Source organism: Bifidobacterium sp. LH_730, from assembly GCF_056355835.1.
The window spans coordinates 1-49903 of record NZ_JBKETB010000015.1; the positions used below are offsets into that span (position 1 = coordinate 1).

The window sequence follows — 49903 nt, forward strand, 5'->3', positions numbered from 1 at the left end:
GTGTTCTCCTACCAGGACGGCATCTTCGCCCGCTGGCTCCTGAACACGCTCCTGTACGTGGTGGTGGGCGCGGGCGGCGCGACCCTCCTGGCGATCATGGGCGGGTACGCGTTGGCGAAGTTCCGCTTCCCGGGCCGCAAGGCCGTGTTCGCGGTCATCATCGGCGCCATATCGGTTCCCGGTATCGCTTTGGCGGTCCCGCAGTTCCTCCTGTTCGCCAAGCTCGGGTTGACCAACACCCCGTGGGCCATGATCATCCCCAGCCTCATCTCGCCGTTCGGCCTGTATCTGATGTGGATCTTCAGCGAGCAGGCCGTGCCCACCGAACTCCTCGAGGCCGCCAGGGTCGACGGTGCCAGCGAGTGGCGCACGTTCTGGACGATCAGCCTGCCCCTGTTGGCTCCGGGCATCGTGACGACGGCCCTGTTCACGATCGTGGCGACGTGGAACAACTACTTCCTGCCCCTGATCATGCTCAAGGACGCGGACTGGTATCCGCTGACGATCGGTCTGAACCAGTGGAAGGACCAGGCCTCGACGGCGGGCGGCCAGGCGATCCAGAACCTGGTCATCACCGGATCATTGATCACGATCATCCCCCTGGTCATCGCGTTCCTCCTGTTGCAGAAGTACTGGCAGTCCGGACTCGCAGCCGGCGCAGTCAAGGAATGAGTTTTCCTTCTGCGGTGTCCGGGGCGGCCCGGGATATGCGATGCCGGACACGCTCCGGGCCGCTCTGGCCAAGTCTTTACGGTCCGACACCGCATACCCCGACCCCACCCCTCGTTCCAGCGTCAGGTCACGTTTGGAAGAGGGAAACGGGACGGGATATACGGTGTTCCGACGGAATTGTGGCGTTTCGAGGGACCGGAGGCGGATATGCGTTGCTCGACCGTAGGCTCGGCCGAACGGCCTTGAGTGTGTCGAGCGACGCATATCCGCTGTAGTGTCCCGGACATTCCACCCAACGCAACAAACCCAACCAACAACAACCAATCTCAAATAACGACAAAACGGATGGGCTGGAACTTTGAACCAAGTTCCAGCCCATCCGCCTATATCGGAATATGATTGCTACGCCGCGTCGGTGGAAACGGCGGCGCGCTGTTCGAAGGCGCGGTGCAGAGCCTCACGCATGATGGCGGAGAAGGTCTTGTGCTCGCGCTTGGCCGCGGCCTGTATCGCCTCCACTTCGGATTTCGGCGCGCGGAACGTCACCGACACCAACTCTTCGTCAAGTATCCGCGGACGTCCCTTCGGAGGCTTCATATATTCGGGATGAACTTCGGCGTGTTCGAGGTCGAGCTCCCATTCGCCGCGTTCGAACTCATCTTCCCACTGCTGCAGGGTCTCCTCAGGAACACTGAAGTCCTCGGGGGAGAGCTTCATCGTGCGGCTTTTGATTCTTTTCAGAAGTCCCATCATCTTCCTCCTAGCAATTCGTGAATCGTTTCTTCCGAAAGCCTCATTTCGCGGTGTGAAATGAGGCTGCAAGCTCAACCGGGCATTGTGGATGGAGGCTATGCTTCCGGCGTGTTGTGGATAACTTTCGTCATTGGCTAGCCAAATGGTTCGACACGCAGAAAGCAAGAGTTGCGGAGTTTCCAAAAGTCGTGCTATATTAACTACAACGTTAAAGAACAAAGGAGTTAATCAACGCAAGCAGAATATCAACCAAAATAGCCTTATAGGAGCAAGGAAAGTCCTAAAGGTAACGTGGTTTAACTCTAACGTTGATGAAGAGTCCCGAAGTTCTGACGACAGCAGTCATCCAACCGTGTCAAGCAAAAGGAGAGCACGATGAAGTTGCTGAAGAAGATCGCGGCCGGCGCCGTTGCCGCGGCGACCATGATGTCCATGGCAGCCTGCGGGTCGGGATCGAGCGGAGGCGGTGCCGAGGGCACGGCGGATGATCCGGTCACGCTGGAAGTGTGGGGCTGGGAGCCGCTGCTGGAGGATGTGAAGACCGCCTTCGAAAAGGAGAACCCCGGCATCAAGATCAACATCACCAACGCCGGCACCGCCACCGATCAGTACACGGCTCTCAATAACGCCCTGTCGGCGGGCAAGGGAGCCCCGGACGTCGCGCAGGTCGAGTATTACGCTGTCTCGCAGTATGCGTTGGGTGAAAGCCTGATGGATCTTTCGGATCTTGGGGCCAAGGGCTATTCCGATTTCTATACTCCGGGCACCTGGAGTTCGGTCAACATCAACGGCAAGATTTACGGCCTGCCGTTGGATTCCGGTCCGATGGCGTTGTTCTATAACAAGGAAGTCTTCGACAAGGCCGGCGTCACCGAAGCCCCGAAGACCATGGATGAGTATTATGAGGCCGCCAAGAAGATCCGTGCTCTCGGCCCGGATTATTACATCACCGCTGATTCCGGCGAACCCGCTCCGGAGGAACTGATGATGTGGGCCGCCGGCGGCACGCCGTTCAAGGTCGACGGTGAGAAGCTGAACATTGATTTGGTGAACGACAAGGGCGTTCAGCAGTTTGTCGAATGGTGGCAGAAGCTTGTGGACGAGGATCTTATCGACACCAAGTCGGCCCGTTGGTCCGACGATTGGGCCCGCGCCCTCAACGAGGGCAAGATCGCCTCGTTGACCATTGGTGCGTGGATGGCCTCGATGCTTGATGACAATGCTCCCGATGGCGCTGGCAAGTGGCGTGTGGCCGAAACTCCGGTCTTCGATGAGTCCAATCCGCTCAACGCCGAGGACGGCGGTTCCACGCTGGCGATCATGGCAAGCAGCGAGAAGGCCGAGGCGGCGTGGAAGTTCATCGACTTCGCCTCGCACGGCGACGGCATCAAGATTCGTGTCGACAAGGGCCAGTTCCCGGCGGACAAGGCCTCGCTGGAATCCGCTGACTTCCAGTCCAAGACGGATCCGTATTTCGGCGATCAGAAGTTCAATGAAGTGCTGTCGAAGGCTGCGGAAACCGTGTCCACTGATTGGCAGTTCCTTCCCTATGATGTGCAGGCCCGCTCCATCTTCGGTGATGATTTCGGTCCCGCCGCCCTTGGCAACTCCAGCTTCGAGGATGCCGTGAAGGCGTGGCAGGACAAGCTCATCCAGTACGGCAAGGATCAGGGCTACACCGTCAACGAGTGATATCGACGACTAGTCCAAGGTCCATCCCATAGCATTCGTTCGGCCGCCATGTTCCTCCTCCTTCGGCGTGGCGGCCGAACGATGTCTGAAAGCACTAGCGGCACCAATGCCAAACAGCAAGCACCAGGAGACCTCAATGAACACCATGACCGGAGACCAGCCCCGCACGCTCATCGCCATGCAGCCGGGGGAGCGTTGCAACAAAGGCGGTGACGATACCGGCGGCATCGTCTACCCGAAATCCGCGTTGCTGCCCTCCGGCCGCATCGTGATGACCTATGAGCGGTCCATCGGCGATCCCGTCGGGCAAAGTCAGTGGGTCTACGCCAGCGATGACAACGGCGAGACCTGGCGCAAGATCTCCGAGGTCCTTCCCCCGTCGGAGCTGACGAAGGGCACGGGGCGCGAGGCCGAATTCGCCCGCTTCACCAGCAATTGGACCGATCCCTACCTCTACGTGCTCCCCGAGGACATCGGCGAGGTGAAGGCCGGAACGCTGTTGCTGGCCACCGTGGTTTCCGGCGACGACCATTATTGGCGCGAGCAGAAGACCCTGCATGGCGACGAATGGTTCAATCCCGCCGATGGCGACCGCGAGCATATGGCCATCGTTTTGTATGCCAGCGATGACGAGGGCGTCACGTGGCGCGTGCTCAGCCTCGTCGACGAAGGCGGGTGGCAGGGCGGTTCCGCCCGCGCCAAGCCCGGCGAGGTGTGCTCGCAGCGCAATATCAAGGAGAATGGATATGCCCAGATGGATCCGATCTGGGAGCCGTATCTGATGGTGCATGACCATCGTCTGGTGTGCTATTTCTCCGACGAGCGGGACAGCGCCGAGGACGAGGCGGCGGGCATCGAGCGCGGTGGGCAGATTCTGGTGCACCGCACCTCGACCGACTGCATGGCGTGGGATGAGCTGGTGCCGGATGTCGGCTACACGCAGGCGCACTGGCGGCCGGGCATGACGAATGTCGTGCCGACCTCGGACGGTCGCTGGTTCTTCACCTACGAATGGATCGTCGAGGGCGGCTCCGAGGTGCGGTTCAAGATCTCCGACGATCCGCTTGATTTTGACGCGGAGGATCCGGGGCGTTCCATCACGGAGCTCGGCGATCTGGCTGAAGGCGGCAGTCCGGTTCTTGTGCGCTTGCCGAATGGCACCATCTTCTACAACGCGGCCGGCAGCGGCGACCTGTGGCTCAACCGCAGCGGCAACCCTATCGAGCCTTGGGAACGCTGGCATACGCCGATGCCGGGCGGCTTCAGCCGCAACATCATGTGGATACCGGCCACGCAACGAGTGCTGCTGCTGTGCTCCGATTTCACCGGCGGCAGCGTGCTGGCCGGCACCTATGCCTTCGCCTGAATATCAACCGAAGGGAACCGATATGAACGACACCACAACCATGAACCACATCCTGTTCGGCGCGGCGTATTACGACGAATACATGCCGGTCGACCGCCTTGACAAGGACGTCGCGATGCTCAAGGCGGCGCATATGAACGTCGTGCGCATCGCCGAATCGACTTGGAGCACGATGGAGCCCCAGCCCGGGGTCTTCGACTTCAGCCACATCGATCGCGTCATCGACGCGATGGAGGCCGCCGGCATCGACGTCATCATCGGCACGCCGACCTACGCCGTGCCTTCCTGGCTGACGCTCGCCTATCCCGATATCCTCGTGCGTACGCACGAGGGCAACCGCGGATACGGCGCCCGTCAGATCATGGATATCTCCAATGCCGCGTACCGCTTCCATGCGGAGCGTGCGATCCGCGCGCTGATATCGCATGTCGCCGAACGCAAGGCCGTCATCGGATATCAGGTCGACAACGAGACCAAGCATTACGACGTCGTGTCGCACGATGTGCAGCGCGCCTTCGTCAAATACCTGCGCACGAAGTTCAGCGGCGACCTCGATGCGATGAACCGCGCCTTCGGGCTTGACTATTGGTCGAACCGCATCGACGCGTGGGAGGATGTGCCCGACGCCACCGACACGATCAATGGGTCCCTGGCCGGCGCGTTCGACGAATTCCGGCGCTCGCTGGTCACCGAATTCATCGGATGGCAGGCGTCCATCGTGCGCGAATATGCGCGCGAGGATCAGTTCGTCACCCAGAACTACGACCTCGAATGGCGCGGCCATTCCTTCGGCGTGCAGCCGTGGGCCGATGATTTCAAGACCTCCGAACACCTCGATTACGCCGGCGTCGACATCTACCACCCGACCGAATCGCATCTGACCGGCCGTGAGATCGGCTTCGGCGGCGATCTGACGCGCTCCTTCAAAGACGGGCGCAACTATCTGTTGCTCGAAACTCAGGCACAGGGGCAGAACGGTTGGCTGCCCTACCCCGGTCAGCTGCGTTTGCAGGCCTACTCTCACTTGGCCTCCGGCTCGAATTCGGTGATGTATTGGCACTGGCATTCGATTCACAACTCCTTCGAAACCTATTGGAAGGGCGTGCTCTCCCATGATTTCGAGCCGAATCCGGTCTATGAGGAGGCCGGCGTCTTCGGCGGCGAGGTCGAGCACGTCGGCGGCCGGCTCGTCAATCTGCGCAAGCACAACCGCGTGGCGATCATGGTCAGCCAGGCCTCGCTGAGCGCGCTGAGCCGCTTCACGATCCCCACAGGCTTCCCGGACCCCTACCCCTATTCCGAGCAGCAGTCGGGTCTGACCGGATACAACGACGTGCTGCGTTGGATCTACGACCGCCTCTTCGACATGAATATCGAATGTGATTTCGTCACCGAGGAGGCCCCCGCCGAACGGCTCGCCGAGTATGACGTGCTGATCGCGCCCGCGCTCTACGCCGTGCCCGAGGTGACTGTGCAGGCGGTGCGCGCGTTCGTCGAGCGCGGCGGGCGATTGATCGCCACCTTCAAGTCCTTCGTCGCTGACGAGCATGTCAAGGTGGCCATCGACCGGCAGCCGCGTGGACTGACCGACGTGTTTGGCATGCATTACAACCAGTTCACGCTGCCGGAGGGTGATCGGCTGGCGTTGCGCGGGGCGTGGGCCGAGGGGCTGGCCGGCGCCGGCGATGCCGGGGTTGGTGCCGGGGCCGCCGCAACGGGCGAGGCCAATGTCTTCATGGAACTACTGGAGCCGGCGGACGGCGCTGAAGTGCTCGCCACCTACGCCCGCCCCGAATGGAGCCGCTACGCCGCCATTGTGCGCAACCGCTTCGGCCAAGGCTCGGCCACCTGGATCGGCACGATGGCCGACGAGACCACGCTCGCCGCGCTGCTGGCCGACGAGATGCGCGCCGCCGGGCTGTGGGGCTGGGCGCAGGAGGCTCCCGCCACGCTGCGCGTGCGCCGCGGCACCAACGACGCCGGCGAACAGGTGACCTATCTGCTCAACTATTCCGGCGAAACGGTTGCGCTCGCCGCGCCGTTCGACGCGACCGATCTGCTGGCCGACCGCCCGGTGAAGACCGGCGAAACGCTGGAAATCGGCCCGTGGGGCGTGACGATTCTCGTGCAGTGAACCGGGATATTCAGAGGAATTTCATATCAAAGCGGCGGTGCGGACCTGATATCCGCGCTGCCGCTTCATATCTGTCTTATAGGCCGCAAAATCAGCGGAGCCCTGCCAATATCACCGCCGATATCTCCGAGTCCTTCGTCGGTATCGCCCGACTACTCACGCGTGGACTCGCGCTGCAGCAGACGGAATCCCGAGGTGTAGACGCTCGGCGGCTCGGTATCTCCCTCGATGCGTTTGATGAGCATATCGACGGCCAACTCGGCGTATTGGTCCACGCGCGAGTCAATCGTCGTCAGCGGCGGCACTGAGAACTCGTCGTCCGGAATATCGTCCATGCCGGTGACCTGCACGTCGTTCGGCACATCGAAATGCAGCTTGGCCAGCGCCGACAGCGCGCCGATCGCCACCGCATCGTTCACGCAGACCAGCGCATCCGGCGCCTTCTCGCGCTCGAGCAGCGCGAAGGTGGCCGCGGCGCCATCGCCGGAGGTCAGTCGTTCGCAGGGCATCACCAGATCCCAGTCCACCGCGAGGTCGTGGGTCTGCAATGCCTGCGCGAAGCCTTGCAGACGCAGGCAGGTGTTGCCCTCGTCGGCGGCCAGCGTGGCCTTGAGGCGTTGCGTGTCGGTGATCGAGGGGTCGTCGAACAGCGCGATGTCGGCACCGATGAATCCGATCCGCCGCGCGCCGCGGTCCAGCAGCCAGGAGGTGACGTGCCGTGCCGCGTCCACGTTGGGCATGGTGATCATATCGCGCAGCCCGTGGGCCGAATAGTCGCCGACGAGCACGGTCGGATACGGCTGGTTGAGCGTTGCGCTCTCAGGCTGCAGAGGCCCGTCCGCCATCATGATCCAGCCGTCGGCGTTGAGTTTGGGCGCGGCGGCGGCGAAGGAATCGAGGCGTTCAGGCAGCTGGCCGTAGGTGCTGATCATGATGCCGTATCCGCGCTCGCGCGCCTTGGCGGTGACCTGATCGGCCATGTATCCGATGAAGGGCTGGTCGAAATTCGGCACCGCCAGTCCGATGACCCCGGTGCGGCCGCGCTTGAGCGCCTGGGCCGAATGATTCACCTGATATCCGAGTTTGTCGATGGCCTTGAGCACACGTCTGCGCGTCGCCGGGCGCATCTGGTCGTCGGCGCCATTGATGACATTCGACACCGTTTTGATGGAAACCCCGGCTTCCTTCGCCACGTCCTTCATCGTTATAGCGTCTCTGGCCATCATTTGCCCCCTGAAATCACGTGGTCGTCTTGGAATGCCTAGGTTTCAGTTTACTTCATATGTGGAGTGAAGGTGTTATCGGCCAGGGGGGCAATCATAGCGAGCTCCGTTTATGACGGAAGGTGATAGCGCCGGGCCTTCCGCTCTCCTGTGGCTGTGATGATTCCTTTGTCGGCCATTGATCCGAGTATGGCTCGTCCGCGCGCCGGCGAAACGCCGAGCTGATTGGCGATTTCGTTAGTGGTGGCAGACTCGTGACGTTGAAGCCAGGCCGTGACAACGCGTTCCTGGGCTGACAGGGAAGGGGTCGACGCGGCCGTGAGGGGCGTCGCCTTTGTCTCGGGCTGGGCCGTCGTGCGCGCGCTGAGATCATCGATGCCAACGCTCTCCCCGGTTGTGTGCAGTGTCAATGTGACGCGGTCTGGGTTGAACGTTTCGGATAGCGACGGAGGCGCTGCATGCGCGAATCGTGCGCCGGCCCGCATGGTGTCGAAACCGCTTCCGGCTTTTTCTCCTGCGCCGACAAGATTGAACATTTTCATGATAAGCGGGTTGCGTGTGTCGGAGATGCCTCCTCCTTCGACTTCCTCCGGGGAAAGACGAAGGGCGCCGGGGTTGGCGAATTCGATGAGCCCGTTCCTCCGGATGATGACGGTGCCGCGCCTTCCGAGGTAATCCGCGTGCACGAGTGTATTAAGCAAGGCTTCTCGAATCGCCGCATCCATCGGATTATCGTCGGACCTCGTCATGTTGGCTGCAAGTTGGAATGGGTGTCGTGCGGCTTGGGTCAATTTGGGGCCTACCATCCTATGGAAATCATAGAGATTGCCACTCCATGTGCCGCTGCTGGAAATGATGCGGTCATCCCAGCGGTTGTCGCCGAATACCTCGCGATAATCGAGGAAGTACTGCGGGAATTCGCTGGTGATGTCATACTCATGCCCGAACATCAACAGTCCCGCTCGGCTGGGATGCAGCCTTGGGTCGGACGCGAGCCGACCGAGCGCCCCAAGTCTGGTGAGAAATTCCTCGGTGGTAAGGTCGTGCCATGGGTGGCCTGGGCGTTGCGCGTCAAATGCGGCGCGGTAGGCCCGTATGGTGTCTTGGGACAGCGAGTCGGTGCCTAGCTCCGCGATGATGGTGCGGTCTGATCCATCTGCGAGGCTATCGCGTGTCAAAGCGCGGTATTCTTCCTCGGAACAACGGTAATCGCCTTCGCCGTTGCGGCGATATGTGCCTGTTTTGGGGTTGCCGTGCACATATACGGGTTTGACGTTTCGAGGAGCGCGTGGGACTGTCATCCTGATGACGTTGCCTTGTGGATGATGTTCGATGGAAATGTCCGAATCGGTGAGGATGTTGGCGCTGGCGATCTCCGGATTGTTGAGGCCGTTCCAGATGGCATGCACCATCTCTCCGGCGTTGGGAACCCCTCCGCATGCAGGGTATGGTGCTCGTCTTCCCGTACTCCAAGGAAAATGGTGCCGCCGTTGGTGTTGGCAAATGCCGAGTAGGACTCCCACATATTTTTGGGCAGCCCTCCTTTGGCGAGTTTGGCTTCGATGCGGTCGTTCTCACGAATTGCGGTGAAATCGGTGAGTGTATCCATCTCTGCCTCACTTTGTCGCTTGTTTGTCGCTTGTTTGTCGCTTGTGATTAGTGTATATCGATTGTGGAGGACGTGCCCGCGCCCGCCGGAAACAGCGTCATCGCGCAGATGATGCGGGCGACGGTCGCCGCGGGGGCGCGTAGGTCGGTGGCGAGCCAATGCTGGAGCAGACCGATGGCGCCGGAGACCGCGAAGCGCATGCGCATCTCGGCTTCGGCGGGGTCGGCGGCGGAACCGGCGCCGGAGGCGGCCGCCAATTGCGCCGCGGCCTCCGGGCGCGAATAGATGAGCCCCAACAACTGCTGCTGGAACCCCAGATCGGCCTTCGGGCTCATCAGCACCTGCAAGTGCCGGCTGTTGTCGGCGATGTATTGGCAGATGCGCTCCACCACCTGCCCGATGCCCGCCGGGTCCGGCTGGCTGAGGATATCGTCGAGCGCGCCTCTGACCCAGGCGATCGCATCGTCCTCGACATCGCGCAGCAGCTCGTCGATATTCTCGTAATGCGCGTAGAACGTCGACCGGTTCACGTCGGCCCGTTCGCACAGTTCCTTGACTGAAATACGCGCAAGTGGGCGCTCGGCCAGCAGGTCCATCAGTGCGTCCTGCATGGCGGCGCGCGTGTATCGTGTGCGCCTGCTTTCGACGAGTTCCTTGGCTGCCATATCTCTTCCCCTCTTTGGGTGGCGCAACCCGACACAATCGACTCCGACTGTCGGTTGCGAAACCAACATAGTGTTGTTTTACTGGAATCATATCAAGACAAACGCATGGATGCGACTGCGAGGAGGCGGACGAAATGGCCTACATCGAATTCGATAACGTGGTTAAGGAATATGCCTCCGGGCAGGCCGCGATCCGCGCGCTCGACGGCGCCTCCTTCACCGCCGACCAAGGCGAGCTCACCGTGATCCTCGGCCAATCCGGCGCCGGCAAAACCACGGCGCTGAATATTTTGGGCGGCATGGACACCGCCACCTCGGGCCGTGTCATCGTCGGCGGCCGCGATATCACCGACCTCAAGCGGCGCGAGCTCGTCGCCTACCGACGGGGCGATATTGGCTTCGTATTCCAGTTCTACAACCTCGTGCCCAACCTCACGGCCTTGGAGAACGTCGAGCTCGCCGCGCAGATCTGCGACGATCATTTCGATCCGGCCGAAACCCTCGCCAAAGTGGGGCTTGCCGATCGACTGAACAACTTCCCGGCGCAGCTTTCGGGCGGCGAACAGCAGCGCGTCTCCATCGCGCGCGCCATCGCCAAGAAACCGAAGCTGCTGCTCTGCGACGAGCCCACCGGCGCGCTTGACTACGAAACCGGCAAGGAGGTGCTGCGCCTGCTGCAGGACATCTGCCGCGAGGAGGGCATGACCGTCATGATCATCACCCACAACTCCGCGCTCGCGCCGATGGCGCACAAGGTGATCCGCTTCCGCTCGGGCAAGGTGACGGGGGAGGAGGCCAACCCCTCGCCCACCCCGATCGCCGACATCGAATGGTAGGTGGGTGCGATGGCCGGACGACATAGCGCGCGATATATGCGGCGCGCGGGAATGGCGGGAGCTGAGAGGGCGTCGGGATCCGTGGGGGCTGTCGGAGCCACGGGAACGATGTCTGCCGCAAAAGGCGGAAGTGGCATGCGGGCTGTGAAAGGCGCCGGTGCCTCCCGCGCCTTCGTCAAGGATATGCTGCGCACTTGGCTGCGCAATTGGAAGCGTTTCGTATCGATCGCCGTGATCTCGCTGCTCGGCGTGGCCGTGCTCACCGGCATCTACGCCGGTTGCCGCGATATGTTCCAAGGCGCCGACCGCTTCTACGACGACCAGCGTCTCTATGACATCCAGGTCGTCTCCACGCTCGGCCTGACCGATGACGACCTCGCCGCGCTCAAAGCCGTCGACGGGGTTGAAGCCGCGCAGGGCGAGCGTTCGGCCACTGGCGAGGTTGATCTCAAGGATGGCGCCAAGTCGGTGACCGTCTCCGAAATCGATGTCGACGGATTGAACCGGCCATATCTCCAGCGCGGACGCATGCCGCGTGCCGCCGGCGAGATCGCCGTCACGCAGCGCTTCATGCTCGATGCCGGCGCCAAGCTTGGCGATGCGTTGGCGGTGCGGTATGACAAGACCGGCTCAGCGGATGATGAGGATGATACTGCGACTGACGATGCTGTGAATAGCGCGGATGGCGTTGCTGATGGCGCTAAGGCTGATGCTATGGCGGATGCCGCGGGCGATGATACGGCGAATACCGCGGGCGACGCTGTGGACGGTACGGCGAAAGATATTACAGGTGACGATGCTGCGGACGCAGTGGAAAATGCCGTAGCTGAAGACGCTTCCGACAATAGTTCCGCTGGCGGCTCCTCTGACGCGACGGATGCTGATACTGCCGGCAACTCCGATGATGCCGTTCCGTCCTTCCCCTCCGACCTGACCATCGTCGGCGTTGTGCTTGACCCGCTGGATCTCGTCAATCCGGAAGGGTATTCGGCCGGTGCTTTCCGCTCTTCGGTGACCTCCGACTATACCTTTTTCGCCCCGGCGGATGGTGTGACCGGAACGACCTACACCGCGATATCGCTGACGGTGCGCGGTGCGGCGGCGCTTGACGCCTTCAAAGACGGATACCGCGACGCCGTGCGTGCCGTAACCGATCGCATCGAGGACGAGGTGCAATCCGACCGGCAGCAGGCCCGCCATCAGCAACTTGTCGACGAAGCGCAAGATGCTATTGACAAGGCGCGCGCCGAAGCAGACCGACAACTATCCGACGCGCAGTCGCAGATCGACGGGCAGCGCGCGCAATTCGACGCGCAACTCGCCCAGCTTGGCGCGGACAGCGATGCCATGCGCGACGCGATGCTCGAACGCAGTCCCGAACTGCGGCAGGCCAAGGAACAGCTCGACTCCGCCCAAACTCAGCTCGACCAGCAGCGAGCCGACACTGCCGACCGCTTCGATGAAGAGGAAGCGAAAGCCAAGGCCAGCGTGCCCAAGGCGCGTTGGTATATCAACACCCGCTCCTCGACCGGCAGCTTCAGTTCCCTCAAATCTGACCTGACCTCCATCGAATCGATTGGCCGCGCCTTCCCGGTGCTGTTCCTTCTCGTCGCCGTGCTCATGAGTCTGACCGCGATGACGCGCATGGTCGAGGAGGAGCGCGGCCTGATCGGCACCTATGTCGGGCTGGGCTACGGCAACCTCACCATCGCCATGCGATACCTGCTCTTCGCGCTGCTCGCCTGCCTGATCGGCGGCGGACTCGGCTGTTTGGTCGGTTTCCTCGGCATTCCCGCCTTCCTGCTCGTCGTGCTCGAGGGGCTCTACGTCGTGCCCGGCGTGAGTCTGCTCTACGACTGGGGCTACGGCACCGCCGGTGTGCTGCTCTTCGTCGTCGGCGTGCTCGCCGCCACCGCGCTCGCGTGCCGTGGGGAGCTGAGGCATATGCCCGCCGAACTCATGCGTCCCAAGGCTCCCAAGGCCGGCGCCCGTGTGCTGCTCGAACGCATCCGTCCGCTGTGGCGGCGTATGAAATTCCTCAATAAGGTCACCGTGCGCAATCTCTTCCGCTTCAAGGGGCGTTTGCTGATGACCGTCGGCGGCGTGGCTGGCTGCACCGCCCTCATCGTGTGCGGACTGGCGATCAACGACACCGTCGCCGCGCTCGGTCCCGGCCAATACGGCGGCATCTATCGGTATGATCTGCTCGCCGTTTCCGCCGACGGCAAGCTGGACGACCTCTCCGCTCGGCTCAAGAGCGACGGGCACGCCAAGTCGCAGGTCAAGGCGCGCGTTGAGAACTCCGAGCTGACGAACGCCGGCGGCGAAAGCGAAAGCGTGCAGCTGGTCACGATCCCCACTGGCGGCGAGCGTGACTTCGGCAAGCTCGTTGATCTGCGGGCCGTCGCGACCGAATCGGCCATCCCCTTTATCCCCGATGATTGGGAGCTGCCGTCGTTCCTGACCAAAGAGCGGATCGTCGGTACGGCACAAGTCGGGGAAGCGAACATAGCGGGCGAAGGCGGTGAGGTCGATAACAAGGCCGACGATACCGGTGCCGGACCTGATGCGGGTCGTGGGATTAATGCGGATGCTGACGCCGGTGTTGCTGCCCAATCTGGCACTGACTCCTCCGAGTCCGGCGCCATCGTCTCGCAGAGCGCGGCGAAGGCCCTCGGCATCGAAGCCGGCGACACCGTGACGCTGACCGGTCCCGATATGCAACGCGCCCGCGTGAAGGTCGCCGCCGTCGCGCGCAGCCTCATCGGTTCCGACGTGTATCTGGGGCAGGACGCCTACGAGCAGCTATTTGATGTACGATTCTCTGCGGATGGCTCGGCTGATGTGGCCGACCCCGACGACTCGACTGGCGCCGACGACTCGACTGACATCGATGCTTCGGCCGATGCGAATGAGAACGTTGGCTCGACTGACTCGGCCGGTCCGACCGGTGCGACTGACACTGCCGGTCAGACCGGTGCGACTGATGTGAATGACTCGGCGGATGCGTCTGATTCCGATGTATCTAGCTCTTCCGGTGCTGCTGGTCAGACATCCGACACAACCGGGGCGGCATCTGCTGATGATTCAGCCTCGGTATCTGATGTCTCCTGGAACGCCATATACGCCACGCTCGGCGGCTCCGGTGCCGACACCGACGCCAAGCAGGCCGCCTACGCCGAGAAGCTTGCCCGTGATCCCGACGTGCTCTCCGCTGTCTCCACCGCCGATATGCGCGACAGCTTCCAGTTCGACCTGATGAGCGCCGTCGTCGCGTTGATCGTCGCGCTCGCGGGCAGTCTGGCGCTCGTGGTGCTGTTCACGCTCGCCAACACGAATGTCTCCGAGCGCGTGCGCGAGATGGCCACGCTCAAGGTGCTCGGTTTCTTCGACCGCGAGGTGCACCGCTATATCCACCGCGAGATGCTGATACTGACGTTGATGGGCATCGTCGTGGGCCTGCCGCTTGGCCGCTGGGTCGGCGGACTGCTGACCGACGCGCTCAATATGCCCGGCATCTATTTCGAGGTGCGGGTGCGCTGGTGGTCCTATGCGATCGCCGCTGGCGCGACGCTGGTCTTCGCGCTGCTGGTGCAGTGGCTCACCAACCCAGTCCTCGACCGCATCGACCCGGTCAGCTCGCTCAAGTCCGTCGAGTGAACTGCCCTGCCTCGGTTCCGGTGGTAGCCCGGTCGCGCATAGTCCACTGGGCTATGCGTCCGGTCAATCCCGTTGAGTAGATGGTTCGATTCGGCTGCGGCGGTGGCTTCGGATACGTTTTTCCGCATCCTGACGGGTCCCATGCGGAAAACCGTATATCTGGCACTGCCTACGCGTACGGTTTTCCGCACGGTTTCCGTTGCGTTGCGGAAAACCGTGCTCGTAGACATGCCTATAAGTACGAAAATACGCAGACCAATGGTAGGTGTGCGGAAAACCGTACGCTCAGCCAATCTGCCGATACGTTTCTGCGCAGTCCGATGGAAGCCGTGCGCAGAAACGTACGCTAGACCGAACCATGCGTACGTTTCTACGCAGTCCGACGGAGACTATGCGCAGAATCGTACGCTGAGCGTGCCTATGCGTACGTTTGTGAGCAGTCCAACGAAGGGCCTGCGCAGAAACGTACCCTGAGCCATGCCACGCGTACGTTTATGAGCAGCCCAGTGGTACGACTGCGCAGAAACGTACGCCAAGCCGAACCGTCTGTACGTTTATGTGCAGCGCCGGAGACCGACAGTGGCAATCGGCGACCAATCGGCGGCCACCCAGTCCTGCTGTGGGACCTTAACCCGCCGAATCAGCTGGCCGAATCGGTCCGTCGGATCAGCGTGCCCGCAAGCCCGCCGAGCAGTGGCATGAGGAACACGGTGACCGCGCCGGCGGCGACCAGCGTGGAGGCGGTCGCCTGCTGCATGGTGCCGGCCTTCACCGCCACCGACGTGACGGCCACGATCACCGGCAGCGCCGTGGTGCAATACAGCGACACCGTGAGCCGGTCGGCCGGCGCCAGCGGATTGCGCTTCCGGTCGAGCGTCGTCGCCAGGAACACCGGCACCGCGCGGATGATCAGCAACATCGCGATGAAGGTGACCAGCAGCGCCGGATTGCCGGCCACTGCATTGACGTCGATCGAAGCGCCCGAGACGACGAAGAACACCGGTATCAGGAAGCCGTAGGCCACGCCCTCGAGCTTAAGCTCCAGCGTCTTGCGCCCGTCGGGAATGACGAAGCGCAGGATGAAGCCCGCGGCGAAGGCACCGAGCACCACGTCGAGGTCGAAGAGCTTGGAGACCGTGATGAGCCCGACGAGCAGCAGCACCGTCAGCCGCATCAGCGTCTGCGAGGCGGTGTTCGCGTTCGTGGTGAGGAAGTCGTAGAGCCAATGTCCGGCGCGGCGCGCGGCCTTCGGCAGCAGCGCGGCGGCCACGCAGATCGCGGTGAAGGCCGCGAGGATCAGCATGGTCTGCCATTGTGAACGCGTCGACAGCAGCACCGCCATCGCCAGCACGGGGCCGAGCTCGCCCCAGGTGCCGTAGGCGATCGTCGCGTCGCCCACCGGCGTTCCGCCGAGCCCGCGTTCCTTGAGGATCGGCATCAGCGTGCCGAGGGCCGTGGTCGTCAGCGTGATGACGGCCGCGATGCCGTTCATATCATGCGCGGCGAAGAACGGCACGAGGAACACGACGAGCCACGCGATCGCCAGCGTCACCGCCCACGTGAGCAGTCCCACGCGCCCCTGATGCCCGCCGAGCTTCCTCGGATCGATCTCATATCCCGCCAGTAGGAACAGGAAGGCCAGGCCGAGTTCGCTGAGCAGCTCGGTCGCGTCGGTCAGCCATATTTTATCGAGCATATGCGGGCCGAGCACCGCGCCGAAGATCAGCAGCAGCACGGTTTGCGGGATGGGCTTGCCGGGGATGCGCTCGGCGATGATCGGGCAGATCACCGCCACCGCCATGATGATGGACAGCGAAACAAGGTCGTGGGTCATGCATCCCAGCCTAGCCAGCGTGGGCGCGACGACCGGGAATATGGGGTGTCGACTGGGGCCAACGGGGTAATCCACGGGGCCGCCCCGATTCGAGACACAACATCGCGCGGTAACAAATGTGCAATACCGTGTCGGGCATGGTAGATGAGAAGAAGGCAGACGGTGGCAATCTGAGCTCCGTCGAAAGTCTGGATCAGAACAATGATATGGAGCGCGGCCTGTCGAACCGTCACGTGCAGTTCATCGCTATCGGCGGCACCATTGGCACGGGCCTGTTCCTGGGCTCCGGCAAATCGATATCCCTGACCGGCCCCTCCATCATCCTCGTGTATATCCTCGTCGGCGTCATGATGTTCTTCCTCATGCGCGCGATCGGCGAGATGATGTATCGCGACCCCAGCCAGCACACCTTCATCAACTTCATCAGGCGCTATCTGGGCCATGCGTGGGGCAAGTTCGCCGGATGGACGTATTGGATCGCGCTGGTGGCGCTCGGCATGACCGAGATCACGGCCGTCAGCACCTATTTCGTCACCTTCTTCGACACCTTCGGCATCGATCTATCGGCGTGGAAGTGGGCCATCGAACTCGGCTTCCTCGTCGTGCTGGTGTGCATCAACCTCATCGCCGTGAAGGTGTTCGGCGAGGTGGAGTTCTGGTTCTCGATGATCAAGATCACGCTGATCGTGGCGATGATCGTCACGGCCGTCGTGATGATCGTGATCGGATACCATTACCCGGCCGTGCACATCACCGGCGCCGACGCGCCCAGCCCCGCCGGCCACGCGGGCTTCGACAACCTCTTCGCGAACTTCTCACTGGCGCCCAACGGCTGGATGGCCTTCCTGATGAGCTTCCAGATGGTGTTCTTCGCCTACGAGATGATGGAATTCGTCGGCGTGACGGTCTCCGAGACCAAGGAGCCGCGCACGGTGCTGCCGAAGGCGATCAACGAGATCATCATGCGCGTGCTGATCTTTTATGTCGGTGCGCTGGTGGCGATCATGTGCATCGTGCCGTGGACCAGCTTCAAGGCGAATAAGGACGGTTCCTTCGCCTCGCCGTTCATCATGGTCTTCCAATATGCGGGCCTCAATTGGGCGAGCGCGCTGGTGTTCTTCGTCGTCATCACCGCCGCGTCGAGCGCGCTCAATTCGCTGCTGTATTCCGCGGGGCGTCACCTCTATCAGATCGCCTCCGAGTCGGATTCGCCGGCGCTGCAGAAGCTGGGCGTCGTCTCGAAGCAGCATGTGCCGGCGCGCGCGATTCTCGTCTCCGCCGCGCTGGTGCTGCTTTCGCCGGTGGTCAATGCCTTCCCGCAGATGGCGAACGCCTTCGTGCTGTTCTCCTCCGCTTCGTCGGCCGTGTTCCTGTTCGTCTATATCCTGACGCTGCTGGCGCACCGCCGCTACCGCCGTTCCGCCGACTTCATCGCCGACGGCTACGTGATGCCGGCCTGGCGCTGGCTCAACACGATCGCGGTGGCGTTCTTCATGTTCGTCTACGTGACGTTGTTCCTCGCCGACGACACGCGCGCCTCCGGCATCGCCGGTCTGGTATGGCTGGTGGTCTTCGGTGGCTACTGCCTGCTGCAGCAGCGATATAAGGACCGTGACCTCAAGGCCGCGTTGGACGCTCGCTGACAGAAGCTGACAGAAGAAGCACAGAGCTCTCCCCGGCGGGAGAGCTCTTCCTATATCCTCCCTCTGATGAGGGAGGTGGCGGCAAAGCCGCCGGAGGGAGGGATAGGAAAAGGCTGATGCGGCAACTACCGCATCAGCCTTTTGGGCAAAACCCTCTTCAGCAGGCGACGGCCCGCTGCACCGTCTGGGCGGCGGTATGCGTCGCGCCACGGTGATGTGTGTGGAAAACCCCATGAACCAGCGCGGAGGTGAAATGCTGGGCGCACATGCCGTTGGCCTCCACCTCGCGATCGCATCCCACAATCGAGCAGATATGGCTAGTCATGGGCCCCTCTCCTTTCACAACGTTGTCGCCGCCGCACCACTGCGCCGTATTCCTTATTGGCTCTCATCGTAGGATGGTTATGTTTCCTGCGCGCTGTGCGCTGCTGAATCGCATATTCCCGTTCCCGAATCGTCGATGAGGGGTTCCGCGGAAGGTGGCGGCGTTCGTCGCGGCTATGCGCGCATCAGTCGTTGGGAAGCCAGCCGGTTCATCGATACATGCTGTTCGGCGGCCTCCAATGCGAGTTGTCGATGGGCTTCGGGGGGAATGCGCACGAGGATTTTGCCGGAGTATCGTTTGGTTGCGATGGGCTCGGGGATCGGCGCGCCATCCTGCCGCAGTATCCCGAGCGCTTCGCGTACGAGGTTGTGGATGCCGCGCAACGCTTCTATCTCATAGTCGTCGATCCATGACAGCAAAGGCATCTCCGCCACGGTGGCTATGTAGGCTGAGTCTTCCTCGGACCAGCGCACTCTGTAGGTGTAGTTTTTTTCATATCGCATGAGATCGTCGTCTGTCATCGTGCCTCCTTGTCGGTCAATTTGTCGACGGCCAGCAGCACTTGCCTCACTTGGTAGGGTTTGGCCTGTCCGTTGTGATTCTGGATGTTGACCAAGGGTTCCCCTGGCCATGGGGTCGAATAGAAGCGGTGGGAGGCGGCGTTGTTCCTTGGCGGGCCGAAGTAATGGTCGCATACCTTCGCGAGTTCGTCGTATCGCACTCCCTTGGGATTGCGTCGCATGAGCTCGAGTATTTTCTCCACCGAAGGCATAGTGAAACGATATCACTATCGATATCATTTGGAAAATCGGTTTTCATGGGAAGGACCGGCGTGTCGTGTGGAAAATGGCGGATAGGGATAACATTGTACTTGCTTGGGTTGCATGGAGGGGCGGAGTGGGTGTATGGTTGTGGGCAACGCAGAAGTACAAGGTTGTACTTGATGGACAAGGAGCAATGAGACCGGCAATGGGACATGGTTTTATGTGCCATGAAGTACAACGTTGTATTTTGTCTGACAGCATGCGATGAAAGGAGATCGATGGCGAACGCGCAGAGCTTGGCGAAGGCCCGACTGGTGGTCGATGACGAATTCGAGGTGGCGCCGGTCGACGACCGTCTGTTCGGTTCCTTCGTGGAACACCTGGGGCGGTGCGTCTACACCGGCATCTACGAACCGGGACACCCGACGGCCGACGCCGATGGCTTCCGCCAGGATGTCATCGACCTGGTCAAGGAACTCGGGGCGACGACGGTGCGCTATCCAGGAGGCAACTTCGTCTCCGGATACCGTTGGGAGGACGGCGTGGGGCCGAAGGAGGCCCGTCCCCGTCGCCTCGACCTGGCGTGGCATTCCACCGAGACCAATGAATTCGGTCTGCACGAGATGGCCGCATGGCTACGCAAAACCGGCGGCAACGAACTCATGGAGGCCGTCAACCTCGGTTCGCGCGGGCTTCAGGAAGCCCTCGATTTGCTTGAATACGCGAATATCCCGTCCGGCACCGAGCTGTCCGAACGCCGCCGTGCCAACGGTGATGATCAGCCTCTCGGCATCCGCATGTGGTGCCTGGGCAACGAGATGGATGGCCCCTGGCAGCTTGGTCATAAGAACGCCGAGGACTACGGTACGCTCGCCGCGGACGTGGCGCGTGGCATGCGCCAGATGGATCCCGACGTCGAGTTGGTCGTCTGCGGCTCCTCCTCGCATGACATGAAGAGTTTCGGACGCTGGGAGGAGACGGTGCTCGAGAAGACCTACGACCTGGTCGACTTTGTCTCCTGCCACGCCTACTACCATCCCGAGCTGCAGTCCGACGGCACCCGCGACATGGTCAGCTTCATGGCCGCCGGCGTCGACATGGACAACTTCATCAAGGATGTCGCCGCGGCGATCGACGCGACCAAGGCACGCCTGAAGTCCGAGCACGACGTGTTCATTTCCTTCGACGAGTGGAATGTCTGGTACTTGAACGAGGAGCCGAGCAAGAACCCCGAGGGCATCGGCAACTGGCCGGTCGCTCCGCGCCTTCTTGAGGACGTCTACACCGCGGCCGACGCGGTCGTCTTCGGCGACCTTATGATCACGCTGCTCAAGAACGCCGACCGTGTGCACGCGGCGAGCCTAGCCCAGCTGGTTAATGTGATCGCCCCGATCATGACCGAGCCGGGCGGTCCCGCCTGGCGTCAGACCACGTTCCATCCGTTCGCGCTCACCGCGAAGCTCGCCAAGGGCGGCACCGTGCTTGAGCCGAAGCTTTCCTCCGGCACCTTCATGACTCCGCGCTACGGCGAAGTGCCGTCCGTCGACTCCGTGGCGGTGCGTTGCGCCGATGGATCGATCGCCGTGTTCGTCGTCAACCGCTCGCTCGAAGAGGCGGCTGACTTCGAGATTCGTCTGCCGGGCAATGCCGGCGCCGATGCCGGGCGGATCGAAGCGCTCACCCTTCACGAGGACGACATCCTAGCGAAGAATACGCTCGACGACCCCGACCGCGTCACCCTGCACCCCAATGACACCATCGCCCTCGACGCCGCCTCCGGTGCCGTGACCGCGACCCTGCCCCCGGTCTCCTGGACCGCCATTCACATCAAGTGAGGGGAGGAAAGCACAAACTTTCGAAAGCGTCTCCCGTCACCGCCGACCAGCATCGATCACAGAGAAAGGAAAAACAGATGACTGCCAAGGGAAAGAAGTTGCTCGCCACTGCTACCGCCACCGTGCTCGCCCTCACCATGGGTGCCTGCGGAGCTCCGGGTGGAACGACTGATGGAGCGGCCAAAGCGAACAACGACGCAAAGGCCAACGATAGCGCCCAGTGCCAGAACGCCATCAAGAAGGAGGGCGTTGAGAAGGTCACACTGTGGGCATGGTATCCGTCTATCGAGAAGATGGTGGACCAATTCAATGAGGAGCATGACGATGTGCAGGTCTGCTGGACCCGTGCAGGTTCGGGCCAAACGCAGTACCAGAAGATTACCACGGCCATCAAGGCAAAGTCTGGCCTCGCCGATGTGGTGCAGATTGAATATGATGTGCTCAGCCAGTATGTCTCGGGCGTCGAAAAACACCTGGTCGATCTGAACGAATATGGGGCCGATAAGGTTAAGGATGATTACACCGAGGGTGCTTGGAACTCCGTCAGTCTTGGCAGCGAGGACAGTGTTTACGCTATTCCGGTCGACCTCGGCCCGTATGTCATGATGTATCGCAAGGACATCTTCGACAAGTACGGGGTCAAAGTGCCGACTACTTGGGCTGAATATGAACAAGCCGGCAAGGAGCTTCGTGAGAAGGGCTTCGAGGGACATATCGGCAACTATGAGCCGAGCGGCAATGGTTCGAATATCGCATTGCTCGCCCAGAAGAATGCCGCGGTGTACGACTATTCCGCTTCCGATCCTGAAAAGATTGGCATTGACTTCGAATCCCAGGAAGCTCAGGATGTCATGGAATACTGGCAGCGTCTCGCCCAGGAGGACATCGTCACCACCGATGACGCCTACACCACGGAATGGTACAAGAAGATAGTCGATGGTTCGTGGGCGACTGCCGTGTGCGCCTCCTGGCTGGTCGGTAACCTGCGTGGCATCAGTGGCGCGGACGCCAATGCCGATTGGAAGGTGACGACCGCTCCGGTGTGGGACGACTCCACTCCGCAGGTCAATTTCGGAGGTTCCTCGTTGGCTGTGACCGATCAAGCCAAGCACACTGAGGCGGCGGCCAAGGTCGCCATGGAATTCTTCGCTAGTGATACGGTCCAGGAGACTGCGGTCACGGAGGCCGCGCTCTTCCCGACATGGACCAAGAAGCTCGAATCCGAGGAATTCATGAATATGACCGATGAATTCTACGGTGACCAGAAGATCAACGATGTGATTGTGCCTGTCGCTCAGGGGTACAAGGGATACAGCTTCTTGCCCTTCCAGCCGTATGCCTATGACGAGCAGACCAAGGTGTTTACCAACATCGTCCGGGATGGCGCGAATGTGGCTTCGTCCATGGAAGCTCTCGACAAGACGCTTTCGGATTACGCAACTCAGCAGGGGTTCACGCTGAAGTAACCGATTGCCCATAGTGGAGGGGAGACGCCCTTCTCCCCTCCTTTTCCCGAAGGAGACACTAATGTCAGCAAAGATCGCGGCATCCAAGTCGCGTAGCAGCGTCGGCAGGAATGAGAGCCTGTGGGGTTGGTTCTTCACTGCGCCGTTCGGCATCATATTCTTGATTTTTCTCGTTATTCCGCTTGTTTATGCGTTTTATGTGTCGCTGTTTTCCTACACGCAGTTGAGGGGTACCGTGTTCGCCGGGCTGAGTAACTATGCCCGCGCTTTTCAGGATCCGATTTTCCTCAAAGGCATGGGACGTGTGGTGCTCTTCACTGTGGTGATGGTGCCGGTGCAGCTGTGCTTCGCTCTGGCCCTGGCGCTGGTGCTGGACTCGATGAAGAACAAGTTCGCGTCGTTCACTCGCCTTGCGTTCTTCCTGCCCTATGCCATTCCTGTTGTGATAGGCGCGTTGATGTGGGGATTCCTGTATTCCAAGCAGATGGGGCCGTTTGCATCAATTTTTGATTTGTTCGGTTTCCCCACTCCGACCTTTCTATCGCCGGACGGGATATTCGGCTCATTGGTCAACGTCGTAACCTGGCAATGGACCGGCTATTACATGGTGATTCTGTATTCGGCGTTGCAATCGGTGCCAACGGAGCTCTATGAGTCCGCCCGCATTGATGGTGCCTCGGAGGTCAAGATAGCATTGCGCATCAAGACTCCGATGATTGCCAGTTCTATCGTGATGGTGACTATTTTCTCACTCATTGGCACACTGCAGTTTTACACCGAACCGGTGGTGCTGAGGAACAATGCCCCATCTGTCATCTCCCCCGAGTACACGCCGAATATGTATGCGCAAGCGTTGGCATTCAACTACAACCAGCTCAATTACTCGGCCACGGTGTCCTTTGCGCTGGGCTTGCTGGTGGTGGTGTTCAGCGTCATCTTCATGCGCGTGACGCGCAAGCAGTCCGGATTGGAGGATTGATATGGCCGGTCGAGTGAATGAAGTCCGAGGACAGCGCATCAAGACGGGTTCCAAGGCGTTCTCATATGTGTTGCTTGGAATCTGCCTAGTCTATTTCCTTTTCCCCGTATGGTGGCTTGTGGTCGCCGCGACCAAGACGAACGCTGGTTTGTTCACCGGTTCCGGCGGGCCGATGTGGTTCGATGAAGACTTCTCCTTGTTGGACAATATAAAGCAGCTGTCTACTTATGAGAACGGTATTTTCTGGCGCTGGCTCGGCAACTCCTTCCTGTATGCCTTCGTCGGTGGCTTCGGCGCCACCGCCATTTCGGTGATGGCGGGATATGGTTTCGCCAAATTCCGTTTCCGAGGCAGGAAGGTGTACTTCAACATCGTGCTGGGCGCATTGATGATCCCGACCACTGCGTTGGTGATTCCGACGTTTATTCTTATGTCCCAGTTTGGCATCACCGATACTATATGGGCCGTGCTGTTGCCTTCGTTGCTCTCGCCTTTTGGCACATATCTCATGCGTGTGTATTGCATGGGTTCTCTGCCCGATGAGATGTTGGAGGCGGCACGTGTCGACGGTGCCGGCGAACTGCGTACCTTCTTCCAGGTGTCTCTGCCCATCATGACCCCGGCCATCACCACGGTGTTCCTGTTGAGCGTCGTCGGCTGCTGGAACAACTTCTTCTTGCCATCCGTGGTGTTGTCGAACACCAAGTTGTTCCCGATTACCGTTGGATTGACGCAATGGCAGGTCAAGTCGAATATGGGGGCCGGCGCGGAGCAGGTGTGGAATCTCGTCACCTCGGGTGCCTTCGTCTCCATCATTCCGTTGGTGTTGGCGTTCCTCTTCCTGCAACGCTACTGGGTCGGAGGCTTGACCGCAGGTTCGGTCAAGGCCTGATGCCGAGGAGAGTATAGAATCAGATGGCCCGGCTCTTTTGCAAAAAGGAACGGGTCATCGCATTGTATGGATCGGAGAAACAACGTTGTTCTTGCAGTAGGGTAGGGAATCTAACGGTGTTGACAGCTGCGAAGCATAGGGAGGCGATGACAAGATGAAGCGCGTGACCATCAAGGACGTGGCCCGTGAATCCGGCGTCTCTATCAAAACGGTGTCTAATGTGCTCAATGGTTCCGGCAGCATGAGGCCAGAGACTCGAAAAAGGGTCGAGGAGACGATGCTTCGGATTGGCTATTCCCTGAATGCTTCGGCTCGCTCATTGAAAACGGGCAGTTCGCATCTCCTCGGCCTGGCGACGTTCAACTTTTCACAGCCATTTCCCGCATTGTTCGCCGACATGCTCATTAAGGAGGCCCGCAAACGTCAATATGGCGTGATGATCGATGCCTATGACTTGGAGGGAGTCGGGCTGGAGCAGATCATGGGGGAAATTTCCTCGATGGGAGCGGATGGCTGGGTGTTTCTTGCCGACCGTGCGCTCGCCAATGGCGGTGCCATCCTCAACCAGCCGTACCCGGTGGTGTTGGTGGGGGATTATGCGGCACATGATAGGGCCGATAGCGTCATGATGCCCAATGTGGAGGCGGTGCGGTATGCAACATCACGTCTTCTAGAGACGGGTATGCGGCGCGTCGGATTGATTGGGGCTCCGGAACGTCAGGGAATTGAGACGGTTTTCTCGGCTGTTGAGGGTGGTCGTCCCCTTCGCACCAGAGGATATGTGGAGGCATTCGAGAGCGCCGGTTTGAAAGTGGATTGGCATCTTGTGGTATCGGGCGGCAAATGGAACCGTCCTGATGGTGAACGAGCGGTCAAGGAGCTATTAGGCCGTGGCGCCTGCCCTCAAGCCATCGTTTGTCTGAACGATGCCTTGGCCCTTGGCGCTATGCATGAGTTGCAGCGTCGCGGCATACGCATTCCCGACGACGTCGAGATCGTGGGATTCGATAACGTTCCCGATGCCCGATACGTCACTCCCACGCTGACCACGATTGATCCCAATGTCCGGGATTGCGCGCGTCAGGCCATCAATATGCTCATTGAGCGCATCGAAGGATACGATGGGCCTGCACGTACCTACACCACTGACTTCACGCTCGTTGAACGTGCCTCGACGCGGCTCGGATGAGTTGGGTTCATGGCGGTCGGGGCGTGGTGCTGAGCGATGATGTCTGGCTGCGACGACATCCGATGCGCGGCCGCGTGGTTCTTGGTTTGACTACAGTGGGTGCTGGCGATGTGCCCTATCAGGGAGGATGAAAACGTGACTATGAGAACCATCGAAATCGGGCGCTCGGGAGTGCGCGCCTCGCAGATCGCGCTGGGCGTGATGCGCATGGATGTGCTGGAGCCGGCGGCCGCGGCCGAAGTGGTGCGCACGGTCGCCGAACGCGGCGTGAATTTCTTCGACACCGCCGACATCTATGGGTTCGGCGTGCGCGCTTTGCATGCCAGCTCGGCCGCGTTCGGGCGCGCGTGGCATGACGCGGGGCTGAAGCGCGAGGATATCGTCATCCAGACGAAATTCGGCATCGATTACGACTTTGCGGACACCTCGCTGGACCGGCCGAAGCAATACGACTTCTCCGCCCGTCATCTGGTGGACAGCTTGGACGAGGAACTGAAGGCCCTCGGCACGGATTACGTCGATTTCGCGCTGCTGCACCGCCCGGATACGCTGATGGAGGCCGAGGAGGTCGTTTCGGCCCTCGACGCACTGCACAAGGCCGGCAAGGTCCGTCATTTCGGCGTGAGCAATATGAATCCTTGGCAGATCGAGCTGCTGCGTTCGTGGCTCGGCGACGAGCCGGCCATGCGTTTGGAGGCCAATCAGCTGCAATTCGGCCTGATGCACGCGCAGATGGTTGCCGACGAGACGCTGGTCAACACCACGCTTGCCCCGGTCGCCAACCATGCCGACGGGCTGCTGGCATACTCGCGCTTGCGGCATATGACGATCCAAGCGTGGAGCCCGTTCCAGTCCGGCACCGAGCATGGGCCGTTCGTCGGCAACGAGCATTTCCCGGCGCTCAACGCCGAGCTGAACCGTCTTGCTGCCGCGCACGGCGTGAGCGCCAATGCCATCGCGACCGCGTGGATTCTGCGCCATCCGGCCAGCATCCAGCCGGTGCTCGGTTCGATGAATCCCGCACGTTTGAACGAGATGATTGACGGTGCCGACGTCGAGCTCAGCCGCGAGGAGTGGTATGCCCTCTATGCGGCGGCCGGCAACCTCATGCCGTGAGTCAATTCTTGTTGCCCGCGGTTGTCCGGAATTTTCGGACAACCGCTTTTGCGTGTCCTGCCGGGAACGATGTGCGCTGTTCGCGAGGTGCCTCCTAGTGGGGTTCTTGTTGCTGAATTGGTGGAATTCCGCCATTCCTTTCGCTCAGCATGGCAGCTCGTTTATTGGAACAGTTCGCCGGGGAAACCGTGGGTGACGGCAGCAGTGCGGTCGGCGCGCAGGATCGCGGCCTCGTAGGGCGCATGGGCGCGCAACCGGGCCGGGGAAGCGGCGAACAAAGCGGTAGCCAGGCCATCGGCAAGGGCGGTCGGATATCGGGCGGCCATGTCGCCGATGGGAGTCGGCTGATGGGGCGTCGACGGGAAGCCGTCGGATGATGCGCGCATGCCGTGCATCGTCGTTTCGACGAAAGTCCAAGTCGCGGCGATATCATTGACCGGGCGTCCGTCGAGTGCGTTGAGCAGATGGTGCAGTTGATGCCCTGCAGCCTCGCCCCAGTGTCGCCGGCTGGGTGCGCTGGCGCAGAACGCGCCTTCCTCCACATGGGCCACTCCCACTGCCTGCGTTTGGTTCTCGGGATCCTCGAGTCCTATCGTCACGGGCGCGCCGGGGGAGTGAATCAGCAGATCGCCGCCCGCGTCGATGACGAAGGGTGGCGCGCCGGCTTTACCGCAGAACAATATTCCGGACAGCAGATCCACCAGATATCCCTTGCCGCATGCCCCGAAGTCCAAGGCGACCGGTCCATGCGCGACCAAGGTCGTCCCATGCCGCTCGACGTCCCCACGCCAAGTGGGCCGCCCGCCGAGTGAGCCGAGCCGTCCCTCCGCGCCGGTCTCCATGACGAGGTAATACCGCGCGTCATATCCCAGCCGGGTCAGGTCCTCGCCGACGCATGGGTCGAACGCGCCCTTGGTGGCGTCGGCCAGCAGGTCGCACAGTCCGAACAAGCCGGCCGCCCAGTCAGGGAATCGGAAGACGCCGCCATCCGGGGCCACCGCCATCGCGGCCACCTGCGAGTCCCGCCGGAACCGCGACAACACGCATTCGTATTCCCTGATGAAACCGCGCGCCCGCCGCAGCGCGCCGTCGCCCACCGGCGCCGCCGACTGCGCGATGACGCCGGTCCCCAGCGCGCCTGGGAAGGCCGCCGCATACGGCATGCGCTCGTCGAGTCCGCTCATAGTCCCATCCTAAAGCCCTGTCCATATTGTGATTTCGGATGCTGATATCTCACGATATGGAATTGATGTTCCTTGGCTGCGATATGCACAGTTGGGCAAAATCCTTGTTATTCCAAGGAAAGCCGAGTGCAATATGAACATTTCATAACTCTGTTCATCGAAAAAATCAAGACTGTTGCGCCAAGTTTTTCCGTCATATCGTGGGCTGAGATTCATGGGGAGGGAGTTTCGATGTCAGCATGCCTTGCGAAGCCGTGCCCTGCGCCTGCCATGCGCGCGGGGAAGGCAAGCGCGCTCGTGGCATTGTTCGGAGTGCTGGTGATGGTCGCCGCGCTGTTCGCCGGTCCCGCCGGTCCGCTGTCCGCGGCGAGGGCGCACGCCGAGGACTCGGCCACGGGATATGACTCCTGGTCCCAGATCGCCGAGGGCATCGACGGCCAGCTCAAGGACGGCAAAACAGCCTATGATTCCGGCGATTCCGCCGCCGCGGCTTCCGACTTCGAGAACGCCTACCATATGCTGTTCCATGCCTCCAACTATGCCAAGGTCGTCTCCGACACCTTGGGGCAGGACGTCTACAACCGGCAGGACCAGCAATTCCAGCAGATCGTCGGCCTCGAATACACGCCCGGCCAAGGCGCGCAACTCGACCAGGTCATCGCCGCGCTGACTGCGGACGTGAACGGCTCGGCCGCCACCCTCGACCAGAATCCGAAACTCAAGAATCCGCGGGATTACGCCGCGGCGCGTGAGGCGGAGACGAAACAGGAGCGCAAGGAGCTCCAGGCGAATAAGAAGCGCGTCAACAAAGGCAAGGGCGACCGCACTTGGGGCGATGTGGCGGTCGAGATGAACGCGATCCTCGACAAGGCGTATGACAAGGCCGCCTCCGGCGACGCGAAGGACGGCCGCGACCTCGTCAACAACGCCTACTACCAGTATTACGAGAAGCTCGGCTTCGAGAAGAACGTGATGAACGCGATCTCCGGTTCGCGCGTCACCGAGGTCGAATACCAGTTCAAGGCCACGCGCAAGGCCATGAACGAGGGCGACTCCGCAGGCGATGTCAAGGTGCTCGTCGATGAGCTCAAGAACATGCTCGTCACCGACGCGGCCAAGCTCGACGGCGGCGCGGAGCAGCAGGTCTCCGGCTTCTCCAAGTTCATCACCAGCTCCATCGGCCAGGCCTTCATCATCCTCATCCGCGAGGGACTTGAGGCGCTGCTTGTGGTGGCGGCCGTCATCGCCTACCTCGTCAAATCCGGCAACAAGCGCTTCGTCAAGTGGATCTATCTCGGCGTGATCGTCGGTCTGGCGGGCTCCGGCGTCATCGCCGTGGTGCTCGGCCGGCTGTTCGGCGGCTCCGGCCCGCAGCAGGAGATCATGGAGGGCGTGTGCGCGCTCGTGGCCATGTGCATGCTGCTGTGGACCAGCAATTGGATGCTCAACAAGAGCTCCGTCGAATCCTGGAACCGCTACATCGCCTCGAAAACCGAGACCGCCGTTTCCTCGGCGCGCGCCCGCCTCGATGCCGGCGAACGGGTTGGCTTTGGCATGGTCGCATCGCTGGCGGCGCTGAGCTTCCTCGCCGTGTTCCGCGAGGGGGCCGAAACCGTGATCTTCTACGAATCGATCTATTCGATGAGCCAGGATGCGCGCGGCATGTGGATCGGTGGACTTGCGGCCGCCGCCGTGCTGGTCGTCGTGTTCCTCGTCATCCGCTTCACCTCCGTGAAGATTCCGATTGGCCCGTTCTTCCTCGTCACCTCGATCCTCATGGCCGTGCTGGTCGTGATCTTCGCCGGCGGTGGCGTCCACGCGCTGATCGAGGGCGATGTGTTCGACGTGCATATGATCGCGGGCCTGCCGACCAACGACTGGCTCGGTTTCTATCCTTACGCCGAGACCATCGTCGCCCAGGTGCTGGCTGCGCTGGCCGTGGTCATCCTGTTCGCGGTCGGCTTCGTCCGGCAGCGCAACGCCAAGGCCAAGGCCGAAATCGTTCCCGGCGAGAGCGGCACGCTGAATACTCCTGCGGAACAGGACTGATGGCCTTCCGCCAATATCAATGCTTCGCCTCGACCTCGGGGCAGAAATTTCATCAACCGATCAAAGGGAGAGAACCATGATGCAGAACAGGAAACTTGCCGCCGTTCTCGGCGCGCTGCTCGCCGGCACGCTGACCTTCGGCCTGGCCGCCTGCGGCTCCACCAATGCCGCGGATTCGGGCGAGGCGAAGTCCGCCGACAGCGCGCAGACCGCCGATTCCAGCTCGGATGATGCTGCGGCCGCCGACACCGGCGCCGGCTTCGAGGAGATCCCGGTCGACCCCGACCACTCCGATCAGGAGGTCGGCCCGCTGACCGTCAACGCCGTCTACTTCCAGCCCATTGATATGGAACCGGCCGGCATGGGCCTCAAGGCCGCCGAGGCGTCCTTCCATCTCGAGGCCGATATCCATATCAACCAGAAGGGCACCGAGCTGGGCTACGCCAAGGGCGATTTCATCGCGGACCTGACCGTCAACTACGACATCATCGACAACTCCTCCAAGCAGTCGGTCGGCTCCGGCACCTTCATGCAGATGATGGCCTCCGACGGCCCGCACTACGGCGCGAACATCAAGCTCGACCAGGCCGGCTCCTACACGCTCAAGCTCTCCATCGAGTCCCCGGAGAAGAAGGGCTGGATGCTGCACGTCGATCCCGAGACCGGCGTCAAGGGCCGCTACTGGACCGAGCCGATCGAGGTCGAGTTCCCCAACTGGAACTACACCCCGCAGGAATGGTGACCGGCCGCAATTCCTGCGGAATTGCACAAGCCGGTCACGCGAGCGGTCTGCCGTAATTCCGAAGGAATTGCAATCGCAGACCGCGCGAGGAGGCCGAAGAGGAAGCGCAGTGCGCTTCCGTGCCGACGGAGCCATCCTTGTGACAGAACGCAACCACCATCCCGTGGCCGCATGATCTCCCCGCGTACGTTTCTCCGCACCACGACAAGGGGCATGCGGAGAAACGTACATATAGCCGGTCCTTCCGATACGTTTTTCCGCACCCGAACGAAGCCCCTGCGCAAAAACGTACGCTGAGGCATCCTATCCGTACGTTTTTACGCAGGTCAACGGTATGGATGCTCAGAAACGTACTCCTGGCGGCGCTTAGCGTACGTTTCTGCGCAGGGTCATCGTCGGACTGCGAAGAAACGTACATTACGGCCCCGCCGCGGATTGGCCGAGTCCAGCAGGGGGCGTCGGTTTTCCGGTATTCCACCCGCATACCTCCGAAAGGAGTTCCAAGGAGCGCATCATGCTGCTGCAATATGTGACCGTTCTCCAAGGCACGCTGGCGCCATCGCTTCTGGTGATGGCGCTTGGCGCGTTATTGACGGTCGGCGAGGGGCGCGACAAGCCGAGGAGCGCGCATTGGCGGACCATCGGTCTGTTGGTCGGTCTCGCCGGCGCCATCGTGTTCGCGGCATTGCGTGCCTCCGCGGTGATCACCCAACGCACCGTTGTGAACTTTCCGACGCTTATCGCCTGCGTGATCCTCGACGTGCTCGTTTTCGCCGTGGCAATCGTCGCCCGGCGCATCGTGACGCGGTGGGAGGCCGGCCATGACGCCGAGCATATCGGGAATGGCGTCGTCGGTGCCGTCGGTGCCGCATCCAGCGCCGCGTCCATCGCCCGCCGCCGTCGCCTCGCGCTGGACGTCGCGAACGGCATCGCGGCGCTGGCCATCGCGGCGACGACCTTCCGCGCGTTGCCCGATGTGATTCTGCGGCTCACGATCTTCGTGGAGCCCGGCGATCCGGTGTTCACCTCCGAGATGCTGCTGCGCGCGCTTGGCTTCCTGCTGGGCGCGGCCACCGCGGCCGTCGCCGCGTTGATATTCCGCGCATTGCGCCCCGCCCGCCTGTCCGGCCATCGTGGGGCGCAGGCCGCGTTCCAATGCGCCGCGTTGCTGCTGATCGCGCTAATCTTCGTGCAACACGCCACCGATCTGGCGCAGATCCTGCAGTCCAAGCGTCTGGTCGTCTTCGGCACGCATGCCTTCCTTGCGTTGGTGTGGTTCATCAACCACCAGCGCTGGATGGTCATCGCCCAGGCCGTGGCGTTCGCGATTCCCGCGCTGGCGTCGGTGGTCATCGGATTCCGTTCGGGACGCGGCACATCCCATTCCGGCTCGCCGGCTGCCATCCGGGGCCGTGGCGCCGGGAATGGGAGCGGGGCCGATGCCAAGTCCCATCTCAATCAAGCGCAGGAACGCCAGCTCAAGGCATTCCGTCGCCGCGCCAAGGCCGCCGGCGTGTGGAGCCTCGTCGCCGTCATCGGCATCACCGTCGCGCTCACCTACGGCGTCGCGCAGACGCAGAAGGTCGTCGTGCTGTCGCCGCCGGAATCATATTCCCTCAAGGATGGCGTGGCGACGATACCCTTCTCCCAGGTCGAGGACGGCCATCTGCACCGCTTCGAATACAAGGCGCAGGACGGCACCGTCATGCGCTTCATCATCATCAAGAAGAACGGCGGCGCCTACGGCATCGGCCTCGACGCGTGCGAAAACTGCGGCGACGCCGGCTACTACGAGAAGGACGGCAAGATCATCTGCAAGAAATGCGATGTGGCGATCAACCTCGCCACCATCGGTTTCAAAGGCGGGTGCAATCCCGTGCCGCTGCCGTACAAAACCGGCCAGGGCAGCATCACCATCCAATCCGCCGACCTCGACGCGTTGAGCGCCCACTTCCAGTGAAAGGCGCGTGACATGTTCTTCCTGCGTATGATCGGCCGGTCCTTCACCCGCCAGCTCAAGCGGCGTCTGCTCATCGCCGTCACCGTGTGCCTGTCGGCCACGGTGTCGGTGGCGATGCTCGGCGTCGTCTTCGACGTGGGCGACAAACTCAACGCCGAGCTGTCGACCTATGGTTCGAATATCACGGTCCAGCCGAAGGCCGACGCCGTGGTGGCGGATCTCTACGGCTCCGGTTCCGGTTCCGCCGAGGGCGCGTCAGCCGACGCCTCCGATCCCGATGCCTTCCTCAAGGAATCGGACGCGAAGAAGATCAAGACGATTTTCTGGGCCTACAACATCACCAACTTCGCGCCGAAGCTCGATATCCACGCCGATATGGAAAGCGCGCACGCCAAGGCCTCCGATGTGCCGCTGACCGGCACCTGGTTCGACAAGGAGCTGCATCTCGAATCCGGCGAGACCACGGTCGTCGGCGTCCAAGGCATGCGCTCGTGGTGGAAGGTCGAGGGGCGTTGGGCCAAGGACGACACCGCCGAGGCGATGGCGGGCAAGGATCTGGCCGCGAAACTCGGCCTGCGGCGCGGCGATTCGCTGACCGTGACCAAACGGGGCTCCGACGGCACAACGCGCAGCCAGCGGCTCACGGTCGTCGGCATCTTCGATTCCGGCGACGATGACAACGGCTCCCTGTATCTGCCCAGTTCCGTGGCGCAGGTGCTGGCGAACCTGCCGGATGCGGCCAACAGCATCGAGGTCAAGGCGCTGACGACCCCGGAGAACGATTTGGCACGCAAAGCCGCGAAGAACCCGGCCGCGTTGAGCCAGGAGGAATGGGAGACGTGGTATTGCACCGCCTATCCCTCGTCGATCGCCTACCAGATCGAGGAGGTGATTCCCGGCGCGGTGGCCAAGCAGGTGCGTCAGGTCGCCGCGTTGCAGGGCGACGTGCTCAACAAGACGCAGGCCGTGATGATCCTGATGACCGTGCTGTCGTTGGTCGCTGCCGCCGTGGCCGTGGCCAACCTCATGGCCGCCTCGATCGGCGAACGCGGTTCGGAGTTGGCGCTGCTCAAGGCCATCGGTGCCACCGATGGCGCGGTCAGCCGGCTGATGCTCGCCGAAACCGCGCTGATATCGTTGGCCGGCGCGCTCGTCGGCGCGGTGCTCGGTTCCGGCGTTGCACAGATTGTGGGGCGGGTGGTGTTCGACTCCGGCATCACGATGCGCCCGATGGTGTTCGTGCTGGTGTTCGTGCTGCTTGCCGTCACCGTGCTCGTCGCGTCGCTGGGGTCGATCCGGTCGATATTGGGGCTGAGACCGGCGGAGGTTTTGCATGGAAGGTGACGGGTTTGAGATGGCGTTGGGCGGTCCATACTCGGCCGCGGCTGCGGCCTCGGTCACAAACAGTCCACTGGACTGTTTGTTGAGCGAACGAAGTGAGTCGAAGGATCTCATATGAGCAATACCAAGATGTTCCTCGCCATGGTGCGGGGCGCCGTGTTCCGCCGGCGCTCGCGGGCGCTGATGGCGGTCGTCGCGTCGATGATCGGCGCGGCCACGCTGTTCTGCCTGACCGCCGTGTGCATCGCCGTTCCGCAGCAGATGAACGAGGAGATGCGCGCATATGGCGCGAACCTCATCGTCACGCCGAACGCGGACGGTCCGCAGGCCGGCGGCATCGCCGACGATATGGTCGCCCACACCACCGAGATGGTCGAGGCGAAGGCGCCGGCCCGCCACGCCACCTACCGCTACGAGAACGTGCGCGTCAACGCCGCTCCATACACGCTCGCCGGCGTCAATGTCGCGCAGGTGCGCGAGCTCAACCGCCATTGGAACGTCGACGGCGGATGGCCGGCCAAGGGCGAGGTTATGGTCGGCCGCGATGTGGCCGATGCGATGGGACTTTCCGTTGGTTCGCGCATCACGATCGGATATCGTGCGTCGGATAATGCGGATGCCTCCGCCGGGAATGGCACTGGTTCCGAAAATACGGATGCCTCCGTCGACGGAGGATCTACTGGCCCCTCCGCTTCTTCGGACGGTGCGATGAAAGACGGCCGCGTCGCCTCCGACATCATGGACACCGACGGCACCGAATTCCGCGTCGCCGGCATCGTGGACACCGGCGGCGAGGAGGACGGTCTCATCTACGCCACCGCCGCGGACGTCGAGCAACTCACCGGAGCCAAACGCGGTGCCGACGTCATCGAATACTCCGCCGACGCCTCTGCCGACGGGCTGGAAGGCATCGTATCCAGCATCAACCAGATGACCTCGATGGGTGTGACGGCGCGGCAGGTCACCAAGATCACCGCTTCCAACACACGTATCATCGCCATGCTGCGCACCCTGTTCTGGATTGTCTCGGCCGTGGTACTGGTGCTCACGCTCGTCGGCGTCTCGACGACGATCAGCTCGATCGTCGCGCAGCGGCGCAATGAAATCGGTCTGAGGAAGGCGCTGGGCGCGAGCTCGGCGTCCATCGGCGTGGAATTCACCGTCGAATCGGCTATATACGGCCTTGCGGGCGGCCTGCTGGGCACGGCCATCGGCTTCGGTTTCGCGGCGGCGCTGACGGTCGCGGTATTCGAACGCACGCTGGCCTTCAATTGGCCGCTGGCGGTTGGCTCGGTGCTTTTCAGCGCGCTTATCGCCGTCATCGCCTCGGTGCCGCCGGTCCGCCGCGCCACCCGCATCGATCCTGCCGTGGTGCTGAGGGAGGAATGATGGTCGTCCGCTGCTTCGAAACGCCCCGCCCCAAGGCATCCCACCATATCGTCGAAGGAAATAACCATGCTGCTTGAACTGGACCATATCTCGAAGATCTACGGAGACCTCCATGCGGTCGACGATCTGAGCTTGACCGTGCCCGAGGGGCAGTGGCTGGCGATCGTCGGCTCGTCGGGCTCCGGCAAAACCACGCTGATGAACATGATCGGCTGCATGGACACTCCGTCCAAGGGCTCCGTGTCGCTCGAAGGGCGCCGTCTGGAGGACCTCAACGCCGCCCAGCTGGCCGACGTGCGCAAGAACCTTATCGGACTGGTGTTCCAGAAGTTCTATCTGGTGCCGCATCTGACGGCTGTGGAGAACGTGATGGTCGCGCAGTACTACCATTCCGTCGTCGACGAGAAGGAGGCGTTGGCGGCGCTCGAGCGCGTCGGGCTCAAGGACCGCGCGCATCATCTGCCGGGCCAGCTTTCCGGCGGCGAACAGCAGCGCGTGTGCATCGCCCGCGCGCTGATCAATTGCCCGAAGTTGATCCTCGCGGATGAGCCGACGGGCAATCTCGACGAGAAGAACGAGCGGATCGTGCTCGATCTGTTCCGCGACCTGCACCGGCAGGGCACGACGATTATCGTCGTCACCCACGATGCGCTGGTGGCGGGGTGCGCGGAACGTGAGATCATGCTCAATCACGGCGTGCTCGTCGGCGAGCAGTGGAACGACGAGGAGGCGCGCGCGGCATATGAGGCGGCCGGCGGGCGCCCCGCCTTCACCGGGGCGGCGGCCGAGGGCGCGCAGCGCGAGGGCGACCTGCCCGTCGGGTTCGCCGATCCGACCAAGAAGGCCAAGGTCGACTGAGACTGGTTTGGGCTGCGACGAGGCTTGGAAGAGATGCCGTGTGACGCGGCGAAAGGATTTTTCTGGATATGCATGGGAAGGAGAGGCGTTGTATGAAGCGCGATATGGAGGGAATCAGGGCTGGCGTCGGCGCTGGTGCCGGGGCTGAAGCCGCGGCCAAAGCCACTGCCGCGACTGGAACCGGAGCCGGGGCCGGCGCTGCGGTGAAGACGGCGGCGCTCGCGGCCGTCGCGCTGACACTGCTGGCCGGATGCGGCGAGCCGACGGCCAAGCCGATGGACGACGAATATGCCGGCAACTCGGGGGAGACCGAGCAATCGCAGGAAGCGCAGTCGCAGGGCGATGGGGAATCGGATTCTGGCGCGAATGACGGTTCCGATGGCGCCGGTTCCGGGGCGGACGGCGAATCCGCCAAACAGGACACCGGCAACTATGCCGACGGCACCTATTCGATCAACGGCCAATACGGGCCGATCGGCGAGGACACGATCGATGTGCATGTCACGGTCAAGTCCGGCAACGTTGACAGCGTGGAGGTGATCGGGCACCCCTTCACCTCGATCTCCAAGAAGCATCAGGACGCCTTCGCGGCGGCCATCAACGGCGTCGTCGACGGCAAGCCGCTCAAGGACCTCAAGGTCGATAAGGTGGCCGGCGCCAGCTGGACCTCCGAGGCATTCAATAAGGCTCTGGAGGTCGCGCGTCAGGAGGCATCGGTTCCGGCCGAGTGAGGGGGCGGGCGGCAAAGGGCGTGGTGACGTGGAAATAAGCGCGCTGCCACACCCTTTTCGACAAATCGTTGGAATTCCGCCATTGCCGTTTTGACAGTGGCGTCTCCCTTATCGAGAAGTCGCCACGATCGTTGGCCAGATTAAATTGGCCATACGCGCCGGCCAATCCAGCGCGGACGGGCTAACCGAGTCAGTCGACTCGCCCGGCTCGGTCGTTTCAGCCGGACTGTCCTCCCCGCCCATGCGCCCTCCGAGCGTTTCATTGGCGACCATCGATCCCAGCATCGTCGAGAACAGGAAGTCCACGTCCAGATCGCCCCGCAGCGCGCCGAGAGCCTGTCCCCGCCGCAGATATTCCGCGAGCCGCGCCTTGGCGGGCATCACCACCTGTTCGACGATATGCCCGAAGAACTCGCTGTCGGAGGAGAGCACCATGCCGATGGCCTTGACGCCGATGCCCTCGTCGAAGCGTGCGATCACATGCCGCAGCATCGCCTCCAACCCGTCGCGCGAGATCTCGAATTCGGAGACATCGGCGTCGTCGAGCTTCCATGCGCTCAACTGGCGCAACAGGTCGTCGGCGTTGCGATATCGCCGGTAGATCGTGGTCTTGGCCACGCCGGAATCGCGCGACACTTCCTCGATCGTCACCGCCGCGATGCCGCGTGACATGGCGATGCGCAGCGCGGCCTGCATGATCTTGCGGTCCGTCTCCTCGCGCGTGCGTGCGCGCCGCGCCGCATGCGATTCCGCGATGGCCGTGGCCAAGGTGCCCATATCGTCCTCCGTCTCCCCATATCCTCGTGCTTCCATATGCCATGCCGTCGGTCGGCCGCCGCTCAGGCAATCAATTTCGTTTTCTCCAACTGCCCGTCGATCCATCGGTTGAAGCCGACCAACGGCTTGCGCAGCAGCAGGCCGAGCAACAGCAGCGGCGGCACGAAGAGCAGCAGTACGCCGATCTCCCGCCAGAAATCGTTGTCGTAGACGCCGGCGATGGCCGCGCGCATCGCGTTGATCGAATGCGTGATCGGCAACATCGGGCTCAGCCATTGCATGAAGCCGGGCAGCACCTCGCTCGGATACGAGCCGGCCGAACCCGAGACCTGGAACACCAGCAGCAGCATGCCGATGGCCTTGCCCACGTTGCCGAAGCTCACGACCAGCGTGTAGGCGAACAGCACGAACAGCAGCCCCGAGATCCATCCAGAAAGCATGAACAGCAGCGGATGGACGGCCTGCACGCGCAGGAACAGCAGCGAGCCGGCACAACTGACGGTGCTCTGGATCAGCGAAATCAGCGCGAATATGCCGAAATGCCCAAGGAAAAGCTGATGCGGGCGCGGATCGCCGAGCTCGAGCCGGCGGCGGCGCGACATCGAGGTGTTCAGCGTCATCGCGATGAGCAGCGAGGCGGTCCACAAGGGGACGAAGGTGTAATACGGCGCCATCGTCGAGCCGAAGTTCGCCACCGGGAACAGGGCCTTGCGTTTGAGCTGCACGGGCGCGGCGAGCGCGGAGGCAAGCCCCTCCACGTCCCCGCCGAGCAGCTCGCGGACCTGACTTAGATCGCCCGAGCCAAGCGCCGAGGACAGCGAGGATTGGAAGTTCGCCAAGGTGTCGCCGGCGTCGTTGAGCTGCGAGGACATGGTGCCGAGCGTCGAGCGCAGCTGCTTGAGCCCGTCGCCGGCCGACTTGGTGGCCGTGCCGAGGTCGTCGAGCGCGCCGTGCAGCTGCGCAGTGCCGTCGTCGAGCACCTTGAGCGTGTCGGTCACGTCGCGCGAGAGCTGGTCGACCTGCGGCCGCAATGCCGTCGAGAAATCCGACTGCACGCCGCCGAGGGAATCCTTGGCCTGCCCGATGAGCCCGTCGATCTGGTCAAGCGTCTGCTGTGTGTCCGCCTGCCCCTGTTCGAGCTTGGCAGCCGCATCGTTGAGCGCGTTCTGCACCGCGCTGATGCGGTCGATGCTGCGCTGCAGCGAGGCGATCTGCGGATCGAGCACCAGTCCCAGCAGCGGCGCCTTGTCCCGCAGGGCCTGCAAATCGTCGCGGATGGATATCAGGGGCTGTTTGATGTCATCCATCGCCGTGGCCCGGTTCCGCAGGGCCGAGGCTGCGTCCGCGACGCTGGTGTTCGCCGAGCCCACGAGCTTGTCGAGGTCGTCGCCCACGGCCGCGAACCCGTCGGCGCTGGCCTTGAGAGCGCTTTCCAAGGTGTCGGAGGCGGAGTTCAGCGCCGCGGTCATATCATCGGCGCCGGTATCGGCGTTCTTGACGGTAGAGCCCACTTCGTCCATCGATTTTCCGGATTGCTTGAGCAGCGCGTCGGCGCCATTGAGCAGCGATTGGGCCGAGTCGGTCAGCGAGCGATAGGTGCCCAGCAGCGAGCCTGTGTCCTTGAGTTGGGTGGCGAATTCGCCGACGTTCGCGGTGAACGACGAGAGCATGCGCGAGGCTTCGGGCGTGGATGCCATGTCGGCGAGCGAAGTGGCGATATTGAGCGCCGCGCTGGTCAGCGTCGTCACAAAGGTCTGGTTGACCTGCGCCGCCACCTCGTCCGCGCCCTCGCCGGTCAGATTCGGGGCGAGCGCCGACAGCTTCTCGTTGCGGTAATAATCGAGCTTGGCATGCTCGCCGCCGTCCGAGAAGAAGGTCATCATATGCTCGCTGAAATCCTTCGGAATGACGATGGCGGCGTAGTATTTGCCGGATTTCGTGCCGTCGAGCGCATCCTCCTTCGAGGTGATGGTCCAGTCGAGCTGGCTGTTGGCGCGAAGCGCGTCGACGACATCGCCGCCGACCGACACCTTGAGCGGTATCAGATCGGATTTATATCCCTCGTCGACGTTCGCCACCGCGAACTTGAGGTTCTTGAGATTGCCGAAGGGATCCCAGCTCGCCGCGATATTGAACCATGCGAACAGGCTCGGGATGGCGACCAAGCCGATCACGCAGATCACCGACACGACGTTGCCGAAGGCGCGGCGCACGTCGCCGACGAAGATAAGCCACATCTTTTTCATGCCGTGTGTCTCCCCTCGTGCTCGGCCGTCGTGCGTTGCGCCGGAATATGCCCGTCTGGCGTCTGTGATGCCGACGCATGCGCTGCCGGCATATGTTTGCCTGAGCCATGCCCGGCGCGGCTTCCCCTTCGCCGCGCGCGTTTCGTCAGCGCCCACTGCCGCTTCTGCCGCAGGCTCGCCTCGCGCTCGCGTTCCCGCTGCGATATCGCCTCCTGTATCGTTTCGTCGCTCAGCGTGCCCAATTCGACTTGGCGGCGCACGCTGTCGCGCGCGTATTCGAGCATCAGCAGGAAGGCGATGACGATCAGCACCCACACGGTCCAGGCGGCCAGCGCCTCCAGCTTGGTGTCGGTCGTCAGCGAGAAGGTGACGACCAGCGCCAGGGGCACGACCAGCCCGACGATCAGCGCGCCGCGTTTGAGCCGGGGATAGAGCTCGGCGAAACGCGCCGCCTTATCGGTGATGTATTCGCGGTATTCCGCGCGGTCGCCGAGCGCGTGCAGCGCCTGCGCGATCGGATATTCGCGTCCGCGGATCGACACCGGTTCGCCGCGCATGATGTCGCTTTCGGCGATTTCGCGGGCGAACATGCGGTTGAGGTTGGCGATGCGCGGGCGGACGAACAGACCCAGCGCGAAGGCAAGCGCCGCATAGAGTGCGAGGTGGCCCATATCGCGCATCCAATGGCCGTCGTAGAAGCCGCCGATGGTCTCGCGCATCGCCGCGATGCCGTAGCTGAACGGAAAATACGGATAGAGGTTGCGGAAGAACGCGGGCATCATTTCGATTGGATACAGTCCGGACGCGCCCGGGATCTGCAGGATGATCAGCACCATGCACAGCGCCTTGCCGATGTGCAGGAAGGTGAGCGAAAGTGCGTAGGCGATGGCGACATAGACCAGCGAGGTGAGCGCGCCCGTGAGCAGGAAGGCCGCGGGATTGACGGACTGCACGCCGATGATGAGGTCGCCGGCCGTCACCGTGAGCCCCTGCATGACGCCCATAAGTGCCAGCAGCAGCCAGCGGCCGAGATAGCCCTGCGTGGGCGTGAGCGCCGTGATGCCCTCGTCGTCGGCCTCGAGGCGCAGCAGCACGACAAGCATGAACGCGCCGACCCACATCGACAGGTTCGTGAACAGCGGCGCCATGCCGGAGCCGTAGGAATTGACCGGGTAGAGCGTGTGCGTGTCGAGGACGGTGGGGGAGAGCATGAAGTCGGCGATGGCGTCGACGTCGAGGAAGGCGGAATCTTGGGCGGTGTTGTTCGTATCGTCCGTGTCCTGCGCCCCGCCGTCGGCCCCCATGATCTGCCGGATGACATTCGCATCCTTCAGCGCGCTCAGATCGGTGCTCATCGTCGACAGACGGTCCTGTATGCCGGCGAGTGATTTGTCGGTGCTTTCGAGCGCGCTGACGGCCGAGGCGGAGGCGTCGTCGAGCTGGGTGAGCACGGTGCCGGCTTGGTCGACGAGCGCGGATTGCGCGGTGATGGCGGTGCCGATCGACGAGGCGCTGGCCGACAGCGTCGCCAGGCCGGAGTTGAGCTGGGGGACCGCGCCGGCCACCAGCCCCTGCTGGGCGGTGTTGATGTTGTCGAGTGTGTCCTGCGCCGACTGGTTGATCTGCTGGCTCAAGGCGTCGGCATTGTCTCCGATCGTGCCGAGGTCGGAATTGAGCGTTTTGAGATCGTCGATGGCGCCGCCCAGGCGGTCGTTATTGGATTGCAGGCGGGCGATGATGCCGTCGAGCGCCGGCAGGTCGGCCGTATGCTGCCGCAGCGTGGCGATGACGGAGCCGATCGCATCGTTGACGTCGCCGACCGCGTCGATCGCCCCGCCGACGTGCCCGTTGGCCGTGGCTATGCTGCCGTTGAGCGACGAGGCCAATCCGTTGGCCAGCGTCAGCGCCTGCGAGAGATCTCCCGTGCCCGCCGAGAGCGCCTTGGTGGCGTTCGCGGAGAATCCGGTCACCGAGGTCTGCGTGTCGGTGAGCAGTTTCGAGGCATCCTGCAGGGTGTCGTCGGCGTTCGTGCCGAGCGTACGCAGGGTGTCGAGGTCGGCGCGTGCGTTCTTGGTCTTCTCCGGTATGCCGGAAAGCGTGTCGTCGAGCGTCTTGATGGTGGCTCGCGCCTGCGCCACGTCGTCGTGGACGGTGGCGAGGGCTGCGGTCGTCTTGTCGAGCGCGTTGTCCTTGGCCTGGCTGGCGGCGTCGCCCGTCTTGTTGGCTGCCTCGCTGACGACCTTGGAGACGGTCGATACGAAGGTCTCGTTGACCTGCCGGTCCACCGTGCCGGCGGCCGTGTCGGTGACCTTCGGTGCGATCGGACTGGCCTTTTCGTTGACGTAATAGTCCAGCTGGGGGCGCTGCTTTCCGCCGGTGATCAGCGCTCCGAGATTGTCGCTGAAATCCTTGGGAATGATGATGGCGGCGTAGCTGTCGCCGGCCTCGACGTCGCGCATGGCCTGCGCCGTGTCGGTGAATTTCCAGCCGATGTCCTTGTTGGTCTTGAGGGTGGCGATGATCTGGTCGCCGAGATTCATCCTGCCCATGAGGGCGTTGTCGGTGCCCTTGTCCTCGCTGGCCACGGACACCTCGATGCGCTGCGTGCGGCCATAGGGGTCCCAGAACCCGATGACGTTGACCCAGGCATACATCGCCGGCAGCACCCACAGCGCCACGATGATGATCCACGACAGCGGCACGCGCGCTAGCCGTTTCAGATCGCGCCAGAATACCGCGAGGGTGTTGTGCATCGGCTTGTCTCCGTTCGTCCCCACTATCCAATACCGCTACGTTTTGCGTAGCGCTACGCTACCTGTAGCGTAAGCCGATGGCTTGACCGATGCGCCGCGGGGCGCTTTCCGGGAGACCGAGAGTAAGTCAAAAACTTGCTCGGTCTTCCGGAAAGCGCCCCGCGGATCCTCGTTTAAGGTGAATGGATGGCCCTACTTATCTTTTGCCCTGCGCATCATGATGATGCCCAGTCCGGCCGCGAAGGAGATCAGTGCGAATCCGAAGAACACCAACATGGTGAGTTTGATGGTGCTGGGCATCACCATCAAAGGTGTGACCAATGCCAACAGGCTGCAGCATATCCGGGACACTGCGAGCACAAACCCTTGGATTGCCGTTCGCTGCCCGGCGTCGGCGAATGAGGTCTGTATCCATACCTTGCTTGCCGCTTCGCCTGCGAACACCAGTCCTGTGTTGAGGAAACCCGTCATCACGATCAGCCATACGAGCTGGTCGGCTTGGAATGCCAGGACCAATAGCGAGCTTGTGGTCAACAGGCCGCCCAGATAGAACAAGGGGTTTTCGAATCGGGTTCCGCTGACCATGGGAATAATCAAGCTGGCCAGGAACGTGACGAAGCAGATGACGATGCCCACTCCTGTGGCCAACGATTGCGTGGCGTGGGCATTCACGAAGATGAACGTCTGGAACTGGCCCCACGTATTGCCCAGGAAATTCCAGAACACGTAGAACACGACGATCGCCATGAACAAAATGGCGTCGCGTTTGGTGAGCATCTTCCAGAACGCCTGCTTCTTGCCTGCCGGTTCGATTCCGGAATCACTGCATTCGTGCGTGCCGCGGCTTTCCTCGAACTTCACCCGGCGGCATCGATACCACGAAGTCGCCAAGGCGGCCAGCGTCAGGAAGATGTAGACGGCTCTGCATCCGATGTTGCCCGGGAACCAGGAAACGGTGAAAGCCAGAATCATGACCGCAAAGATGCCAAGCTGCCAGCCGCTCTGGGTCAAAGACACTTGCCGGGCGGCGTCCGTTCCCGTGTATCGCGTTTCGGAAACCAGCGATAGCGCGACGGGCAAATCGACGCCTGTTGTGACGGCGGTGATGATGACGCCCGCCAGCAGCACCGTGAAATTGGGCGCCATGGCGGCGATTGCGAATCCCAGGGCTGCGAATGCCAAGGCCATCCGGTATATCGCGATTCGTCCGACCCTCCGGGCGATCGCATTGGCTGCAAGGCTTCCGATGGCGATGCCTAGGCTGAGCAGCCCCGATAGCAGACCCACTTGTGTGCCGGTAAGGGATAATTCCGATTGCCAGACGGTGATGGTCGAGGACAGGCCCACGATGGCGGCGGCGGACAGGAATGAGCCTGCGATGGCTCCGATGGTAAGGGGCGAGCTTGTGCGCAAACCCATTTGATTCACCTCATTATTCACAGGAAAGACCTCGGGAGGAAGGCGAAGTTATGCACGTTCCTCCCGAGGTGGAGCGCCTTAGCGCACGGACTTGATGCGGCTGATGGCTAGGGCGCCGATGATGCACATGGCGATGGCCACGGGGAACACGATTGTGTAGCTGCCGGTGAGTGTGTAGAGGGAGGACGTGACCAGGGCTCCGGCCGCCATGCCGGCAGTGGTGCCGACATTGATGAAGCCGAGGTCCTTTCCGGCGTCTTCCTTGTTGGGCAGCACGTCGACGTTCAGCGCTTGGTCGATGGCGGTGAACGTGCCGTAGCCCGCGCCGTAGAACACGGCTGCGGCGATCACGGCCGCCGAGGCGCCGACGAGCCCGGAGCCGCCGAGCAGCCAGAATCCGAAGCTCAGGCAGATCAAGACGACCGCAACGTAGGCGGGCATCTTCCTGCGGCCGAGTTTGTCGGACAGCGGTCCGACCGCCAGGGTCACGAAGGAGCCAATCGTGACGATCAGCGAGTAAGTGCCGATCAGTGCGCCGGACGCGGACTTGGAGAAGTGCAGGTAGTCCTGGACGAGGTAGAGCAGGTAGGAGCTGATCATCTGCACCGCCAGCATGATGGCCGTGCGGCCGACAAACGCTTTCCAGAAATCGGGGCAGTGGCGGGGCGGCGTCAACGTGTACACCAGTTGCTGGAGCACGGTGCGGTCGGGGCGCTCGCTGGCGTTCATCACGGCGACGTCGTTCTTGTTGGGGAAGATCACGGCGACGACAATGCCTCCGAGACCGACGAGGAAGGCGCCGATGATGAGGCCGACGTTCACGTTATCGATGAATGCGGAGCCGAGCATGGGGCCGATGCCGCAGCCAATCGAATTGCCCAGTCCGTTGGCCATGGACACCGTGCCGCGCTTTTCCTCGGGGACATTGTCGGACAGCACGGCGTAGAACGGCGCGTACATGATGTTCATGCCGATTTGCGCGAGCGAGTACACGAAGATCACTCCTGCGCCGCTGGTTTGCATCGGCATCAGCACGTAGGAGACGATGGAGACGATGCCGCCGATGACCAGCCACGGTGCGCGCCTGCCGAAGCGGCTGCGCGTGCGGTCGGATATGGCTCCGAACACCACGTTGCTGACCATGGCCACGATCATGGCCACGGAACTGGCTATGCCGATGATCGCCGCGGGATTGTCGGCCTGGATGTTCTTCACGAATTGGGGCATCAGCACATTGGCGATCATCGTGACGCCGGTTGCCGTGAACAGCCAGAACGCGATATAGCCGGTGATGTAGCGGCCGACCTTCGTGGTGATGCCGGCTCCCGTCTCGACGGTCTTATCCTCGTTGATTGTTGCGGACATGATTATCGTTCCTGTTCCTCTGGAATGTGTGTCTATTCAAACGCTCAGAACTCGTAGCGGACCTTGCGGCCGTCGAGCCAGTCCATCATGGTGATGACCAGGAAATTCCAGTTCTGGAATCCTGCGGTCATCACCGGTTCGCCGCTGTCGGGGTCGTAGTATTCGTGCAGGCAGCCGGTGGCATTGAAATCGTTGGCGAAGAGCCGCACGGTTTTCGCCGCCAGTTCGCGTGCCTCCTCGTCAAAGCCGTATTTCGCCAGGCCCCTGAACACCATGTAGTTGGAGATGCCCCAGATCGGTCCCAGCCAGCACGAGGGGTTGTTCGAGGCGCGGACCATATACTGCTGCTCCAGGCGGGACAGGGTGCGCACGCCGTAATTAGCGTTGAACGTCTCCTTCTCCAGATAGCGCAGGCGCATGCGGTCGGCTTTTGCCTGGTCGGGGATTCCGGCCCAGAGCGGCGCGAAACTCGACCAGCTGTCGATCCGCATGATCACGCACGGCCAGGAGCGAGGGGCGCCATGGTGGAGCCAGACGTCGGGATCGACGGCCCTCAGATTCAGATCTACGCTGTAATAGGTGCCGTCCCTGTCGTCCCAGCAATAGGTGTTCACGGCGTCGCGCAGATGACGGGCCTTTTCGCGCCATGCGATGGAATCGTCCACTCGTCCCATTCGTTCGAGGATGTAGCCCAGACCCAGCAGCTCGCGATAGAGCAGCGAGTTCAGGAAGATCGATGCGATGCTCCCGTCGGGGCGGAAGAACACGGAGGGATCGTTGTCCACGCCAATGGCGAAATCAGTCTGCCAGTATGCGAGTCCGGTCTCCGGATGAACATGATGCGTCATATAGCAGTCGACGAAACGTTCGAGGGCATCAATCCTGTCCTCGATCCACGATGCGTCGCCATAGGTTTGGATGAGCATGGCGGCGGTCTGCGCCAGGATCGGCTTGTGCATGTTCTGCGCATGGGGGTGCGCTTCGTCGAACAGCGTGGGGTCGACGCTTTCGAAGCCCTTGCCATCGGGGTACAGCATGATCGGCACCACGCCGTTGTCGTCGATGCGGTCTAGGAAATCCAGCACGGAACCGCGCGTCGCCTCCAGAAACTCTCCGTCGCGGTCCGTGTCGAGTTCCACCTGGGTCATGGCCACGCTGGCCCACCATGAATCCCAGTCCCATAGATCCGAACTGTAGATGGGGGAATCCGGCGTGCTCGGCACCACATACGGGTGACGAAGCGCTTCGGTCGCCGGCCTGACCATCAGTCCCGCGGACTGTTCGATGTATTCACGAAGAGGCTTGGCCAATGCCGTCAGCCATTCGTTTTCTTCGGTGCGGTTGTGCTGTTCTTGCGACGTCATCGTCTTTCCTCCATGCGTCTTCTGGATGGGTTCGTTGTGCCTCTGTTCTTCGAGACTCTTTCATCATATTAAAATTTCAATTTTTGTCAAATAGAAATTTGTATTTTCATAACTTGAGACTGATTGTCTCGCGGTGGCCGCCGGTGTGTTGAACAGTATTTTGTGTAAAAGAGCTACTTATTGACTGTGAATACTGTCTACGTGTTCAAATGAATCGTTGATCTTGAAAATTGACATTTCAATAATTATTGCTAATGGTTTTATAATAATGAATATGACTCAGGAAAAGACTGGCCGCAAAGCGGGCCTCAGCGATGTTGCGAAACTGGCCCACGTTTCCATAGGCACCGTATCGAATTACATCAATACGCCCGACCGTGTCTCGGAGCGCCTCAAGGAGAGGATACAGGCCGCGATCGAGGAACTGGGATATGTCCGCGCCCAAAAACGTCGCAACGGTGATGCCACTCGCACAAAGACCATCGGATACGTCATCGCCGACATCGAGAACTATTTGTATACCTCCATATTCGAGGGAATCCAGGAAATCTGCGAGAACAACGACATGGAGCCCATAGGCGTTCATGCCATGTCGGACAAAGGCAAGCAATCGGAATTGGTGCACTTGCTCTGTCAGATGAACGTGTCGGGTCTGCTGATCAGCGCATTGGATGATTCCCAGGATGATCTGGCGTTCGCGCGCGCAGCTGGTATTCCGGCGATCATGATCGATCACCTCAACCATCCTTTGACCGCGGATCATTGCTCGGTGCTGAAGAACGACACCGCTGTGGGAGAGATCGCGACCGGTGCCTTGCTCCACGATGGATGCCAGAAACTCGCATACATCGCGCACTCTGCATACCAGCCCATCATGAATCGCCAACAGGGGATCGAACAGACCCTTAAGGCATCGGGGTCGTCGGCGACCTTGGAAATCATCGATTCCGGAGGTCTGACCTTTGACGATGGCTATGACATCGGCGCTCGAATCGTTGCCATGCCCGCGGAGCGACGTCCCGACGGCATCATCGCCGGATCTGACAGGCTGGCATCGGGGCTTGTCACGGCAATACTGGAACTGGGAACGATATCCATCCCCCAGGATCTATGCGTCATAGGCACAGAGGGGGACCGCATCGATTCCAGTTGCCCAATGCCGCTCAGCGTCGTGGAATCCCCCGGGATCGACATAGGCCGACAGGCGATGACGCTGCTCCTCGATGAAATGGAGAATCCGGCGGGGCACATACATTGCACGCAATTGCTGATGCCCACCTTGGAGAAGCGTTCCACGACCAGATGAATTGGTTGGCGCCGATGTTGGCGGATTGTGGATATGGCACGGCCAACGTCAGATCATCCAGCGGCTGCTGTTTATGGTCTTGGGGAACGGGTGGAACGCCGGCCATGGTGTTTCTTCGTGCTCGTCTGTGCGCTTCGTTGGATACCTGCATTGCGCTGGTCGGCGTGATTGCGCCCGCCGACGGACATTGCTGGCTTGGCGATTGATGTGCTGGAGTGCCCGTTTGCGTTTCGAATCAATTGTGCTGCGAGTTCCGTTGGCGGTTTTTTGACTTCTGTAGGCGGCTGGATGAGAAAACCGGTTGGCCGGCGAATCCAAGAATGGCGGAATACCGCGATTCTTCGTGAGCGACGAAATTGAGTATGCGCGAACGACCGCCTATGGAACCTCAAAACCGCCAACGGAACGCGTGCGCTTCGGCCCGTCGATTCATCTGTGGCGGAATTTAGCAAGAGGTGGGCGCTCTCATCGATTGAGCACATGCATACTGACGAAAACGGAAAACGTTCGCGTGTGGGTCGCGATTAGACCTAAGAAGGCCGAGGCGGAGCAGTCCACTACGCATCGCCGCGTCCCATCCGCCGCATCCGCAACGTGCGGTAGACTGCCGTACGTTTGCGCCGCCGTTCGACGGCGAAGGGTTGTCGAACGGTTCGGCGGACGGCCGCCGGAGGGGAGTGGACGGTGAGGGAGTCGAAGGGAGCCGGCGCATCTGGCGTCGAAACCACGTCCGAATCGGATGAAGGCGGAGCGAAACGGTCGACTCATACCACGCTTAGGCGCGGCATGGAGGCCCGTCACCTGCAGATGATCTCCTTGGGCGGCGTGATCGGCACGGGACTGTTCCTGAGCTCGGGCTTCACCATCCATACGGCCGGCCCCATCGGCACGATCCTGGCCTATGCGATTGGCGCGGCCATCGTGTATCTGGTGATGCTCTGCATGGGCGAATTGTCCGTGGCGATGCCGGTCTCCGGCTCGTTCCATGTGTATGCGGAGCGTTTCATCGGGCCGGCGACTGGGTTCGTGATAGCGCTGCAATATTGGATCACATGGACGGTGGCGCTGGGATCGGAGTTCACGGCCGCGGGGCTGCTGATGCAACGGTGGTTCCCGCATACCCCGACATGGGTGTGGAGCGCTGCCTGCATCGCACTGGTGTTCACCATGAACGCACTGTCGGTGCGTGTGTTCGGCGAGGCGGAGTTCTGGTTCGCGTCCATCAAAGTGGTGGCGATCTGCGCGTTCATCGGCATCGGCCTGCTGGCGATCTTCGGCATCATCCCGATCGCCGGCTACGAGCATGCCCCGATGTTCCATAACCTCGTCAAGGACGGCATCTTCCCGAACGGATTCATGCCGGTGTTCACCACCATCCTCACGGTGAACTTCGCGTTTTCCGGCACCGAGTTGATCGGCGTGACCGCCGGCGAGACGCGTAATCCGGAAACCGCCGTGCCCAAGGCCATCCATACCACGCTGTGGCGTTTGATTCTGTTCTTCATCGGTTCGATCACGGTGATGAGCGCGCTGATCCCCTGGCAGGACGCTGGCGTGGACGAAAGCCCGTTCGTGCTCGTGTTCAACGCGATCGGCCTGCCGTTCGCCGGCGACATCATGAACTTCGTGGTGTTGACGGCCGTGCTGTCCGCCGCGAATTCCGGGCTGTACGCGGCCACGCGCATGGTGTGGTCGCTGGGCAACGAGGGCATGATCTCCCGGTGGTTCGCCAAGACGAACCGCCACGGCGTGCCCGTGCTGGCGTT

Annotated in this window: 37 protein-coding genes; 22 read left to right on the forward strand and 15 right to left on the reverse strand. The window is 61.9% G+C overall.

Going from position 1 to position 49903, the window contains the following annotated elements; all coding sequences use genetic code 11:
* The coding region (locus tag AC1AUD_RS12355) for a carbohydrate ABC transporter permease (protein WP_476574682.1) at window positions 1-672 on the forward strand (672 nt) is incomplete at its 5' end.
* Between the two features lie 402 nt (window positions 673-1074).
* Here the strand turns inward: AC1AUD_RS12355 and AC1AUD_RS12360 are convergent.
* Window positions 1075-1425, reverse strand: coding sequence for a ribbon-helix-helix protein, CopG family (locus AC1AUD_RS12360; protein WP_476574683.1), 351 nt, complete (start codon window positions 1423-1425; stop codon window positions 1075-1077).
* A 375-nt stretch (window positions 1426-1800) separates the two neighbouring features.
* Here AC1AUD_RS12360 and AC1AUD_RS12365 point away from each other — a divergent pair, with 375 nt between their 5' ends.
* From AC1AUD_RS12365 to AC1AUD_RS12375, 3 genes are all read left to right on the forward strand, one after another.
* Window positions 1801-3117 (forward strand): ABC transporter substrate-binding protein, encoded by a 1317-nt coding sequence (locus AC1AUD_RS12365; RefSeq protein ID WP_476574684.1) that lies wholly within the window; start codon window positions 1801-1803, stop codon window positions 3115-3117.
* Between the two features lie 136 nt (window positions 3118-3253).
* Complete coding sequence (locus AC1AUD_RS12370) at window positions 3254-4483, forward strand: sialidase family protein (RefSeq protein ID WP_476574685.1); 1230 nt, start codon at window positions 3254-3256, stop codon at window positions 4481-4483.
* A 22-nt stretch (window positions 4484-4505) separates the two neighbouring features.
* The gene (locus tag AC1AUD_RS12375; RefSeq protein ID WP_476574686.1) at window positions 4506-6617 is read left to right on the forward strand and encodes a beta-galactosidase; all 2112 of its coding nucleotides are present in this window, start codon (window positions 4506-4508) and stop codon (window positions 6615-6617) included.
* Window positions 6618-6769: 152 nt separating this feature from the next.
* Here the strand turns inward: AC1AUD_RS12375 and AC1AUD_RS12380 are convergent, their stop codons facing one another.
* The 3 genes from AC1AUD_RS12380 to AC1AUD_RS12390 all read right to left on the reverse strand — a co-directional run bounded on the left by AC1AUD_RS12380 (window position 6770) and on the right by AC1AUD_RS12390 (window position 10114).
* On the reverse strand, window positions 6770-7810 hold the full coding sequence (locus AC1AUD_RS12380) for a LacI family DNA-binding transcriptional regulator (protein WP_476574687.1): 1041 nt from the start codon (window positions 7808-7810) through the stop codon (window positions 6770-6772).
* Between the two features lie 140 nt (window positions 7811-7950).
* Complete coding sequence (locus AC1AUD_RS12385; RefSeq protein ID WP_476574688.1) at window positions 7951-9252, reverse strand: ATP-binding protein; 1302 nt, start codon at window positions 9250-9252, stop codon at window positions 7951-7953.
* Between the two features lie 244 nt (window positions 9253-9496).
* Window positions 9497-10114 carry a TetR/AcrR family transcriptional regulator gene (locus tag AC1AUD_RS12390; protein WP_476574689.1) on the reverse strand — a complete coding sequence of 206 codons (618 nt, stop codon included), beginning with the start codon at window positions 10112-10114 and terminating at the stop codon, window positions 9497-9499.
* Window positions 10115-10248: 134 nt separating this feature from the next.
* Here AC1AUD_RS12390 and AC1AUD_RS12395 point away from each other — a divergent pair, with 134 nt between their 5' ends.
* Window positions 10249-10950, forward strand: coding sequence for an ABC transporter ATP-binding protein (locus tag AC1AUD_RS12395; protein ID WP_476574690.1), 702 nt, complete (start codon window positions 10249-10251; stop codon window positions 10948-10950).
* A gap of 135 nt (window positions 10951-11085) precedes the next feature.
* Complete coding sequence (locus AC1AUD_RS12400) at window positions 11086-14610, forward strand: ABC transporter permease (protein ID WP_476574691.1); 3525 nt, start codon at window positions 11086-11088, stop codon at window positions 14608-14610.
* Between the two features lie 640 nt (window positions 14611-15250).
* Here the strand turns inward: AC1AUD_RS12400 and AC1AUD_RS12405 are convergent.
* Window positions 15251-16444, reverse strand: a complete 1194-nt coding sequence (locus tag AC1AUD_RS12405) for a cation:proton antiporter (protein ID WP_476574692.1) — start codon at window positions 16442-16444, stop codon at window positions 15251-15253.
* A 137-nt stretch (window positions 16445-16581) separates the two neighbouring features.
* Between AC1AUD_RS12405 and AC1AUD_RS12410 the strand changes: the two genes are divergently transcribed.
* A complete protein-coding gene (locus AC1AUD_RS12410; RefSeq protein ID WP_476574693.1) occupies window positions 16582-18087 on the forward strand; it encodes an amino acid permease in 1506 nt (501 codons plus the stop codon).
* Window positions 18088-18244: 157 nt separating this feature from the next.
* Here the strand turns inward: AC1AUD_RS12410 and AC1AUD_RS12415 are convergent, their stop codons facing one another.
* The 3 genes from AC1AUD_RS12415 to AC1AUD_RS12425 form a co-directional block, all read right to left on the reverse strand.
* Entirely contained in the window at window positions 18245-18412 is a 168-nt protein-coding gene (locus AC1AUD_RS12415; protein ID WP_476574694.1) for a hypothetical protein, read from the reverse strand.
* Window positions 18413-18585: 173 nt separating this feature from the next.
* A complete protein-coding gene (locus tag AC1AUD_RS12420) occupies window positions 18586-18933 on the reverse strand; it encodes a type II toxin-antitoxin system HicB family antitoxin (RefSeq protein WP_476574695.1) in 348 nt (115 codons plus the stop codon).
* On the reverse strand, window positions 18930-19175 hold the full coding sequence (locus AC1AUD_RS12425) for a hypothetical protein (protein ID WP_476574696.1): 246 nt from the start codon (window positions 19173-19175) through the stop codon (window positions 18930-18932). The genes AC1AUD_RS12420 and AC1AUD_RS12425 overlap by 4 nt, the downstream gene beginning before the upstream one ends.
* 279 nt (window positions 19176-19454) lie before the next feature.
* On the opposite strand from AC1AUD_RS12425, the gene arfA reads away from it, so the two are divergent.
* From arfA to AC1AUD_RS12455, 6 genes are all read left to right on the forward strand, one after another.
* Window positions 19455-21011, forward strand: a complete 1557-nt coding sequence (arfA, locus tag AC1AUD_RS12430) for an arabinosylfuranosidase ArfA (protein ID WP_476574697.1) — start codon at window positions 19455-19457, stop codon at window positions 21009-21011.
* A 77-nt stretch (window positions 21012-21088) separates the two neighbouring features.
* Window positions 21089-22477 carry an ABC transporter substrate-binding protein gene (locus AC1AUD_RS12435; RefSeq protein WP_476574698.1) on the forward strand — a complete coding sequence of 463 codons (1389 nt, stop codon included), beginning with the start codon at window positions 21089-21091 and terminating at the stop codon, window positions 22475-22477.
* 61 nt (window positions 22478-22538) lie between these two features.
* Window positions 22539-23456 carry a carbohydrate ABC transporter permease gene (locus AC1AUD_RS12440; RefSeq protein ID WP_476574699.1) on the forward strand — a complete coding sequence of 306 codons (918 nt, stop codon included), beginning with the start codon at window positions 22539-22541 and terminating at the stop codon, window positions 23454-23456.
* 1 nt (window position 23457) lies between these two features.
* Window positions 23458-24348, forward strand: coding sequence for a carbohydrate ABC transporter permease (locus tag AC1AUD_RS12445; RefSeq protein ID WP_476574700.1), 891 nt, complete (start codon window positions 23458-23460; stop codon window positions 24346-24348).
* Window positions 24349-24502: 154 nt separating this feature from the next.
* Window positions 24503-25537: a LacI family DNA-binding transcriptional regulator gene (locus tag AC1AUD_RS12450; RefSeq protein ID WP_476574701.1), complete on the forward strand. Its 1035-nt coding sequence runs from the start codon at window positions 24503-24505 to the stop codon at window positions 25535-25537.
* Window positions 25538-25678: 141 nt separating this feature from the next.
* Window positions 25679-26653, forward strand: a complete 975-nt coding sequence (locus AC1AUD_RS12455; protein ID WP_476574724.1) for an aldo/keto reductase — start codon at window positions 25679-25681, stop codon at window positions 26651-26653.
* Between the two features lie 161 nt (window positions 26654-26814).
* On the opposite strand, the gene AC1AUD_RS12460 is transcribed toward AC1AUD_RS12455, so the two are convergent.
* Window positions 26815-27837: an FAD:protein FMN transferase gene (locus tag AC1AUD_RS12460; RefSeq protein WP_476574702.1), complete on the reverse strand. Its 1023-nt coding sequence runs from the start codon at window positions 27835-27837 to the stop codon at window positions 26815-26817.
* A gap of 270 nt (window positions 27838-28107) precedes the next feature.
* Here AC1AUD_RS12460 and AC1AUD_RS12465 point away from each other — a divergent pair, with 270 nt between their 5' ends.
* The 7 genes from AC1AUD_RS12465 to AC1AUD_RS12495 all read left to right on the forward strand — a co-directional run bounded on the left by AC1AUD_RS12465 (window position 28108) and on the right by AC1AUD_RS12495 (window position 36907).
* Entirely contained in the window at window positions 28108-29886 is a 1779-nt protein-coding gene (locus AC1AUD_RS12465) for an FTR1 family iron permease (protein ID WP_476574725.1), read from the forward strand.
* A 79-nt stretch (window positions 29887-29965) separates the two neighbouring features.
* Entirely contained in the window at window positions 29966-30628 is a 663-nt protein-coding gene (locus tag AC1AUD_RS12470) for an iron transporter (protein ID WP_476574726.1), read from the forward strand.
* Between the two features lie 514 nt (window positions 30629-31142).
* A complete protein-coding gene (locus AC1AUD_RS12475; RefSeq protein ID WP_476574703.1) occupies window positions 31143-32588 on the forward strand; it encodes a Fe-S-containing protein in 1446 nt (481 codons plus the stop codon).
* Between the two features lie 12 nt (window positions 32589-32600).
* Window positions 32601-33932, forward strand: coding sequence for an ABC transporter permease (locus tag AC1AUD_RS12480; RefSeq protein ID WP_476574704.1), 1332 nt, complete (start codon window positions 32601-32603; stop codon window positions 33930-33932).
* A 111-nt stretch (window positions 33933-34043) separates the two neighbouring features.
* Window positions 34044-35318, forward strand: a complete 1275-nt coding sequence (locus AC1AUD_RS12485; protein WP_476574705.1) for an ABC transporter permease — start codon at window positions 34044-34046, stop codon at window positions 35316-35318.
* Window positions 35319-35384: 66 nt separating this feature from the next.
* Entirely contained in the window at window positions 35385-36176 is a 792-nt protein-coding gene (locus tag AC1AUD_RS12490) for an ABC transporter ATP-binding protein (protein ID WP_476574706.1), read from the forward strand.
* Between the two features lie 92 nt (window positions 36177-36268).
* A complete protein-coding gene (locus AC1AUD_RS12495; protein ID WP_476574707.1) occupies window positions 36269-36907 on the forward strand; it encodes an FMN-binding protein in 639 nt (212 codons plus the stop codon).
* 108 nt (window positions 36908-37015) lie between these two features.
* Here AC1AUD_RS12495 and AC1AUD_RS12500 read toward each other — a convergent pair whose 3' ends face one another.
* The 6 genes from AC1AUD_RS12500 to AC1AUD_RS12525 form a co-directional block, all read right to left on the reverse strand.
* A complete protein-coding gene (locus AC1AUD_RS12500; protein ID WP_476574708.1) occupies window positions 37016-37684 on the reverse strand; it encodes a TetR/AcrR family transcriptional regulator in 669 nt (222 codons plus the stop codon).
* 62 nt (window positions 37685-37746) lie between these two features.
* Window positions 37747-39930 carry a YhgE/Pip domain-containing protein gene (locus AC1AUD_RS12505; RefSeq protein ID WP_476574709.1) on the reverse strand — a complete coding sequence of 728 codons (2184 nt, stop codon included), beginning with the start codon at window positions 39928-39930 and terminating at the stop codon, window positions 37747-37749.
* Window positions 39927-42683 carry a YhgE/Pip family protein gene (locus tag AC1AUD_RS12510; protein ID WP_476574710.1) on the reverse strand — a complete coding sequence of 919 codons (2757 nt, stop codon included), beginning with the start codon at window positions 42681-42683 and terminating at the stop codon, window positions 39927-39929. Before AC1AUD_RS12510 ends, AC1AUD_RS12505 begins: the two co-directional genes overlap by 4 nt.
* Before the next feature lie 192 nt (window positions 42684-42875).
* Window positions 42876-44102: an MFS transporter gene (locus AC1AUD_RS12515; RefSeq protein ID WP_476574711.1), complete on the reverse strand. Its 1227-nt coding sequence runs from the start codon at window positions 44100-44102 to the stop codon at window positions 42876-42878.
* Window positions 44103-44180: 78 nt separating this feature from the next.
* Window positions 44181-45467 (reverse strand): MFS transporter, encoded by a 1287-nt coding sequence (locus tag AC1AUD_RS12520; protein ID WP_476574712.1) that lies wholly within the window; start codon window positions 45465-45467, stop codon window positions 44181-44183.
* Between the two features lie 44 nt (window positions 45468-45511).
* A complete protein-coding gene (locus tag AC1AUD_RS12525) occupies window positions 45512-46831 on the reverse strand; it encodes an amylo-alpha-1,6-glucosidase (protein WP_476574713.1) in 1320 nt (439 codons plus the stop codon).
* Window positions 46832-47105: 274 nt separating this feature from the next.
* Here AC1AUD_RS12525 and AC1AUD_RS12530 point away from each other — a divergent pair, with 274 nt between their 5' ends.
* Both AC1AUD_RS12530 and AC1AUD_RS12535 read left to right on the forward strand, forming a co-directional pair.
* Window positions 47106-48137 carry a LacI family DNA-binding transcriptional regulator gene (locus AC1AUD_RS12530; RefSeq protein ID WP_476574714.1) on the forward strand — a complete coding sequence of 344 codons (1032 nt, stop codon included), beginning with the start codon at window positions 47106-47108 and terminating at the stop codon, window positions 48135-48137.
* Window positions 48138-48821: 684 nt separating this feature from the next.
* Window positions 48822-49903: amino acid permease (locus tag AC1AUD_RS12535; protein WP_476574715.1), on the forward strand; the 1082-nt coding region annotated here is incomplete at its 3' end.

Coding starts and splice junctions, on each gene's coding strand:
- AC1AUD_RS12360 (WP_476574683.1), bottom strand. CDS start 1,425: ATGATGGGACTTCTGAAAAGAATCAAAAGCCGCACGATGAAGCTCTCC.
- AC1AUD_RS12365 (WP_476574684.1), top strand. CDS start 1,801: ATGAAGTTGCTGAAGAAGATCGCGGCCGGCGCCGTTGCCGCGGCGACC.
- AC1AUD_RS12370 (WP_476574685.1), top strand. CDS start 3,254: ATGAACACCATGACCGGAGACCAGCCCCGCACGCTCATCGCCATGCAG.
- AC1AUD_RS12375 (WP_476574686.1), top strand. CDS start 4,506: ATGAACGACACCACAACCATGAACCACATCCTGTTCGGCGCGGCGTAT.
- AC1AUD_RS12385 (WP_476574688.1), bottom strand. CDS start 9,252: ATGGTGCATGCCATCTGGAACGGCCTCAACAATCCGGAGATCGCCAGC.
- AC1AUD_RS12390 (WP_476574689.1), bottom strand. CDS start 10,114: ATGGCAGCCAAGGAACTCGTCGAAAGCAGGCGCACACGATACACGCGC.
- AC1AUD_RS12395 (WP_476574690.1), top strand. CDS start 10,249: ATGGCCTACATCGAATTCGATAACGTGGTTAAGGAATATGCCTCCGGG.
- AC1AUD_RS12400 (WP_476574691.1), top strand. CDS start 11,086: ATGCGGGCTGTGAAAGGCGCCGGTGCCTCCCGCGCCTTCGTCAAGGAT.
- AC1AUD_RS12405 (WP_476574692.1), bottom strand. CDS start 16,444: ATGACCCACGACCTTGTTTCGCTGTCCATCATCATGGCGGTGGCGGTG.
- AC1AUD_RS12410 (WP_476574693.1), top strand. CDS start 16,582: ATGGTAGATGAGAAGAAGGCAGACGGTGGCAATCTGAGCTCCGTCGAA.
- AC1AUD_RS12415 (WP_476574694.1), bottom strand. CDS start 18,412: ATGACTAGCCATATCTGCTCGATTGTGGGATGCGATCGCGAGGTGGAG.
- AC1AUD_RS12420 (WP_476574695.1), bottom strand. CDS start 18,933: ATGACAGACGACGATCTCATGCGATATGAAAAAAACTACACCTACAGA.
- arfA (WP_476574697.1), top strand. CDS start 19,455: ATGGCGAACGCGCAGAGCTTGGCGAAGGCCCGACTGGTGGTCGATGAC.
- AC1AUD_RS12435 (WP_476574698.1), top strand. CDS start 21,089: ATGACTGCCAAGGGAAAGAAGTTGCTCGCCACTGCTACCGCCACCGTG.
- AC1AUD_RS12440 (WP_476574699.1), top strand. CDS start 22,539: ATGTCAGCAAAGATCGCGGCATCCAAGTCGCGTAGCAGCGTCGGCAGG.
- AC1AUD_RS12445 (WP_476574700.1), top strand. CDS start 23,458: ATGGCCGGTCGAGTGAATGAAGTCCGAGGACAGCGCATCAAGACGGGT.
- AC1AUD_RS12450 (WP_476574701.1), top strand. CDS start 24,503: ATGAAGCGCGTGACCATCAAGGACGTGGCCCGTGAATCCGGCGTCTCT.
- AC1AUD_RS12455 (WP_476574724.1), top strand. CDS start 25,679: ATGAGAACCATCGAAATCGGGCGCTCGGGAGTGCGCGCCTCGCAGATC.
- AC1AUD_RS12460 (WP_476574702.1), bottom strand. CDS start 27,837: ATGAGCGGACTCGACGAGCGCATGCCGTATGCGGCGGCCTTCCCAGGC.
- AC1AUD_RS12465 (WP_476574725.1), top strand. CDS start 28,108: ATGCGCGCGGGGAAGGCAAGCGCGCTCGTGGCATTGTTCGGAGTGCTG.
- AC1AUD_RS12470 (WP_476574726.1), top strand. CDS start 29,966: ATGCAGAACAGGAAACTTGCCGCCGTTCTCGGCGCGCTGCTCGCCGGC.
- AC1AUD_RS12475 (WP_476574703.1), top strand. CDS start 31,143: ATGCTGCTGCAATATGTGACCGTTCTCCAAGGCACGCTGGCGCCATCG.
- AC1AUD_RS12480 (WP_476574704.1), top strand. CDS start 32,601: ATGTTCTTCCTGCGTATGATCGGCCGGTCCTTCACCCGCCAGCTCAAG.
- AC1AUD_RS12485 (WP_476574705.1), top strand. CDS start 34,044: ATGAGCAATACCAAGATGTTCCTCGCCATGGTGCGGGGCGCCGTGTTC.
- AC1AUD_RS12490 (WP_476574706.1), top strand. CDS start 35,385: ATGCTGCTTGAACTGGACCATATCTCGAAGATCTACGGAGACCTCCAT.
- AC1AUD_RS12495 (WP_476574707.1), top strand. CDS start 36,269: ATGAAGCGCGATATGGAGGGAATCAGGGCTGGCGTCGGCGCTGGTGCC.
- AC1AUD_RS12500 (WP_476574708.1), bottom strand. CDS start 37,684: ATGGGCACCTTGGCCACGGCCATCGCGGAATCGCATGCGGCGCGGCGC.
- AC1AUD_RS12505 (WP_476574709.1), bottom strand. CDS start 39,930: ATGAAAAAGATGTGGCTTATCTTCGTCGGCGACGTGCGCCGCGCCTTC.
- AC1AUD_RS12510 (WP_476574710.1), bottom strand. CDS start 42,683: ATGCACAACACCCTCGCGGTATTCTGGCGCGATCTGAAACGGCTAGCG.
- AC1AUD_RS12515 (WP_476574711.1), bottom strand. CDS start 44,102: ATGGGTTTGCGCACAAGCTCGCCCCTTACCATCGGAGCCATCGCAGGC.
- AC1AUD_RS12520 (WP_476574712.1), bottom strand. CDS start 45,467: ATGTCCGCAACAATCAACGAGGATAAGACCGTCGAGACGGGAGCCGGC.
- AC1AUD_RS12525 (WP_476574713.1), bottom strand. CDS start 46,831: ATGACGTCGCAAGAACAGCACAACCGCACCGAAGAAAACGAATGGCTG.
- AC1AUD_RS12530 (WP_476574714.1), top strand. CDS start 47,106: ATGACTCAGGAAAAGACTGGCCGCAAAGCGGGCCTCAGCGATGTTGCG.